The organism is Reticulibacter mediterranei, from assembly GCF_016587455.1.
Window position 1 is genome coordinate 861089 of sequence record NZ_BNJK01000001.1, and the last position, 57671, is coordinate 918759.

At 51.4% G+C, this 57671-nt stretch carries 55 protein-coding genes and 3 pseudogenes (1 of these 58 cut by a window edge); 31 read left to right on the forward strand and 27 right to left on the reverse strand.

Annotated features, from left to right (window positions below; translation table 11 throughout):
* Positions 1-395 precede the first annotated feature (395 nt).
* From K3T83_RS03895 to K3T83_RS03905, 3 genes are all read left to right on the forward strand, one after another.
* The gene (locus K3T83_RS03895; protein WP_220201666.1) at positions 396-1370 is read left to right on the forward strand and encodes a tetratricopeptide repeat protein; all 975 of its coding nucleotides are present in this window, start codon (positions 396-398) and stop codon (positions 1368-1370) included.
* Between the two features lie 137 nt (positions 1371-1507).
* Positions 1508-4843 carry a winged helix-turn-helix domain-containing protein gene (locus K3T83_RS03900; RefSeq protein WP_220201667.1) on the forward strand — a complete coding sequence of 1112 codons (3336 nt, stop codon included), beginning with the start codon at positions 1508-1510 and terminating at the stop codon, positions 4841-4843.
* A 298-nt stretch (positions 4844-5141) separates the two neighbouring features.
* Positions 5142-5636 (forward strand): hypothetical protein, encoded by a 495-nt coding sequence (locus tag K3T83_RS03905; RefSeq protein WP_220201668.1) that lies wholly within the window; start codon positions 5142-5144, stop codon positions 5634-5636.
* A 303-nt stretch (positions 5637-5939) separates the two neighbouring features.
* Here the strand turns inward: K3T83_RS03905 and K3T83_RS03910 are convergent, their stop codons facing one another.
* From K3T83_RS03910 to K3T83_RS03920, 3 genes are all read right to left on the reverse strand, one after another.
* The gene (locus tag K3T83_RS03910) at positions 5940-6911 is read right to left on the reverse strand and encodes an NAD(P)-dependent alcohol dehydrogenase (RefSeq protein ID WP_220201669.1); all 972 of its coding nucleotides are present in this window, start codon (positions 6909-6911) and stop codon (positions 5940-5942) included.
* A gap of 32 nt (positions 6912-6943) precedes the next feature.
* On the reverse strand, positions 6944-7216 hold the full coding sequence (locus tag K3T83_RS03915; protein ID WP_220201670.1) for a DUF8691 family protein: 273 nt from the start codon (positions 7214-7216) through the stop codon (positions 6944-6946).
* Positions 7217-7380: 164 nt separating this feature from the next.
* Positions 7381-10047, reverse strand: coding sequence for a winged helix-turn-helix domain-containing protein (locus tag K3T83_RS03920; RefSeq protein WP_220201671.1), 2667 nt, complete (start codon positions 10045-10047; stop codon positions 7381-7383).
* Between the two features lie 673 nt (positions 10048-10720).
* Between K3T83_RS03920 and K3T83_RS03925 the strand changes: the two genes are divergently transcribed.
* The 7 genes from K3T83_RS03925 (at position 10721) to K3T83_RS03955 (ending at position 18545) form a co-directional block, all read left to right on the forward strand.
* Entirely contained in the window at positions 10721-11221 is a 501-nt protein-coding gene (locus tag K3T83_RS03925) for a DUF1269 domain-containing protein (protein ID WP_220201672.1), read from the forward strand.
* 13 nt (positions 11222-11234) lie between these two features.
* Positions 11235-11594 (forward strand): SCP2 sterol-binding domain-containing protein, encoded by a 360-nt coding sequence (locus tag K3T83_RS03930; RefSeq protein ID WP_220201673.1) that lies wholly within the window; start codon positions 11235-11237, stop codon positions 11592-11594.
* Positions 11591-13672: an amylo-alpha-1,6-glucosidase gene (locus K3T83_RS03935; protein WP_220201674.1), complete on the forward strand. Its 2082-nt coding sequence runs from the start codon at positions 11591-11593 to the stop codon at positions 13670-13672. The genes K3T83_RS03930 and K3T83_RS03935 overlap by 4 nt, the downstream gene beginning before the upstream one ends.
* A gap of 76 nt (positions 13673-13748) precedes the next feature.
* The gene (locus tag K3T83_RS03940; protein WP_220201675.1) at positions 13749-14318 is read left to right on the forward strand and encodes an HdeD family acid-resistance protein; all 570 of its coding nucleotides are present in this window, start codon (positions 13749-13751) and stop codon (positions 14316-14318) included.
* A gap of 112 nt (positions 14319-14430) precedes the next feature.
* Positions 14431-16305, forward strand: coding sequence for a glycoside hydrolase family 15 protein (locus K3T83_RS03945; protein ID WP_220201676.1), 1875 nt, complete (start codon positions 14431-14433; stop codon positions 16303-16305).
* A 54-nt stretch (positions 16306-16359) separates the two neighbouring features.
* Positions 16360-17493, forward strand: coding sequence for a glucose 1-dehydrogenase (locus K3T83_RS03950; RefSeq protein WP_220201677.1), 1134 nt, complete (start codon positions 16360-16362; stop codon positions 17491-17493).
* Between the two features lie 2 nt (positions 17494-17495).
* Positions 17496-18545, forward strand: coding sequence for an NAD(P)-dependent alcohol dehydrogenase (locus K3T83_RS03955; RefSeq protein WP_220201678.1), 1050 nt, complete (start codon positions 17496-17498; stop codon positions 18543-18545).
* A 389-nt stretch (positions 18546-18934) separates the two neighbouring features.
* Here K3T83_RS03955 and K3T83_RS03960 read toward each other — a convergent pair whose 3' ends face one another.
* The 3 genes from K3T83_RS03960 to K3T83_RS03970 all read right to left on the reverse strand — a co-directional run bounded on the left by K3T83_RS03960 (position 18935) and on the right by K3T83_RS03970 (position 21626).
* Positions 18935-20020: a helix-turn-helix domain-containing protein gene (locus K3T83_RS03960; RefSeq protein WP_220201679.1), complete on the reverse strand. Its 1086-nt coding sequence runs from the start codon at positions 20018-20020 to the stop codon at positions 18935-18937.
* A gap of 142 nt (positions 20021-20162) precedes the next feature.
* Positions 20163-21419, reverse strand: a complete 1257-nt coding sequence (locus tag K3T83_RS03965; protein ID WP_220201680.1) for a recombinase family protein — start codon at positions 21417-21419, stop codon at positions 20163-20165.
* A 3-nt stretch (positions 21420-21422) separates the two neighbouring features.
* Entirely contained in the window at positions 21423-21626 is a 204-nt protein-coding gene (locus K3T83_RS03970; RefSeq protein WP_220201681.1) for a hypothetical protein, read from the reverse strand.
* Between the two features lie 164 nt (positions 21627-21790).
* Between K3T83_RS03970 and K3T83_RS03975 the strand changes: the two genes are divergently transcribed.
* From K3T83_RS03975 to K3T83_RS03985, 3 genes are all read left to right on the forward strand, one after another.
* Complete coding sequence (locus K3T83_RS03975; protein ID WP_220201682.1) at positions 21791-22000, forward strand: helix-turn-helix domain-containing protein; 210 nt, start codon at positions 21791-21793, stop codon at positions 21998-22000.
* 109 nt (positions 22001-22109) lie between these two features.
* Entirely contained in the window at positions 22110-22322 is a 213-nt protein-coding gene (locus K3T83_RS03980; protein WP_220201683.1) for a hypothetical protein, read from the forward strand.
* Positions 22323-22353: 31 nt separating this feature from the next.
* Positions 22354-22491 carry a hypothetical protein gene (locus K3T83_RS03985; RefSeq protein WP_220201684.1) on the forward strand — a complete coding sequence of 46 codons (138 nt, stop codon included), beginning with the start codon at positions 22354-22356 and terminating at the stop codon, positions 22489-22491.
* A gap of 200 nt (positions 22492-22691) precedes the next feature.
* Here K3T83_RS03985 and K3T83_RS03990 read toward each other — a convergent pair whose 3' ends face one another.
* From K3T83_RS03990 to K3T83_RS04015, 6 genes are all read right to left on the reverse strand, one after another.
* A complete protein-coding gene (locus K3T83_RS03990; protein WP_220201685.1) occupies positions 22692-22913 on the reverse strand; it encodes a hypothetical protein in 222 nt (73 codons plus the stop codon).
* A 17-nt stretch (positions 22914-22930) separates the two neighbouring features.
* Complete coding sequence (locus K3T83_RS03995; protein ID WP_220201686.1) at positions 22931-23245, reverse strand: hypothetical protein; 315 nt, start codon at positions 23243-23245, stop codon at positions 22931-22933.
* A gap of 72 nt (positions 23246-23317) precedes the next feature.
* Positions 23318-23836 (reverse strand): lasso peptide biosynthesis protein, encoded by a 519-nt coding sequence (locus tag K3T83_RS04000; protein WP_220201687.1) that lies wholly within the window; start codon positions 23834-23836, stop codon positions 23318-23320.
* Positions 23833-24114, reverse strand: a complete 282-nt coding sequence (locus tag K3T83_RS04005) for a PqqD family peptide modification chaperone (protein WP_220201688.1) — start codon at positions 24112-24114, stop codon at positions 23833-23835. The genes K3T83_RS04000 and K3T83_RS04005 overlap by 4 nt, the downstream gene beginning before the upstream one ends.
* Positions 24092-25855 carry an asparagine synthase-related protein gene (locus K3T83_RS04010; protein ID WP_220201689.1) on the reverse strand — a complete coding sequence of 588 codons (1764 nt, stop codon included), beginning with the start codon at positions 25853-25855 and terminating at the stop codon, positions 24092-24094. The genes K3T83_RS04005 and K3T83_RS04010 overlap by 23 nt, the downstream gene beginning before the upstream one ends.
* A gap of 152 nt (positions 25856-26007) precedes the next feature.
* On the reverse strand, positions 26008-26193 hold the full coding sequence (locus K3T83_RS04015) for a hypothetical protein (RefSeq protein WP_220201690.1): 186 nt from the start codon (positions 26191-26193) through the stop codon (positions 26008-26010).
* Positions 26194-26604: 411 nt separating this feature from the next.
* On the opposite strand from K3T83_RS04015, the pseudogene K3T83_RS57780 reads away from it, so the two are divergent.
* Both K3T83_RS57780 and K3T83_RS57785 read left to right on the forward strand, forming a co-directional pair.
* Positions 26605-27486 (forward strand): annotated as a pseudogene (locus tag K3T83_RS57780) (ABC transporter transmembrane domain-containing protein); the annotation flags it as partial.
* A gap of 12 nt (positions 27487-27498) precedes the next feature.
* A pseudogene (locus K3T83_RS57785) lies at positions 27499-28386 on the forward strand (ABC transporter ATP-binding protein).
* A gap of 4 nt (positions 28387-28390) precedes the next feature.
* On the opposite strand, the pseudogene K3T83_RS04030 reads toward K3T83_RS57785, so the two are convergent.
* Positions 28391-28495 (reverse strand): annotated as a pseudogene (locus K3T83_RS04030) (IS5/IS1182 family transposase); the annotation flags it as partial.
* Between the two features lie 184 nt (positions 28496-28679).
* Positions 28680-29066, reverse strand: coding sequence for a response regulator (locus K3T83_RS04035; RefSeq protein ID WP_220201693.1), 387 nt, complete (start codon positions 29064-29066; stop codon positions 28680-28682).
* A 602-nt stretch (positions 29067-29668) separates the two neighbouring features.
* Between K3T83_RS04035 and K3T83_RS04040 the strand changes: the two genes are divergently transcribed.
* Positions 29669-30529: a hypothetical protein gene (locus K3T83_RS04040; RefSeq protein WP_220201694.1), complete on the forward strand. Its 861-nt coding sequence runs from the start codon at positions 29669-29671 to the stop codon at positions 30527-30529.
* On the opposite strand, the gene K3T83_RS04045 is transcribed toward K3T83_RS04040, so the two are convergent.
* The 3 genes from K3T83_RS04045 to K3T83_RS04055 are packed head-to-tail and all read right to left on the reverse strand — an operon-like array spanning position 30432 to position 32522.
* A complete protein-coding gene (locus tag K3T83_RS04045) occupies positions 30432-31328 on the reverse strand; it encodes an IS3 family transposase (RefSeq protein WP_220208162.1) in 897 nt (298 codons plus the stop codon). The two genes, K3T83_RS04040 and K3T83_RS04045, sit on opposite strands and share 98 nt — an antisense overlap.
* Positions 31286-31885 carry a hypothetical protein gene (locus tag K3T83_RS04050; RefSeq protein ID WP_220201695.1) on the reverse strand — a complete coding sequence of 200 codons (600 nt, stop codon included), beginning with the start codon at positions 31883-31885 and terminating at the stop codon, positions 31286-31288. The genes K3T83_RS04045 and K3T83_RS04050 overlap by 43 nt, the downstream gene beginning before the upstream one ends.
* Positions 31854-32522, reverse strand: coding sequence for a winged helix-turn-helix transcriptional regulator (locus K3T83_RS04055; protein ID WP_220201696.1), 669 nt, complete (start codon positions 32520-32522; stop codon positions 31854-31856). Before K3T83_RS04055 ends, K3T83_RS04050 begins: the two co-directional genes overlap by 32 nt.
* Before the next feature lie 200 nt (positions 32523-32722).
* On the opposite strand from K3T83_RS04055, the gene K3T83_RS04060 reads away from it, so the two are divergent.
* Positions 32723-33646: an alpha/beta fold hydrolase gene (locus K3T83_RS04060; RefSeq protein ID WP_220201697.1), complete on the forward strand. Its 924-nt coding sequence runs from the start codon at positions 32723-32725 to the stop codon at positions 33644-33646.
* Positions 33647-33998: 352 nt separating this feature from the next.
* On the opposite strand, the gene K3T83_RS04065 is transcribed toward K3T83_RS04060, so the two are convergent.
* Positions 33999-34193 (reverse strand): hypothetical protein, encoded by a 195-nt coding sequence (locus K3T83_RS04065; RefSeq protein ID WP_220201698.1) that lies wholly within the window; start codon positions 34191-34193, stop codon positions 33999-34001.
* Positions 34194-34684: 491 nt separating this feature from the next.
* Here K3T83_RS04065 and K3T83_RS04070 point away from each other — a divergent pair, with 491 nt between their 5' ends.
* A complete protein-coding gene (locus tag K3T83_RS04070) occupies positions 34685-36253 on the forward strand; it encodes an FAD-dependent monooxygenase (protein ID WP_220201699.1) in 1569 nt (522 codons plus the stop codon).
* 183 nt (positions 36254-36436) lie between these two features.
* Here K3T83_RS04070 and K3T83_RS57790 read toward each other — a convergent pair whose 3' ends face one another.
* Positions 36437-36733 carry a hypothetical protein gene (locus K3T83_RS57790; RefSeq protein WP_220201700.1) on the reverse strand — a complete coding sequence of 99 codons (297 nt, stop codon included), beginning with the start codon at positions 36731-36733 and terminating at the stop codon, positions 36437-36439.
* Positions 36734-36817: 84 nt separating this feature from the next.
* On the opposite strand from K3T83_RS57790, the gene K3T83_RS57795 reads away from it, so the two are divergent.
* Positions 36818-36997, forward strand: coding sequence for a hypothetical protein (locus K3T83_RS57795; RefSeq protein ID WP_373324580.1), 180 nt, complete (start codon positions 36818-36820; stop codon positions 36995-36997).
* A gap of 314 nt (positions 36998-37311) precedes the next feature.
* Complete coding sequence (locus tag K3T83_RS04090) at positions 37312-37950, forward strand: integrase core domain-containing protein (protein WP_220201703.1); 639 nt, start codon at positions 37312-37314, stop codon at positions 37948-37950.
* A gap of 202 nt (positions 37951-38152) precedes the next feature.
* On the opposite strand, the gene K3T83_RS04095 is transcribed toward K3T83_RS04090, so the two are convergent.
* Genes K3T83_RS04095 through K3T83_RS04105 form a run of 3 tightly spaced genes read right to left on the reverse strand, consistent with a single transcriptional unit; the run spans position 38153 to position 43918 of the window.
* The gene (locus K3T83_RS04095) at positions 38153-41080 is read right to left on the reverse strand and encodes a CHAT domain-containing protein (protein ID WP_220201704.1); all 2928 of its coding nucleotides are present in this window, start codon (positions 41078-41080) and stop codon (positions 38153-38155) included.
* A gap of 39 nt (positions 41081-41119) precedes the next feature.
* Positions 41120-42970, reverse strand: a complete 1851-nt coding sequence (locus K3T83_RS04100; RefSeq protein ID WP_220201705.1) for a CHAT domain-containing protein — start codon at positions 42968-42970, stop codon at positions 41120-41122.
* Between the two features lie 54 nt (positions 42971-43024).
* On the reverse strand, positions 43025-43918 hold the full coding sequence (locus K3T83_RS04105) for an IS982 family transposase (protein WP_220201706.1): 894 nt from the start codon (positions 43916-43918) through the stop codon (positions 43025-43027).
* A 144-nt stretch (positions 43919-44062) separates the two neighbouring features.
* On the opposite strand from K3T83_RS04105, the gene K3T83_RS04110 reads away from it, so the two are divergent.
* Positions 44063-44254, forward strand: coding sequence for a hypothetical protein (locus tag K3T83_RS04110; protein WP_220201707.1), 192 nt, complete (start codon positions 44063-44065; stop codon positions 44252-44254).
* A gap of 125 nt (positions 44255-44379) precedes the next feature.
* Here K3T83_RS04110 and K3T83_RS04115 read toward each other — a convergent pair whose 3' ends face one another.
* The 4 genes from K3T83_RS04115 to K3T83_RS04130 all read right to left on the reverse strand — a co-directional run bounded on the left by K3T83_RS04115 (position 44380) and on the right by K3T83_RS04130 (position 49255).
* Positions 44380-45705: a caspase family protein gene (locus tag K3T83_RS04115; protein ID WP_220201708.1), complete on the reverse strand. Its 1326-nt coding sequence runs from the start codon at positions 45703-45705 to the stop codon at positions 44380-44382.
* 389 nt (positions 45706-46094) lie between these two features.
* On the reverse strand, positions 46095-46319 hold the full coding sequence (locus K3T83_RS04120; RefSeq protein WP_220201709.1) for a hypothetical protein: 225 nt from the start codon (positions 46317-46319) through the stop codon (positions 46095-46097).
* A 187-nt stretch (positions 46320-46506) separates the two neighbouring features.
* Positions 46507-48693, reverse strand: coding sequence for a tetratricopeptide repeat protein (locus K3T83_RS04125; RefSeq protein ID WP_220201710.1), 2187 nt, complete (start codon positions 48691-48693; stop codon positions 46507-46509).
* Positions 48694-48961: 268 nt separating this feature from the next.
* Entirely contained in the window at positions 48962-49255 is a 294-nt protein-coding gene (locus K3T83_RS04130) for a hypothetical protein (RefSeq protein WP_220201711.1), read from the reverse strand.
* A 251-nt stretch (positions 49256-49506) separates the two neighbouring features.
* Between K3T83_RS04130 and K3T83_RS04135 the strand changes: the two genes are divergently transcribed.
* From K3T83_RS04135 to K3T83_RS04180, 10 genes are all read left to right on the forward strand, one after another.
* On the forward strand, positions 49507-50115 hold the full coding sequence (locus K3T83_RS04135; protein ID WP_220201712.1) for a TetR/AcrR family transcriptional regulator: 609 nt from the start codon (positions 49507-49509) through the stop codon (positions 50113-50115).
* A 105-nt stretch (positions 50116-50220) separates the two neighbouring features.
* Positions 50221-50520 carry a hypothetical protein gene (locus K3T83_RS04140; protein ID WP_220201713.1) on the forward strand — a complete coding sequence of 100 codons (300 nt, stop codon included), beginning with the start codon at positions 50221-50223 and terminating at the stop codon, positions 50518-50520.
* A 35-nt stretch (positions 50521-50555) separates the two neighbouring features.
* Positions 50556-51620, forward strand: a complete 1065-nt coding sequence (locus K3T83_RS04145; RefSeq protein ID WP_220201714.1) for a methyltransferase — start codon at positions 50556-50558, stop codon at positions 51618-51620.
* Positions 51621-51630: 10 nt separating this feature from the next.
* Positions 51631-52128, forward strand: a complete 498-nt coding sequence (locus K3T83_RS04150; RefSeq protein ID WP_220201715.1) for a hypothetical protein — start codon at positions 51631-51633, stop codon at positions 52126-52128.
* Positions 52129-53206: 1078 nt separating this feature from the next.
* Positions 53207-53593, forward strand: a complete 387-nt coding sequence (locus tag K3T83_RS04155; protein WP_220201716.1) for a hypothetical protein — start codon at positions 53207-53209, stop codon at positions 53591-53593.
* Positions 53594-53721: 128 nt separating this feature from the next.
* On the forward strand, positions 53722-53982 hold the full coding sequence (locus K3T83_RS04160) for a hypothetical protein (protein ID WP_220201717.1): 261 nt from the start codon (positions 53722-53724) through the stop codon (positions 53980-53982).
* Positions 53983-54053: 71 nt separating this feature from the next.
* Complete coding sequence (locus K3T83_RS04165; RefSeq protein ID WP_220201718.1) at positions 54054-55064, forward strand: zinc ribbon domain-containing protein; 1011 nt, start codon at positions 54054-54056, stop codon at positions 55062-55064.
* The gene (locus K3T83_RS04170; RefSeq protein ID WP_220201719.1) at positions 55061-55246 is read left to right on the forward strand and encodes a hypothetical protein; all 186 of its coding nucleotides are present in this window, start codon (positions 55061-55063) and stop codon (positions 55244-55246) included. The genes K3T83_RS04165 and K3T83_RS04170 overlap by 4 nt, the downstream gene beginning before the upstream one ends.
* A 27-nt stretch (positions 55247-55273) precedes the next feature.
* The gene (locus K3T83_RS04175) at positions 55274-55675 is read left to right on the forward strand and encodes a hypothetical protein (protein ID WP_220201720.1); all 402 of its coding nucleotides are present in this window, start codon (positions 55274-55276) and stop codon (positions 55673-55675) included.
* Positions 55676-55870: 195 nt separating this feature from the next.
* Complete coding sequence (locus K3T83_RS04180) at positions 55871-57172, forward strand: outer membrane protein assembly factor BamB family protein (RefSeq protein ID WP_220201721.1); 1302 nt, start codon at positions 55871-55873, stop codon at positions 57170-57172.
* Positions 57173-57416: 244 nt separating this feature from the next.
* Here K3T83_RS04180 and K3T83_RS56130 read toward each other — a convergent pair whose 3' ends face one another.
* Positions 57417-57671 carry the end of a transposase gene (locus K3T83_RS56130; RefSeq protein WP_236064811.1) on the reverse strand. It continues 459 nt past the right edge of the window, so the window shows 255 of its 714 coding nt (coding positions 460-714); the start codon falls outside the window, past its right edge; it ends in the stop codon at positions 57417-57419.

Below are 57671 nucleotides of genomic sequence, written 5' to 3' on the forward strand. Positions count from 1 at the left end.
TCTAAGAACCGGGTAAATCATCTCCCCTACAGTAAAGCAATACATTCTCTGTATCTGAATAGTTACCAGCATCTACATCCCTAAAATCAAAAGTACTATATTTAGCATACAAAGCAATAATGATATGCTAAAATCCTCTCATACACGCACATACCTCGAAATATTAGATCTGGAAGTATTGATGGAAGTGGAGAATACCTATGGACAAGCAACACATCATCAACTCGATTTTCAGCGACCCCATTTTTAGTGGCCCGATTTTGGAATCCATCTTGAGCACTGATCCATCGTAAATGTCCGATTCACCTATTTATCTCAATATATTAGGCTATGCTCTTTATACATGATTCGCGCAGGAACAGGATCTAGCGGATCTGGAACAGGCAGTACAAACCTTGGAGCACGCACTGCAACTTACATCCGTCGCCTCTGCTGAGTGGTTGCAAACTATCCACAACCTGGGAAACGTGTTACGGGTCCGTTACGAATATACAGATAACATGAACGATCTCGATCGAGCAATTCACCTGTTTGGACAATTAACCGAGCACACGCCCCTGGATTCTCCAGAGGGATCAGAACATTTGTTTAATCTGTGTACCTGCCTGCTCATACGTTTTACAAAGACAAAAAACATTGCCGACCTGGATCGCGCCATCTGTTCATGGAAAGAGATGCTCGCACCTACCCCTTCAGATTCTCCGCTCAGACTCATGTACCTGGGCAATCTTCACAATGGTCTGGTGACGCGCCACGAACTCACCAACAATCTCAACGATCTGGCCGAAGGAATCCAAATGGGGCAAACGTATCTCGACGAAATCCCAGCTGATGATCCCGACCGTGTCGGATTTCTGGAAACGTTGAGCAAGAGCATGATTAAATACTACAATCAGACTTATGATTTGGCCGATTTAAACTCCGCCATCCGTACCTGGAAACGACTGATAGAAGCAACACCACTAGACGCAGATTACCTCCCCGTGTTAATCAACTTTCTCGTTCATGGCCTATTAACGCTCAGCGATAAGACCAAAAATGTTGCAGATTTCCAGGAAGCGATACGACAGCAAGAGTATGCATTGACGCTGTGCAAACCTGGCTCGTTCTACCAGATGCAATGCCTGCACAACCTGGGCAGCACTTTGAAGATGCGATACCACGACACACAAGATTTACACGACCTCAATCGGTCAATCGAGCTGCTGGAACAGGCCATCGCTCTGTTTACTCCAAATTCACAACATGTTAAAGCCGATTACCTATCGAACCTTGCTAACGCATTATACTTGCGTTTTGAACGGACAGAAAATATGGCAGACCTGGATCGCACAAAGGAGTTAAAAACGCTCGCTTCTTCACCTAAATAATTCGCCGTCTCTTCACAACAGGAAATTTACACATCGTGATCGGGTTGCAAGTCACCTCATCACTGTCTATTTTTTGTGTTATACTCATTCATGTTGGGTAATTGGAGGTAAACCACCAAATTTTTTGAAAGGATGCTATGCCCAAACCAGCTCAGCATGTGCTTCTCTGGTCCAAAATCCATCGGCATTATGAACTGCATACCTACGGCCAACCCAAACAGTCATTCACCCTGGAAGACGAGCAGATCTGGCTCACCTGGTTAGCTGAAAACACGGCTTTTGCCTTTGAAGGGCGGACAGGACGAATCACGGTGGTCAAAGAAGCGAGGACTCGTGGGGGAGGATATTGGTATGCCTATAGCACGCGTGAGCGACGCACTAGCAAGCGCTATCTGGGGCGTACAAACCATGTAACCTTTCCACGCTTAGAGCGGGTGGCAAAGGAACTCACATGTCAGTCCTCCTCTACTGCCCATAGACGCCCAACACATCAAACCACTGACCTGCTCTCCCTTGCTCCCAACCGCGATGATATCGCATCAGGCACGGACTCTGACCCCCAAAGCATCGGCTCGGGGCGAGAAGGAGTTGGACAAGCAGGGAGCTGGTCAAACGTTGAGCACAGCGTTGTCCTGCTCTCCGCCAAACTCTCGCCTCCCCGTCCACCAACCCGGCTGGTGGCACGTGAGCATTTGCTCGCCGAACTGAATGCAGTGCTCTTCCACCATTTGACGCTACTCTCTGCTCCGGCAGGGTCAGGCAAGACTACGCTACTCGCTGCATGGGTGGCTGCATCGAAAAAGCTGCCGGAGAGCAAGGCAGATGAAACCGAACACGAGGTCGCCTGGCTCTCCCTTGATGAATTGGATAATGATCCTACCCGCTTCTGGACTGCGGTTATTGCAGCTCTGCGCCGATGTCTGCCCCATATTGGAGAGGTGGCACAAGAGATGTTGCATTCGTCACAGGCTCCAATGCTCTCAACCATTCTGATGACGCTGCTTGGTGAGATCGAGCAAATAGGGAGAGAAATCATCCTCATTCTCGATGACTATCATGTAATCAGTGATAAGACCATTGGAGATGCCTTGCTTTTCTTGCTTAGTCATCTGCCCCACAATCTGCATGTGGTTCTCTCCAGCCGCACTGATCCTGACCTTCCCCTCTCCCGCTTTCGCGTTCGCTCTCAGATGAGCGAAATCCGTGCAACTGATCTGCGTTTTTCTCTGGAGGAAACTGCCCGTTTCTTGTGTGATGCTATGAAGCTGCCCCTCTCACAACAGGAGGTGGAAACCCTCTCGGAGCGAACTGAGGGCTGGATTGCCGGTCTGCAACTGGCCGCGCTTTCCATGCAGAAGCAGCAGGATCTCTCTGCCTGGGTCTCGGGCTTTGAGGGATCTCACCGGCATCTATTAGAGTATGTGCAGCAGGAAGTCCTTGCTCACCTTCCCACCCACCTGCTCGACTTTTTGCTGGCAACGTCGATCCTGACCAGAATGAATGCCTCTTTATGCCAGGCCGTTACCGCAGCGGACAGCCAACAAACCAGCCAGCAGCTTCTGGAGAAACTGGAGCGGGTCAATCTCTTTGTGATGCCTCTGGATGAGCAGCGGCGGTGGTATCGCTATCATGATCTCTTCCGCGAGGCTCTGCTTGCTCAATTGCACACTTCCAGGTCTCAACAGGTTCCCCTGTTGCACCAGCGGGCAGCGCGTTGGTATGAGGCGGCAGGTGATCTGCATAAGGCCATTACCCACGCACTGGCGGCTCCTGACTATCCTCTGGCTGCGTCCCTAATCGAGCTGGCTGCTTCCTCTTTCTGGCTCAGCGGGCAGGCAAAAACCATTCACAATTGGGTGCTTTCCCTGCCCGAGGCCATTGTGCGTGCGCATATCCGCCTCGCCCTGAGTGCCGCTCTTCATTTACTCAATTCTGCACATACAACCGCCGAAACACTGTATGCAGAAATCGTTGCCCAGGTGAAAAAAAACATCACGCGCATGGAGAAGATCGTAGACAGAAAGCACGAACTGGTCCTCTCAAAGGAGGAGGTGGCCTTGATCGAGCGGCGTGTACACATGCTGCGTGCTTTGATTGAGGCCAGCATGCTTCTTGGGCATGGCGATAGAGAGCGTCTGCATCTGCTCTCTCAGGAACTCGACGCTCTTCCCCCTGATGAGGATGCCATCTGGCAAATGATTCCACTCTCCTTCATCTACTGGCTGACTGCAATCTTGCGGCATGAAGGAGTACAACTGGTATCCAGGTTTGAGCAAGTGAAGCAGCAGGTGATTGATGCAGCAGACGCACTGGCAATGATCCGCTTCATGGGCTGGCTGGCAGTGTTATATATACAGGCTGGACAGCTACACCAGGCTCATCGGCAATGCCTGGAGACACTCACCCTGATTGGACAGATTGGTAAACGCAGTGCATGGGCGGGATATATTCATTTTTGCCTCTCTCATATCTACTATGCATGGAATAAACTAGAGGAGGCTTCTAGCTCGTTGCGACGTGCTTTGCAGATTGCCTCTGATTGGCAAGAAGTGGATCTCCAGGTCATCGGAGAAGGTTTGCTGGTGAATCTCTCACTGGCAAGAGGGGATCGGGCGACTGCGCAGCAGGCTCTCCAAAGGACGATAGCATTGGCAAAGCAGGGGATCATTACCGATCATGCTGTCTGGGTAATCTATGCCCAGGTTCCTTTCTGGCTGGCTGAGGGGAATCTGGTCGAGGCGAATCAATGGGCTGCCCGGGCCGCCTTAGCTCCAGAGACCTGGAACCCCTCGCGCAAAATAGAGCTGCTGATGTGGATACGAGTCGCTCTCGCACAGCAACAGTACGAATCTGCCATCGAGATCCTGGAGCGTTTCAGAAAACGCCTTGACCCGCCAGCAGATATCTATACTGTCGAATTCCTGTGTCTGTACGTCGTGGCGCTGTATTATGCAGGCAAGAGAGTACAAGCTCGAATGGTTGCATCTCGCCTGCTCTCGCTGACCGAGCCAGAGGATCATATCCGCGTATATCTCGATGGTGGCCCACCTATGAAACAGGTGCTCAAAGCCCTGCTTTCACCTCAGCTTGATGATGAATCTGGTGCTGAAACAGCCGTTCTCTCAAAGGAGGGAGCCATTTCCCGGCCTTTTGTTTCGCGATTGCTGGCTGCCTTCGAGCAGAAGCAACGCCAACACACGAGCCTTGCCAGCCAACCCCTCGTCACCCCGCCAACGAGTAGGCCTGAGCCTCCACAAGTCGAAACGTCATCAGATCTGCTTGAACCTCTGAGTCGGCAAGAGCTGCGGGTGTTGCGTCTTCTGGTCACCGGGCAGACCTACGGGGAGATGGCAAAGACGCTCATCGTCTCTCCCAACACGATCAAGACCCAGATCAGCAGTATCTATCGCAAACTGGGCGTGAACCGTCGCTCCGAAGCCATCGCAGCGGGCAAGCGTTTCCATCTCCTCTAAGCAGAACCCAAGCCAGACACATCCTACTTGTGGGAGATCAGTCTCATTCCAATCTCCCAACACACTCTCATCAATCACCCTTCTAATCACCTATCCTGGTGATGTCGATTCACCTGGCATCTGGCTATACTCTCCTTCAAGAGAGATAGTCGCGCAACCGCGCTACCTATGCGGAACCTTTCCCAGAGGGCTTGCAGCCTTCTGGGCTTCTCCACTGTCTACCGTATCTCGTTTCTGAGGAAGGTGCAAACTCCTCAGTAGTCAATGGATAGATAATTCTATCCAAAGGGAAAAAACGATGTCAGAAACGAACGCGCTCTCAAATCAACCAGTAGCTGACGACGGCCAGATCGAAGCCAGGCTCATAGCTCCTCCGTCGCTCTCCAGGGCAGAGGTCGGCGCTATGATCCCCTCGCCACTTTCACGCAGCAAGCAAATCCTGCGCTTGCTGCGGCATTTCGGCGAGATGGTTCTGGCTATGCTGCTGGGAATGGTGGTCTTAGAGGTGGTGACTGGTGTGATCCACATTGCGATGGGGCCGGAGGTCGAGGCAATGGCGATGGCAGTCGCGATGACAATACCTATGGTAGCCTGGATGCGCATTCGTAAGCATGCCTGGCGGCTGAATGCAGAGATGGCGGGAGCCATGATCGTTCCGACAATCGTGCTGATCGCTGTTTGTTTGCTGGGTGTGTTGCCAAGAGCAAGCCTGATGCTCTTTACACATCTGTTGATGCTGCCCGCCATGCTCGCCGTGATGCTCTATCGCTGGCGCGACTATACCTGTCACTAGCTGTCCCGTGCTATCCGGCATAGGACAGCAAGAGCACCTGTCGGGAATTCACGCAGATTCCTGGATCTCCAGTAGGAATTGCTGAAGCAGAGAGTCACATTTGTTTGAGCTTGAGCAAAAAGACGGCTCACGACGGTTTTGCATTTTCACATCGTGAGCCGCTACGAGGAAGAAGCATAGTTTTGCAGAAAAACTTCACTCGAAGTAGAGGCTAGCCTGCATCTCTGGAAACATTCACCCCCATTGCAAAGAGCCACGGTGAACGGTTCATAACATGAACGTATTTTTTGAGGTGGGATTGTTCTATTCTACTGTTATAACTACTTTGCCTTTGGCATGTCCTTCTTCAAGATACCGAATTGCTTCAGCAACCTCACTTAATGAATATCGTCTATCTATGACAGGAACAACTTTGCCTTCTTCAAGAAGCACCTTCAGAAAAGCTAAATCTTTCGTGTTTGTTTTCGCCGTCAGGTTCCCCATTTTCTGCTTCCCAGTCATCGATATCCATGGCCCCAGGAACATGGCCTGAACCATTTGACCCATAGAGCCTCCAGTCGTGACATATATTCCATTGAGATGTAATGCCCGTTTATAAGCTGAAATCGAATGATAGCCATTCACCGCAAGGATCAGGTCATACTGCTGCCCATTTTTCGTGAAATCTTCATGTGTGTAATCAATGACGTGGTCTGCCCCAATCGAGCGCACCATATCCACATTCCCTGTGCTGCACACAGCGGTGACTTCAGCCTCGAACGCCTTGGCAATCTGTACCGCGAACGTTCCCACTCCACCGCCCGCACCATTAATCAAAACCTTCTGACCTCGCTTGATCTGCCCTTTATCGCGTAGCCCCTGCAAGGCGGTGACTCCCGCCAAAGGAACAGCGGCAGCTTCCTCGAAGGTCGTATTAGCGGGTTTCAACACCAACGCATCTTCACGAGTACAGACATATTCAGCAAAACCACCCCAACCAGTCTCGAAGAGATCTCCAAAGACTTCATCACCAGGCTGAAACTGCTTGACATTTCTGCCAACCGCTTCAACTCGTCCAGCTACGTCAGATCCGAGGATCGGGCGTTTTGGTTTGAGAAATCCATTATACAGGCGAACCAGAAACGGGTCGGCTCTCACAAGACGCCAGTCAGCTGCATTGACGGATGCAGCCGACACTTTTATCAAGACTTCATCATCTTTGGGCGCAGGTTTTTCTACCTCTTCAAATTGAAGAACATCTGGGGATCCATATTGTGTGTAGACAATAGCTTTCATGAGAGTATCCTTTCTCCTTAATGATAAGCGTGTCAGGGTTTGACATCTGGTACATCTGCCTGGTCGGGTTTTATGCGCATGACCGAGAGTAATGGCATGCCTAAATCACGCACTTTTTTGAGCAATCCATACAACGCGGCCTGATCAACCACCGGGCCGGTTAAAAGCATATCGCCGTTGTCTTCCAATGTGATGGAGAGGCCATCAAACCAGTCTGTCCACTCATGACCCAGATGCCCCTTAACCTTGATCTGATAGATCATTGGTTGAATTGGATCAATTTCCGAGTTGAATGAGCCTGACATGATTCTGTACCTCTTATCCTGGATTATTTTGAATTCTAGAAGAAGCATAACTGCATGACGGTGTGTAAGTTGAGACACGAAAGTGTTATTTGAAGTGTTGTCTTGAGTGTAGTGAGGGGAGCATTGCTCATGCTTTGGCTGTATTGAGACGGCAACCGATCTGTTTATACCAGACCGAGTTGGCGGGCCCGTGCGACCGCTTCAGTACGCCTTTGGACCTGAAGTTTGCCAAAGATTTTCCGATTGTGTCCTTTTACTGTGTCCAGAGCGAGGAACAGCCGTTCACTGATCTGCTGATTGGAAAGTCCTTGAGCGATGAGGTGGAGGACTTCTACCTCGCGTTGACTCAACGGCTCGATCAAGAGCTGGGCAGAAGACTGAGATGCCAAAGACAATGGGTCTTCGCTCCTCTGCTCATCCGCTTTCAATACCGCCAACAATTTCTTGATATAGTTAGGTGTTCTCCCAAGAGCCTCAGCTTCGGATAAGAGATGAGCCATCGGGAGACCTTCATCGACAAACAGACGGATGAAGCCGCCTGGCTCGGCAAGTACCAGAGCGTCACAGAGCTGTTGCACCGCCTCGTCCTTTTCACCATGAGCCTTTAGCGCAACTGATTGCATCACCATCGCCTTGAGCCGTTCATCCTTCCAATCCTTTGCCTCTGCCTGCCGTCGCCATGCCTCCAGCACTGCCAGTGCCGCCAAAGGGTTTCCCTGAGCCAGATGAACCCTGGCCTGACTAATAGGCTGTTCGTATGCCTGTGCTATACGAGCGGCGGCGGCCACATCACCCTGGTGTAACAACACCAGCACTTGCGCGGCAGCTACTTCGAGGAAACGAGGCACAAAGTTATACCGGCGCGCGGACTGATGGGCATCTTCAAGTAGAGCAGCGGCGGCGGCCACATCACCCTGGGCCAGTTTCAGGCGGGCAAGAAAGATCTCACTGCTCACGTATCGGTCAATCACTCTTCTATCATACTGTTTTGCCAGGCGGAGACTCTGTTGCCCATGCTGTAGAGCTTCATCTAGCTCATTCCATTCATAGAGAACACGGGCCAGGCCAAGATGCGCTTCGCAGATAATCTGAAGCGGCTGATCGCTTGCCAATTGTAGGACGCGTCGGTAAGTCTCGGCTGCCAGAGAAAGCTGGTTGTCTGCTTCCTGGATGTGGCCCAATCCGATAGCCACCAGAATAGTGTTGAAGGTATGCCCAGATGCCCGGCCGAGAGAGAGGCCTTCGGTAAAGGCCTGGCGAGCGGCGGCACGGTCTCCCAGGCTGCTATAGGCATATCCCAATACCCAATAAGGAGTAACGCGCGAAAACAGGTTGTTGGGATGTAGATATTCCAGGGCACGGCGCGATTGAGCAAGCATGGGTTCTATCTGGTAGCGAGTGAGCGCTAACGTCGCCCGGATAGCGGCAATTTGTCCGATAAGATCTCGGACCGTGTCGTTCACCTCGTTGCCTTGCAGGGTGGCTTCAGCCGCTTGCAGTTGTTCTTCCGCGCCAGTTGTTTGACCATTCACTACCATCAATGAGGCATATCTCACCCGCAACGAGGGTTTGGCATCCAGCACGGCCGTCGGCAACGACCCCAACCAGTTCAGGAGAGTAGTCACTGCACCACGAAAATGTCGGGGAATCCCCTTTCCTTCTATCAAACGCTCGGCGCGCTCTACATCGTTGGCTGCAACTGCATGGTGAAATGCTTCAATCGCAAGGTCATGATTTTCATACCACGCACTGGCACGAATGTGTAACTCATGCACCTGCCTTTCGCGGTCTTGGGCATCTCCAGGAGATGAGGTGATGCTCTGCTGAAGACGAAGCCTGAGCAAATCTGCAAAGAGATGGTGATAGCGATACCAGCATCGTTCGCTGTCCAATGAGACGATGAAGAGGTTGGCGCGTTCGAGGTATTCCAGGGTAGCTTGCCCGGAAAGAGAAGGGTCGAGGACAACAGCATCACACAACGAGCTTGACAATCGGTTCAGGATGGATGTGCGCAGCAAGAATGTCTGCACACGAGCGTCCTGCTGTCCGAGGACTTCTTCCATCAGATAGTCCAGGACGAAGTGGTGGCTGCCAGTGAACGAGCTGATGAAGCTGGTCGGGTCCTGGCATCCCTGCAAGGCAAGCGCGGCAAATTGCAGGCCAGCAACCCAGCCTTCGGTACGTCTCTCCAGGGCAGCGATGTCCTGATCCGAGAGGGTGAGACTCATCACCTGGTTGAGAAAGGTGGCGGCTTCGGAGAGAGTAAAACGCAAATCAGCGGCGCGCAGTTCGGTCAATTGGTCCTGAGCACGCAGACGGGCCAGGGGCAACTGAGGGTCTTCTCGGGTGGTGATGACCAGGTGCATATGCGGGGGCAGATGATTGATGAGATACGTGAGGGCCTGATCAACCGCTTTGGCCTCAATCATGTGGTAGTCGTCGAGAACGAGGACGAACGGGTCTTTTGTGATGGTCAAGTCATTGAGCAAGGCCATCAGCATCGCTTCGGTTGACGGTGGCTGGGGAGATTGGAGCGCACGCAAGACCTCTTCTCCAAGCCTGGGCGCAATTGTCTGCAATGCTGCAACGAGGTATGTCAGAAAGCGGGTGGGGTCATTCTCCCCTTCGTCCAACGACAGCCAGGCACTCGATTGCCCAATTCCCTCGATCCATGAGCTGATGAGTGTGGTTTTCCCAAAACCAGCGGGAGCAGAGACGAGGGTCAATTTGCGATGCAGACCCTCGTTGAGCCGTCCAATCAGGCGAAGGCGGCTGACCATGTTCGGTCGAAGCCGAGGGAGATACAGTTTCGTGGCTAAAATTGATATCACACACTCTCTCCTTCGCACATTTGGCACTCCCCCGCTTCAAAGACGGGGAATTCTTCCTTCATCCACCTGGTTTGCCCATCGGCCAGTCTCCTGACGGTGAGTAGAGATCAGGTGTCCAGAAGCGTTGTCCATCCCTTTGGGAGTGGTCGTTCCCATATGCCCTACGGTACGAGACGCAAACATCCAGACAAGAGACAGACCTGTCCGTGAGGAGAGGATGTGCTGGCTCTTCCCAACGAGTCATCTGACGCCGTCTCTTGCTTTGATCGCAGATGCTTGTCGATGTCTTCACCCTGCGATTATACCGTCTCGTGTAGGGGTGGTCAAGAGGATACGGCGCCCCACTCCGCCCTAGCCCCAAATAAAGAGGGCCAGTTCATCCCCCCGCATCTATGACTGGAGCTTTCTTGCCTCGGTTTGTGTAATACGATTGAAGCTACTAATGATTAAAGAATAACTTAGTTCTCCTCTTTTCAAAATTTTATAAAATGAACTTTTATTGATGTGTCAAGTAGGCAATACACCGATATTCCTCGGTCTGATCGCCTCTTAATTCACAAGCTCATGTTATATTTTTTAAGTCAGTTGTTTTGTTCATATTCACTACACTGTTATCAAACAGCTAATACTTTGCCTACAGAGCAGAGCATGTCACAGAAAAAGGAGTATTTCCATGAGCAATCTCTTTGTTCTCAAATGTAAGGATGAGGCTACAGCAGAAAACATTGTTAGTACGATCAGGCAATTACAGAGCCAGCGTCTCATCACTATGGAAGATGCAGCTCTTGCGACGGTAGACACGAATGGCAAGCCAAAAATCCGTCAAGCCCATGATCTGGTGGGAGCAGGAGCAATGGGGGGAGCCTTCTGGGGCATGCTGGTGGGGCTGCTGTTTCTGTCCCCTTTGCTGGGCGCTGCGATTGGCGCAGGAGCAGGAGCCCTTGTAGGCAAGATGAGTGATGTAGGCATTGATGATAATTTTATCAAACAAGTCGGTAATGCAATCCATCCGGGAGAGGCCGCTTTGTTTTTGCTCACTCGCAACGAGGTTGCTGATAAGGTTCTACCCGCATTAAGGCAACATCAATTTGAGGTCATCCAGACCTCGCTCTCTGCTGAAGATGAGGCTCGCTTGCATGAAATGCTTGGGCCTGCGGTTCCCGCGCAAGCATAAGGAGAAAACAACGATGCCAAACAGTGTCCAGGAATTCTTCAACACGTTGGCAACACGTCGTTACGAACCTCTGCTGCACAGTGTTTCGGGGACAGTCCAATGGAACATTGAGGAAGAGGGAAAGTGGAACGTGATTATCGACAAAGGCACTATCACGGTCAACCGTAATGCAGTAGTTGCTGATAGCCTTATGTCATGCAACAAAGACATCCTCCTTGTCCTGGCGAACGGGGCGCAAAATCCTCTCACCGCCTTTCTTCAAGGAAAATTAGCGATAGATGGCAATGTCGGGTTGGCCCTAGTATTTCAGCGGATCTTTCAAAACGGGACGGACAAGAACAAAACCATGACGAACAGCAGGAGGACACAGTGAGCGAAAATACAATCAGTATTCTTGAAGGCAACACGTTTGTTGTCAGTGATCGGCGCGGAAATATTGATGCCTCACTAACGGAGCCAACAGGTCTGTTCTCCTGGGATACTCGCTTCCTTTCCCGCTGGATATTAACGGTTGACGGAATGCAACTCAATGTCCTGTCAACAGACGAACTTGACAGCTACTTTAGTGCACAATTCTTCCTTGCCCCAGGAACAGGAACCATCTATGTCGATACCGACATTTCCATCATACGCAAACGCGCTGTTGGCAAAGGCTTTCACGAGGATCTGACAATATTGAACCATAAAGAGCAGCCGATTGATTTGCGGCTTCGACTCGCAGTGGGAGCTGACTTTGCTGATTTGTTTGAAGTCAAAGATGCGCTTCTGAAAAAAGGAGAGTATTTCCATCGTATCGAGGATCGCCTCTTAGTTCTTGGCTATCGGCGAGAGAGCTATAGCCGTGAGACCTGGATTTCTACTACGGCCCAGGCCGCTATTGACGAACAAGGTTTCACCTTCTCTGTGCATCTTGGACCTCACGAACAATGGAGTACCTGTTTGGAAGTGGGCGTGGAGATAGCCAACATGCACATTCTCCACAACGAGGTCCACTATCAACACAGTGGGCTGCGTGTCAGACCTGATATGCAACATGGGTTGGTAAAATGGCATCAGGCCGCACCTACCCTCAGCTGCGATTGGCCCTGGCTCAGTCGCATCTATCAGCGCTGTCTGGTTGATCTGGCTGCGCTTCGCTTTCACTCTCCCCTGGTGCCCGGTGATGCGCTACCAGCGGCTGGATTACCCTGGTTTATGACTATCTTTGGGCGCGATAGCTTGATAACCGCTTTCCAGGCCCTTCCCTTCTATCCAGAACTGCTCGAAACTACACTGCGACAACTGGCCTTGCTACAAGGTTCACGCTACGATGATTTTCGGGACGAGGAGCCGGGGAAAATCATTCACGAAGTCCGTTTTGGCGAAATGACGGCTTTTGAGGAGCGTCCTCACTCTCCCTACTACGGAGCTGCCGACTCCACACCTCTGTTTCTCATCTGCCTGGACGAATATGAACGCTGGACGGGCAAGGCAGATCTTGTGCGGGAATTAGAAATGGAAGCGCGAGCAGCGCTCAAGTGGATTGATACCTATGGGGATCTCAATGGTGATGGCTATGTAGAGTATGACCGCAGAAATAAGGAAACCGGGTTAGAAAATCAATGTTGGAAGGACTCATGGAACTCGATTCTCTTCGCGGATGGGAGCCTTTCTCGTCGTCCTCTGGCCGTCTGTGAGATACAGGGGTATGTCTATGATGCGAAGGTGCGCTGTGCTCGCCTCGCTCGTACATTCTGGCGAGACCCGGAACTGGCGCAGCGGCTGGAGCAAGAAGCAGCAGTATTCAAACAACGCTTTAACCAGGATTTCTGGATCGAGCAACAACAGTTTTTTGCGCTGGCCCTTGATGGCGATGGTCGCCAGGTGGATTCGCTCACCTCTAATATTGGGCATCTGCTCTGGAGTGGGATTGTCGATGAAGGGAAGGCAGAGGCATGTATGCGTCATTTGATGAGCAACCGGCTCTTCTCTGGTTGGGGCATACGGACTATGGCCGAGGGAGATGGTGGATACAATCCTCTTGGCTATCACGTAGGAACCGTCTGGCCTCATGATAATTCCCTCATTGCCCTCGGGTTAAGACGCTATGGATATGATGAGGCCGCAGCCTACATCGCCCTGGGCATGCTTGAAGCTGCACGCTTCTTTGAGGGTCGTTTACCAGAGGCATTTGCTGGCTATCCAAGAAATCTGACAGGTTTTCCGGTCGAATTTCCCACCGCGTGCAGCCCTCAAGCCTGGGCAACAGGAACGCCGCTGCTCTTAATCCGCACAATGCTCGGATTGGAGCCTGTGGGTGATCGTCTCACGGCACATCCTGCTATCCCAAAAACACTGGGTCAACTAAATGTATCAGGCATCCCTGGCCGCTGGGGACGTGCTGATGCCTCTGGAAGCGGAAGTGTTGTTGTTTCCGAGTCTATTGACCATCTTGAACGTCTCATGGTCTAGTACGCGACATGTAATTGGCATATGTTCATTATTCGGTGGGCTTTAAAAGTATGAAGCTCAGAAATGGGTGGTACATATGCGTCCAGTTTTTGCATCTGGCGCGGCTAGTACTCCCTGGTGGCTCATCATGATCACAGGGATTGCAGCATTTATTGGGGGATTGTTGCTCCTCGTCTCGCCAGGAGTGACACTTCTCCTGCTTGAGCAACTTCTGGGAGCCTATTGGCTGGTGACTGGCACTCTCTCTTTTGTAAGTCTCTGCATTGATAGAACCATGTGGGGCTGGAAGCTCGTCATCGGTATTTTAGGCATTCTTGCAGGTCTGGCTGTCTTACGGCACCCGTTATGGAGCACGGTCTTAATACCGACGATACTGATGATCTTTCTTGCCATAGACGCGCTCATCATAGGCGTGTTACAAGTCATTCATGCGTCTAGTGGTGGCGGAAGCGGCCTTGCTTCCCTGGGCATTCTAAACATCATTTTTGGGCTGATCTTGTGGTTCAACCCGCTCGTTGGAGTACGTACTCTGCCAATTATCCTGGGCATTTGTGCGGTGATTGGAGGAAGTCTAGTATCTATTCGTGCTTTTGCCTTGCGTCCTCAAGCGACACACATACAACCTCCAGGGACACAGCCAATTTGAGACGTACGCATCGAAGGAGATTGTTACTATGCATGCTGGCTATCGTCTCTCGTGGGTGTGACAGAGGGGAAACCTACAGTTTGCCGAATGGCTACCCGGAAAGGGAAAAACCATGCTCAAAACACAATCGAAACAAGTCCCACCTGTCGCAAAAACACGTTATCTTCCCATCGAAGACTACGGGATGATCGGCGATCTCACGACGGTTGCGCTCGTGGGAAAGAATGGGTCCATCGATTGGTGTTGTCTACCCGATTTTGACTCGCCAAGCATCTTTGCAGCTATACTAGATGCCGATAAAGGCGGTTTTTTTCGCCTGACCCCCACCGAACATGATAGTCTCGGGACCAAACAAATGTACTTTCCTGAGACCAATATCCTGATTACCCGCTTTCTGAGCAACGATGGAGTCGGAGAAATCACTGATTTTATGCCGATCAAGCCAAAGGGCTCCGAGCGGTACGAACACCATCTGGTTCGGGCGGTTCATATGGTACGTGGCTCGCTTACGTTCCAACTGACCTGTCGTCCAGCCTTTAATTACGTACGTGATCCTCATACGCTTCACTTTTCTGAGCAAGGTGCAGTCTTCCGCAGTCCAAATTTGACCCTGGCCCTCTCGTCATCGATCCCATTGAACAATGATGGCCAGGGTGGAGCGCAAGCAAGCTTTACCCTATCCGAGGATCAGTCTGTCTTTTTTTTCCTGGACAGCTCTCAGGACCAGGATCTTCTCCCGCACCCCATTTCACAGAATATGTATGAGGCACAATTTGCGGAAACGCGACGCTACTGGGTGCTCTGGCTGAGCAAAAGTCATTATCAGGGGCGTTGGCGCGAGCACGTTCAACGTTCCGCGCTTACCCTCAAGCTACTCACCTACGCACCCACCGGAGCTATTGTGGCAGCGCCGACGACCAGCTTACCCGAAGGAATTGGCGGCGAGCGCAACTGGGACTACCGTTTTACCTGGTTCCGCGACGCAGCTTTTACCCTGGATAGCTTGCTTGCTCTCGGCTTTACGGAAGAGGCGGAAGCCTTTAAGGATTGGCTGACAACACGCCTCAACGAGTTACAGGAAGGCGGAGAACTCCAACCCATCTATACTATTCACGGCAGCCATGAGATGCCCGAAATCCACCTTGACCATCTGGATGGCTATCGGCAGAGTCGTCCTGTGCGTATTGGCAACGGGGCCGCCACTCAGCGCCAACTGGATATCTATGGGGAACTCCTGGATGTCCTTTTTGTCTATAGTCGATATCGAGGTCTGACCTATGAAAGCTGGCTGCACATCTGCCAACAACTCGACTGGTTGGCCCAACACTGGCAGGAGCCGGATGAAGGCATCTGGGAAGTACGTGGCGGCGTCAGGCATTTTCTGCATTCTCGCCTGATGTGTTGGGTCGCCTTCGACCGCGCCTCCCGCATCGCCCGCGAGCGCGGCCTACCAGCTCCGCTGAATGAGTGGCAGCAGCTCAGTTCGAAGATTTACCGCGATATTATAGATAACGGGTGGAGCGAACAAAAACAGAGCTTTGTACAATATTATGGAGGAGAGGCCGTTGACGCCAGCTCCCTTCTGCTCTCCCTCACCGGCTTCCTCGAAGCACGCGACCCGCGCATGCTGGCGACCATTGAGCGTATTCAGCGAGAATTGACCCATATGCCCCATGTCTATCGCTACGATGTTGACAAAGCAGCGAGCGACGGCTTGTCTGGTCATGAAGGTACGTTTAACATTTGTAGCTTCTGGCTCGTAGAAGCCCTCGCCAGAGCAGACCGCGTAGAAGAGGCCCGCCTCTCCCTGGAGCATATGCTGACCTACGCTAATCACGTGGGCCTCTATGCCGAAGAGATCGCATCCACCGGTGAAGCGCTGGGAAACTTCCCCCAGGCTTTCACCCATCTCGCCCTCATTCGCGCGTGTCTGAGCGTCGATGAGGCCATGAATAAAACGGTTCCACATCTCTACCTGAGTCTCTAAACATCTCAGTGCTGTTTTATTCGGCAGAACATCAAAAAGAATAAGGAGGAAAGGATGAAAGCAGTTGCAGTTTTTCCCGCAAGTCGAGAAGTCAAACTCATTGACCAGGAGGAACCGACGATCACGCAACCAGATCAGGTCAAAATCCGCATATTGGATATCGGGATCTGTGGTACCGATAAGGAAATCTGTACTTTTGTTTACGGCTCGTCCCCGCCAGATTCCGATTACCTGATCATCGGCCACGAAGCGCTGGGTGAAGTGGTCCAGGTTGGATCTGCCGTCACAGGTCTTGCGCCCGGCGATCTGGTCGTTCCAAGTGTTCGTCGTCCCTGCCCTCACAGCAGATGTCGCCCATGCCGTACCGGTCATCAGGATTTCTGCATAACTGGCGATTTTACCGAGCGTGGCATCAAAGAGGCTCATGGATATCTAACCGAGTTTGTCGTGGATGAGGCCCGCTATATGCATCCCGTCCCGCGTCATCTACGCGATATTGCCATCTTGGTCGAGCCACTGACCGTCGCCCAAAAAGCAGAATATCAGTTGTACGGTCTCACGCAACGCCGCCCTCCCTGGATCGATCCGACAGTCTCCGAGCGCACCCAGGGAAGCGGGCACACAGCCCTCGTCCTGGGTGCCGGACCGGTAGGCTTGTTGGGAGCGATGGCCTTGCGAACTACCCAGTTCAAAACATTCGTGTATTCACGGGAAAAAGAACCTGACCCACGGATTGCTGTTACCAAAACCATTGGGGCAACCTACATTTCGAGCCAGGAGATCTCCACCGATCGGCTTGAAGCGTACATTGGTCCAATTGATCTGGTCTATGAGGCAGCAGGACACTCCTTGCTCGCGCTGGAAGTGCTTCGCACACTGGGTCCAAATGGCATCTATATCCTGACTGGCGTCCCCGGTCTGCAAACGCTGATCGAAGCTGATCCAGCCGAACTCTTTCGCGACATGGTCCTGAAGAATCAGGTGGTGCTGGGAACGGTCAACGCTGGACCTCACGACTTCGTGTCTGCCATCGCAGACCTGGAAACCTTTCATCAGCGCTGGCCCGATGCCGTGCGCGCCCTCATGGCAGAACGCACGCCCATCGAGCAAGCAGTCGAACGTATTCTTGGGCGACCAGTGGGCATTAAAAGTATAATCTCATTTGATATAAACAGAAAGAGAGAATAAGCATGAAAGCATTTGTAATGAAAGAGATTGGGAAGGTTGGCTTCATGGAGAAACCCATTCCCCAGGTAGGCCCAAACGATGCAGTCATCAAAACGACCAGGGCGCTCATTTGTACTTCCGACTCCCATACGGTATCCGGGGGGATTGGCCCGCGTGAGAACCTGACTCTGGGCCATGAAGCTGTGGGTGTTGTTCATGAAATTGGCAGTAGCGTTAGATTTTTCAAGCCAGGTGATCGAGTGGTGGTTGGTGCCATTACCCCTGATTGGGGTGATCCCGCCTCGCAGGCTGGTCACTCCTCCCAATCTGGCGGACCTCTAGGCGGTTGGAAATTCTCGAATACTAAAGATGGGGTATTTGCCGAGTACTTTCATGTGAATGAGGCAGATGCGAATATGGCTCATATTCCTGACAGCGTCTCTGATGATATGGCCGTCTACTGCTGTGATATGCTTTCAACGGGGTTCGTGGGTGCAGAGCAGGGTTATATCCCTATCGGAGGAACCGTCACGGTCTTCGCTCAGGGGCCAGTCGGATTGATGGCAACCGCAGGGGCTAAGTTACGTGGAGCCGGGTTCATCATTGGAGTAGAAGCAGTCCCACAAAGACAAGAGCTAGCACGCACCTATGGTGCAGATGAGATCGTTGATTTCTCCAAAGAGGATGTAGTGCAACGTATCCTCGATCTGACTGGGGGAGAGGGAGTAGACACGGCTATTGAGGCACTGGGGGCCGATGTCACCTTCCAGAGCGCCATCAAAGTCACGAAAGCTGGTGGAACCATTTCCAATATAGGCTACTACGGGCACGGGGAATTTGTGCATATTCCTCGTGTGGAGTGGGGAGTCGGTATGGCAGAAAAGACCATTACGGCCAGTTTGTGTCCTGGTGGTCGTTTACGGATGCAACGCCTGCTGCGAGTGCTAGAGATGAAACGAGTTGATCCGACGCTCATGACTACTCATCGCTTCTCGTTTAACGATATGGAGAGAGCATTCGAGGTTGCGGACAAGAAACTCGAAGATGTCCTCAAAGCGCTCATCATCTTTTAGTATGCAGGAACGCAGGCTTACTTCTGTGTGAAAAAGACGTTTTTTCATGGCTTCGTTTGCTCTACTTGCAATGAAATACTTCTATCCTGAGATGAAATCATCTCAGGTCTTTTTTATGTAAATTTGTGTATAAACTGACCTGTGTGGTTGTAAATTCCAAGACCCTGTGGGAGGAAGAGGCTCTTGATTTTCATTTTAACCATTGCTCATATTCATAAGAGAAGTGAAATATTTCACCCTTGAAAACACTCCACTTCTCATCGCATTGCTCTGGAAACGCTATGGGTATCTGGTACTGCTATGCACGGTGACGAGGTACTTTCTCAAGCCTCGGTACAGTTTCCGTTGAAGCAGTACCGTTCCAGGCATACGGGAACAGGTACAATGCGTTACCCTTTCACGACAATCACCGGCTTCAGGCGTACAACCAATTGTGCCAGGCCCGCGTTGTGTACCACATTCACTATTTTTTGCGCGTCTTTGGGTGCTTGGACACCTGTGAATATCGGAGTATACGCGATTTTTATCTCTGGTGTAATATGTTCCATGACTTCACGCTGGCGAATAGGAGATTCCTGGAGGAACTGGTTCAATTCGTCACGATGGATAGAAGCCTGCGTGACCTCTTTGGTTTCAGCTTTGAGCCGACCTTGCTCTATGGCCTCGTGAATGTCGTGGTGATTGCTTATCCCTACAGTGGTCGTCAGTTTAGACACAGTAAACCATTCATCATCATGCTTCGCTAGCCTGGAACGCTGCCTTTCCGTCTTTATGAAACGCCTGATCTCGTCACGATGAATGACCGTATGCGCTATGGCTTTCTGTCCGGTTTTAAGTTTTCCTGCTTTCATAGAGGCACGAAGTGAACTCGGATGTATCCCTGTGAGCGTAGGCGCTTCAGAAACGGAAAGCCATGCCTTTCTGGTTTGAATGGTCGGCCACTGCGGACGTATGGTGGTATCTCGACTGACATAGGCTCTTACCCCCAAGACATCCAAAGCATTCCGCTTTTCCTGGAAACTGGCCTCGTGATATCTGCCTTTCATGGTATTGAGAAAATCAAGAAAGTGCATCACACTTTCCTGAAAACTCTCTGAGAGTTTCGCACCATCATGCGATTTGGAAAATTCTTCTTCGCATCGCTGCAATTCTTCTTCTTTTTTCCGAATATCCTGTGCAATTAAATGGTAATAATAACTTCCCTTCGGGTGCTTATTCTGTTCCTGTATTGCATAGATGAGTTCTTCCTGCAATGCTGTAATCATATCGTTGCCTGTTGTATCTTCCAGCAAATGCTGGACAGATTGCTCAATACTGGCCTGAATGACATCCTGAATATGCTCCAGACGCTCGAATACCCGGCAACAATCCTTCCATACTATCGGATCAACAATCGACGTTCTCACACGCACAATATGCGGTTCACTCTTAGGATGAGGGTCAAGGGCACTGATATGCTTGTTACAGCGATACACAGGCAATCCTTTCTCAGAAACAGGATGCATCCGATTGCCGCAAAGAGAGCAATACACATGGCTGATAAGCAAAAAATTCTCAACATTGCGCGGCAAATGACTCTTTGTTTGCTGATTCGTTGCAAGTTTCTGCTGCGCCCTCTCAAACATATCCAATGAAACAATAGGTGGCATGAGGGATAATTTTTTGCGCAGGATGTGGAATATAAGTAGTGCCGCCGTCCGGCTTCAATACCCGTTTCTTCTTACAAATAACTAGTGTACCGATATTCGCCACATCGTGAAGATATGCATGTATGGTATCACACTCCCAGGGGATACTCTTTGGAGCATTTTTTTCTTCCGCTTCCTTCCCCAATATGCTCTCTTCACTCTTCCCCTCTTCCGTTTTCTGCTTTTGACGCGCCTGTCTTGGAGCAGGGATGCCGTCCATCGTCAGTTTGTGACCGATCTTTCGAAGGCTCATGTCCATTTCGACAAACATCTCAAAAATCGAGCGCCGGACGGCAGCCTCCTCCCTATTGAGCACAAAGAAGGTTTTGTCTTTATCGCCCCATTTCCAGCCATAAGACGGAGTAGAGGTTGCCATAGGCAAATTCAGCTCATGGCGCTTCTGCCAATGCCGGTTCGCGTATTCGAGTATTTTCTCACGCTCGGACTCTGCGCTCCATGCCAGAATAGAGCGGATGAGTTTGCCAGTCAGGCTGTTATCGATATTTTCGCTCACACTGACGATTTCGCCGCCTGCGCTCTCGATTTCCTCGAAAATCATGGCGGAATGGACGAAGTTGCGCGAGAAGCGGCGCAAGTCCCACACGATAATCGCATCAGCGAGATGATCGCGGATAAACTGACGGGCAATGGTGAGTTTTTCCCGGAGCGTGTAATGAATAAAGCCACTTTTGGCCTCGTGTAACACCAGAACCACATCCATATCATGGAACTCGGCATACCGACGACATTTCTCTTCCTGATATTCCAAGCTGGCCCCGTCTGCTTCCTGTTTATCAGTACTCACGCGGCAATAAATGATGACATGTTTTCGAGGCTTCAATACGTCCTGTTGACGATGCAGCATCGTATTTCCAACCTTTCTTTCTTCTAAAGAGTGTGCTCTTGTGTGAGACCACAACCACTCTCGCACACTCGTGCTTTCGTTGGGCAACTGAGCAAGAAATGATGGTCTCAGAGCCACTGCTCGTGGCTCTGGCATGCTCTGAATCTGGCGCAGAGGAGAGGTTTGTAGCCCACGATTCCTATCTCGGATGTAAAAGAGAAACATGTGATACTCTTGCATCTCCTGGAAAAGAAAAGCGGCATGCAGGAGAGGAGGGCTGAGACACCTGGAACGGGGAACGACGCCCCCACTGACTTCCCCTACCAGATACCGTTGTCGCATCTACTACGCCAACGCATTGCGGTCCTGCCAGCAGCGACTACTACTCGCCTCTCGGAAGACCTCCACGACCTGCAAACCGTGTTGCTCACCAAAAGTGCGGGAAGTAATTTCCTGGTAGTTGAGCGTCGTACCACTTGTCTGAAGAGTCGAGACAATACGCAGATACAGAAAGACAGGCGCGTTTACTTCGTCCAAACCGCCTTTCATCGAAATACCTCTCTTCAGAGTATACCATATATTCCTTGATATTCCAATACTTTCCAGTATAATGGTGTAGTTTCCAATGCTTCCGAGAAGAAGCGTTGACAACCCTAGAGATGCATGCCATACTACTCAAGAAGCAGAAATGTGAGTGATTGGAGTGTGTAGTCATGACGCTCGAAGATTATCGGGTGAAACTGGGATGGTCGAAAGCGAGGCTTGCCAGGGAAGCGCATATTGATCCAGGAACGCTGGGCGATGCGATAGCGGGCAAGAAAATCTATAAGGCGACAGCTGGAAAGATTGCCAATGCCATTAGCGCAGCGTTGGGACAGGAAATCACCTATAAGGACTTTGATAGATTACAGCTTGCCGACTGAGAACTCGAACACTCCTTATGAAGGAGGTATTTGATGATCACAGACATATCTTCATTAATGAGCGTGTACGAAGGGTGGAACAGCTATTAACTGAGCTTGACCCAAACCATTGCACCACTTTCCCCAAGCAATGGGCCTATCGACCTGCCTCAGCCTGGGACGGGTTGGCTGGTCCCAGCGAATGGGAGCGCCTAGCAGCGAGGAGGCGGCTCGCCACGTCAAGGAATGGGAAGAGGAACAGCGGATTGTCGAACATGCGACTGAACTCGTCAGGCGCTTAGAAGTGACCTGGCATATGATTGAAACTACCCTCACCACTTGAACCGTCCGTGACCTAGCCCGGACTTATCAGCATGTATTGGAGAAAGACCTACACGATCTCACGCCAGTGGACGAGCTTGCGCATTCTATCCCACGATCTTCATCACGCAGGGGAACTGGTCATGCTCCTGGGCATCCAGGGATCGACGTTCCCGAACTGGGTGATCTGAGTGGACATATTATCGAACCACTTTCAGCAGAACCGTCCCGACGAGATCGAGGACGTGTCACGCGCTCTGTGCATGCAGGGTCGTCGGGAGGAACCATGTCTGGATTCGGAAGGAAGCCTTGGACGTACAGGCTTCTTATCTTCTTGTTTCCACCAGGGATTGAGTCCTACAACCAACGTCCCGATTCTATGTCAAGACATTTACAACACAATGCATCGTTCTATTTTCTCGCTCGGAGTGGAAACGGCTGGAGGATGAATCTCGATCTGGTGACGCTGGGCCAACAGATCTGCATCGAGGGGAGCGAAGAACAGCAGAATACCCCACAGGTCTTTGATCGACCTGATCTCACTCTGAGGCCACGTGGCGTAGGCTGCCCGACAGCGCAGGGAGTGACACCGTTGCCAATGCAAGAGATCCATGAGTTGCTCCCCACATCTCAAGGAACTGCTTGCTGTGTAACAGAGGGAGACATGAGGCGATCTTCTGTTCCGTTCGTACCAGAAGCGTTTTTGCCGAAGCCGAGGATCGCCTTCACTGCCTCAATCCTCTGGGTGAAACACATTGTCTGTCTATGATCACGCTTTCTGTTGAGAAGCTCTTGCCAGCGTGATCGTAACCCAATGCGCGTGGAGGCAATGAAGAGAAACCAGATGCCACCCAGAAGCATGAAGCGGGCAATGCCCTTACCTCTCCAGGTCGCGCATCTCAGCAGGGTCTTGCGGTGTTTAATCTCCTCATTCTCCGACTTCACAAAATGGGTGCATTCCACCTCTCGCGTTCGTAGATGGGAGAAAAGAGGCGAGCAAGCGGAAGTGGAGCGCTTTCAGCGTTCCACCAGTCGTTGGCAGACAATGCGTTGTAAGACGGTATACCCCCTGGGAACTTCGGAAGAATCGTTGAGGACCGTCCCATAGAGGTCGCTCCAGGCATGAAAGTTATACTGAGCGTGAATCGTCAATTTCTCCCGTGCAACCATAAGGGTGACTGGAAGACCGATAGCCGAAAGATAGAGCGCAAGGGCGTACGAACGCACCAGACACCGCGCATTGGAGCCGAACAGGTGAGCCAAGACCTGACTAGGAAGGACGTTTCGCCACGCGAGGCGCAGCGCCACCGGAACTGGCAATGTTGTATGCTCGTTTGCACCTCGTCCAGGACGCAGGGTCCGAAGATATTGGCTGGCGACTCCCCAACCTTTTTTGCGCAACAGATACAACCCTCGGATCGTACACCTTAGTGCATAGCAGTGCAGCAAGAGCGGGACAGCAGGCGGAGGTGGCACGGCGTCGATATCCATGAAGAAGATCTCCCAATTGATCGCCTTCCCTGTGACTCTTTTCATGAGATGGCTGTCCCTTTCTCATTCACTAGTAGGTGATGGACTCGCAATTGGGCCTGCAAGAGGGAAACTCCATCTCTCAATGTAGCATCATCTGCTTCAATAGCGTCATGGAGACGTGCAACAACCTCATCGAGCGTCGGATAGCAGAGTGCGGCTTCAAGCATACGTGTGGCAACGGGATTGAGATGGAAATAATAGCCCGACAGCCCATCCAGGAGTACCCCATCACCATCTGTCGTATCGAATACAGCATGTTCAACAAGTTGGAAGAGAGACATCTGCACCTTCTCCTTGGAGCGATAGATTTCCTCGCCTGGCCTGGCTACGTAAGAACAGCTCGGTCATCGCTGAACAGATTAACGTCTCCGCATTGCGACGTAGCAGAACCGGATCGGCAAGTACCCGCTTGAGTTGATCAGAGTCTACAACGTGTAAGCGAATAAGATACGTCTCCGGGGTGCCCAGCAGATTGGCAAAGACGTGCGGGTGACTCAAGCAATACTGTTGATCGGGAGAGATTAACCAGGGACAGCGCTCGCGTCGCCAGATCTGTCCGGAGAACCGTTCTGAAAGCAGCAGCCGTAACACCGGTTTATCAATGAAACGGCCTTGAAATGGGAGCAGCCGATAGGCGTCTGGCAAGCGAAGGGCCAATTGCCGGAGCGCTTTGTCGCCCAGTGGACTACAGAAAAAGATGCCCTGGGGTCGCCAGATCGTCAGATCAGCAGTCTGCTCTTGAGGCAAGAAGTCCAGATCGACCTGGATATCTGGGAGGCGGGCGACTCCTGCCGGGCGTGGGACGAGAAAATCCACATGCTGCCGTGCATCTGCCCAGTCTTCATCGAGCAGAGAGAAGGAGGGCATCACGCTACGGATCAGTCGCTTCCATTCCCACCGCGAGCAGAAGGCTCCTTGCAGCATGGTCCATTTCTCCTGCCAGCTAGTATCTCCCAACATAATGCTAGAGAGTCCGTAGCGAACCGGACCAAAGAGCATATCGCCATGGCAGCCATTGCACAGCAGGCTCACCCCGTCTTGTCTGATGCGGGCCGCTATCTGTTGCATGCGCCCAAACCACACATGGTTATAAGGATGAGGAAACTCCCACTCGGATGAAAAATAGTCGTCATGCTCATTGGATGAAAGCGAGACCAGAGGAACAGCGAGTCGGTCACAGACTTCTTGCGCATAGGACGCCTCTCGGGCCAGGGGAGCGTCAGTATCCATATGATAGGCAACGACATCCGCTCCCTGATCAACCAGCGCCATCAACACCAACGTTGAATCAATGCCACCGCTCAACATAACCCCGATGCGCCCACTGATAGCGTAAGGCTGAACAGCCTGTAACAGAGCGTGATAGGTAGAGGCAGCATACTTATGGAGGCTGGTCCGTCGCGGCAAGTTCAAAGGCACGAGCTGCTCATAGCGGTGAGTGGTTTCGCCATGGGCATCAATCACAACAACAGATCCCGGTCGGATCATCTTGAGCTGCGGATAGAGAAACACCATTGCGCCCTGGCAACATTGCCAGAGGGCATCCTGGTCGAATGCCTCGCCCCCCTCTTGCACCAGGTCGCTCGGGTCGGTTGACCAGCGCACACGCGTTCCTTGCTGGCGATAGAAGATGGTCTCCTGGCTGGTGACGCTTCGGAAGAGAAACAGCTTCTCCTGCGTGACCACACACCCGACGAACATGCCGGAGAGGTGCCCCAGACGCGCGTAGTTGCCACTGAGACAGCTTGCGTGAATCATGCCCAGAAGATCCTGGGAAAGGGGGTAGGCAAGCAGACCAGAGAGCAAGACATATTCCTGCTCAAAAGGCTGACGGGAATGGGCCTCGGCAGGTGAAGCGTCGGGGTGGAGCCATTGCAAGATCGATCTCATCTGTAATGGCACACGGTTTCGCTCATTGAAAGCAATACACTGATATAGAGGCGGCTGATCCGCCTGAGTCTGGATATCATACCATCCATAGCATCCCATGTAATCTGTGACAAATGGATAGTTCCTCTCCATCGATGCACCTCACCTAATCTCAACGCCACGCCTCTCTCAACGTCGAGAGAGGCGTGGCGTCACGTTCTCCTGTAAATGAAGAGCTTCCATCCGTAGCATCCAACATGAGGACGAGGCCCATATCATACAGCTGATACAAGAGCAACAGACGATTAGAGAATGTTGCCGTGACCCAGGAGATCAGGGGTTCCGTGACGCAGTGCGCCTGTCAACTGCTCAACTTTCCCCAGCACGGTCACTTCAGGAGGATTGTAGGACAACAGGCGAGCTTGCTCCTGGGGCCGCTCGGGCTGCGTGGTGGTGGCTTCTTGGAGGGTCATTGGTTTTACTCGATCCATATTCGTCTCCTTCTGACGTTCTGTCAACAGATCAACAGTACTTCAGCGTCCACTTGCAATGTCGTGCCATGTTCACAAAAACAGGAGTGATGGCCTCAACAACCAGACCGCTTCACTTGCATGCTGCACGCGCATCAATCATGAAGACACTGATGTTCTCCTGACGATTGCAGGAAAGAAAAGCAATCGCTACAATGAGTGTAAAATATCGCATTATATCTTGTCAATCCTTTATGGTATTTCCACGATCTTCGATGTATTTTTGCACTTATAAATATTATTTATTATTAATATATGCTGCTATGCTCATCTGAGGGCTATCAACGATCTCTGCAGCACCATTTGGGAGCCTCAGTAGAATGAGAAGAAAGAGAACCAAACCATCGTTTTTTGCCGAAAAGAGGGGAAGGCGTGGCTATAAAGACACATCAGGATATCCACATCATTTGTCGGTATCTTCTGCCCGCCTTGCACCCCTTGCGCTGGCACATTCTCTTCAGCCTGACAATTACCGGGATCATCATTGGCGTTGATCTGTTGCAACCCTTCTGTTTCAAGTGGCTGCTCGATGCTGCGACGATCTCTCTGGAGTATGGATGGGTTGTCCTCATCCTCTTCGTCCTCTTCGCGCTCGCACTGCTCCGGTCGGTTTTGAGTTATTGGGACATTCATGTCAGGACGCAGGTTGGAGAAAGCATTGCCAACCATTATCGTCAGCAATTGTTTGAGCATACATTACATCTTCCATTCGCGATCTTCCACGACATCAAGAGCGGAACGATAGAAAGTCGGATCATGAATGACTGTGGCATGATTGGAAGAGTGTATGTCGCGACACAGCTGCTTCCGATGATAGCCCATGTGGTCCAGGCACTTGCGCTCGTATGCCTGCTGCTTGTCCTCAATTGGCAGGTTGGTCTGGCCTCGATCCTGGTGTTTCCCCTGGGCTGGGTCATTGCCCAATCCATGACATTGCACAATGCTCGTCATATCCTGGAGGTAAAAGCGCAGATGGAGCGGGGGCAGGAATTGCTGCAAGAAGTGTTTACTGGCCTCAGTGAGGTTCGTGCTACCGGGAATGAGGCCGGGGAACGACGACGCTGGGAGCAGTGGCTCCAGGCCTATGGACGAGAGATGTGTACGGCGACGACCCTTCATCAATTTCTTCGTGTTGCGCTTGGTCGCCTGATCGATTGGTTAGGTTTCTGCATTGTCTTTGGGTGGGGAGGATGGCAGCTCTTGCAGCACCACCTGGGCGTTGGAACCCTGTTGGCAATGGCTCTCTATGCGCAACAACTCTATGGGATGCTGGCAACTATTCTGGCTGGACGTGTGGAAACAAACGAGGTCGCGGTTGCACTGCAAGCGATCCACGAAATCCTGGCGTTCCCTCGTGAATGGCCGGAACAGGGCAAGGATCTCAAGGAGGTAAGTCACCAACTGAGCTTTGCTCATGTGAGCTTTGCGTATTCGGGCCAGCAGGCACAGATCCAACACATTTCATTTGCTTGTCAGCCGGGGCAAATGATTGGGATCGTTGGGCCGAGTGGGGGAGGAAAAAGTACGCTCATCCAGTTATGCATGCACTTTTATGAGCCGAGTACTGGGGCAATCTTCATCGATGGGCAGGATATGAGAGCAATTGCGCCTCACGCCCTGCGTCGTCAGATCGGACTCGTTTCCCAGGAGCCTCACCTGTGGAACACCACGATCCGTGACAACCTCCTCTACGGCCTTCAAGAGGAGGTGTCGTAGGATCGCGTGCTGGAAATCTGCGAGAAAACACGCGTTCATACGTTTGTGCAACAGTTGCCGGATGGATATGAGACGACGGTCGGAGTGCGTGGGATCAAACTGTCTGGTGGGGAAAAGCAGCGCATTGCCCTGGCACGAGTGCTCTTACGCAATCCGAGAGTGCTGCTGTTAGATGAGGCCACATCGGCATTGGACTCCATGACGGAAGCGGCCATTATGACCATCCTAGGTGAGTTCCGTCAGCAAAAACAATGCCTTCTGATTCTGGTGGCCCATCGCCTCGCAACTGTTCAGGCTGCCGATCACATCCTTGTCGTCAAGGACGGGAAGATGATTGAGGCAGGCCCGCCCCAGATTCTCCGTCATCAAAACGGCTTCTACGCATCGCTGTATTGCGCCCAACAACTAGAGGGTGAGCAGCCGAAAAGTCTAGGCTAAAAACTTATCCGAAAACCGTCACTTTAGTGAAGATAAGTTGAGCACAAGCCAAATGAAGAAAGGCGAGATAATTCTCGACCTTCTTTTCCCAACGAATCAGGAGGCGACGCAGAGAGGAATTGAAGACAGCCCTGGACACTGGGCTGGAAGCTTTTGCTTCACGCATGGCATGCAACCTCGTGTCGCACATTTATGGACCCATTATATGCCGAGGACGGTTGTCCTCCTGGTTCACGCTTCACCCCTCAGAGGAGAGAGATTGCTGGCTGAGCAAAAACACGCCCTCTTGTGTCTTAGGAAAGCATCCTTTCAATGAGTTGCAAAAGCTCATCAAAATCAAAGGGTTTCTCCAGATAGGTAAGGAGCCGATCTCCATGTTCCTGTTTGAGCAGGCTGGCACTCGTCAGGATAGTGGGCATTGGTTGAAAGGTGTTACGGCTCCGAAGCTGGTCAAACAGCTCGATGCCTGTCATATCCGGCAAGCGAAAGTCGAGCAGGAGCAAGTGAGCATGCACTTGACAGAGCAGGTGAAGAGCCTGTCTTGCGGTAGCGACACGAATAATGTGATACGGCGTCTCTTCTTTGAGGGCATCGACGAGCCAGCCAGCCATCAAATCATCGTCCTCTACCAGCACAATCAGTTTGCTTGATAGCTCTTTTGCCGCTCTTATCCTTTTCATCTTCTCTCCGCTTCCTCCCTCCAAACAATCTTTTTCACTTCTGTAGTACGTTGGGATCACAAAAAGAGATGCAAGGTGGCCCCGTCCAGCTCACGGTCCACCTCTTCCCGCACCTGTCACGCCTCTTCCTTCTTGCCCCCGATTTCAAGACATTTGCAACACAATACTCTGTTCTATTTTCTCGCTCGAAACGGGAAAGGCTGGAGGATGAATCTTGATCTGATGAGGTTGGACCAGCAGGCTCCCATCAAGTATCGTAGGCAGAGTGGACCATTCTGATGATACCCGCCAACGCCCAATGTTTCCACACTGGAGTGCTATCAGGAGATCCTGCTGGTATTACAGGATCTCCTGACGACCTAAGAGAGAAGAACCCCCCGAATAGCTTGCAGGCATCGATGAGGTGTTCTTGTATACCTCCTGGAAGTAGACTCAAGCCAAGGAGTTGAGCATGGAACGAGAGGCTGGTGCGCCCACGGGATGCGCAACGAGTTGTTAGCAGAGCAAAAGAGGAAAACCCTGGCGAAAAGCTGAAGAAATGTGACTCCTTGTAAGAAAGTGTTCTGTATCGTCATTTTCACACAAGGAGGACACCAACCAGTATGGAACATGCCTCAGTCCAATTTCAAGTAAATCCCACCTCCGTTCCTTCTCTCCCCTCGCGTTCCGCTCTTTCCCGCTTTCTGGCTGCACTCAATGAGCAAACCGTTGAGGCACTGCGCACTCAATTTCTTGAGGATCTCCTTGAGCGAGCAACTCCTTTTTCTCATCCAGGTGGAGTATGGGATCGGCGCGATCAGCAGTACGTCGTGGTGGATGTGGATGGAACCCGGCAAGCGGCTCGCCAACGTGCTCTCCCCCACCTGCCAACCCTCCCAGAACCGCATCGTCGTTTGACGCAGGTGGCGGCACCTGGCTACACCGGTCGCAAGCGAGGAGAAGTGGTACGAACACGCACGACTATCCTGCAAGCCCATACGCATCAATGGCTTGGCACCTTTGGGGGCGCAGACAATGGAGATCTCCGTGGAGGGCTTGAGCGTGCTTGCAAGTTGGTCATCAGCTATGCAACCAAGCAGCAGCTCCTCCCATCCCAAATGCTGCTCCGTTTAGATGGTGCATATGGAGATACAGCGGTTCTCAGCGACGTGCTGGAGATGGGGGTAGGGGTGATTGCACGGAGTCGGGATTATGCCTTGCTGGGTCGTCCAGAAGTATTGGCAGTGCTTTCACGCCCTCCCGTAGTTCGTTGGAGCCACCCCGAAAGTGGGATGGTCCGGGATCTGTATGATTGCTCCTCCATCCGTCTGCTGCGTGAGGGACCATGGGTTTTCCGGAGTTTTTCGGAGGAGGTAAACTTAGAAATTAGCTCATCTGTTGCTCGTAAGCCATTGGACTCATGTACTGAAGAGTCGAATGTCTCCGAACCCGATTGTAAAAACACTCAATGTACTCAAAAATGACCTGTCGAGCTTCCTGCCTGGTCTGGAAGGTGGAGCGCTCGACACATTCGCCTTTGAGGGTGCTAAAGAAACTTTCCATTGCCGCATGATCGTAACAGTCGCCCGTTCGACTCATGCTTACCACAATCCCTAGCTCTGCCAGTCTGGAGAGATAGCCTGTAGCCGTGTAAGGGCTGCCCTGATCGGAATGCAAGAGCATCTCGGATGGAGGTGTCCGACGCAGCAGGGCCATCTCAAAAGCGCGCCTGACCAGCTCCTCATCATTGTGCTGATCCATAGCCCAGCCAACCACCAGGCGTGAGAACAGATCCAGGATGGCGGCCACATACAGCCATCCTTCTGTAGTCCAGACGTAGGTCGTATCACTGACCCATTTCGTATTGGGGGCTTCCGCCACAAAATCCCTCCCCAGGCGGTTGGGAGCAATGGAGGCACCCGCTCGTCGTTTGGTCCCCACAGGTTTGTTGCGCCTGGATTTGGCACAGAGTTCCATCTCGCGCATGAGGCGGGCTATCCGTTCTTTCGAGCAGCGGATACCCTGCTCGCGGAGCTCCACCTGGATGCGAGGACTGCCATACACGCCTCGGTTGGCATAGAAGAGGCGATGAATCACTTTCGCCAGTTCGCCATCTTCCCGCTCGTGTGAGGAAGGCTCCCGGTTTCGCCAGTCGTAATAGCCGCTCACACTCACCCCCATCACGCGGCACATCGTACTCACTGGATAGATGGAGGCGTAGTCGGCAATGAACGGATAACTCAGAGCTGGCTGCGCGAAAAGATGGCTAGTGCTTTTTTTAATATGTCACGCTCCTGTCGTGTGACCTCCAGTTCTCGCTTTAAACGACGCAGTTCTTCCTCCCCCACGGGAGGATTCCCACTGCCGGGAAAAGCCTTTTCACCGGCTTGCGCAAATTCCTTGCACCAATGGTGCAGCGTGCTATCAGCAATCCCCAACTCTCGTGTAGTATGGTCCTCAACGAAGTGAACACATTGAGATAATTCTTCTATCCCATGAGGATACTGTAAACAGGTTTGAGCGATTCGATTGCTCTGGCTGGCGCTGCCAGTCAATTCATTCCCATCTGGCTCATTTTTGTGATCAGCGGAGTTCTCATGGCTCTGGTTGGCCTTTTCGGCTGGTTTGCTCTTCCAGGTGGCTTCAGACCAAAGGGGATCGAGACACAAACAGCAAGGAGATTGAGCGTTCCCCAGGCTGGTCGAAAGCGAATGCTTTCTCTCACCAACGGAGAGATGGTCGTCACAAGACCCCTTGCATTGCAGAAGAAATCGCTGGAATGCAGGGGCAGAGCCATCATTATCTTTTTCAGGCGCGGCGAGCGTATGCCTCTCTTTCATCCATCACTGGTCCATCATACGCCAGACCAAGCTGATCACACGCCCATCTTCCCCACGCATAAATTTGATACAGCAATGGCTCTGCGTTTTGTCCCAGTTGTGAAAGCCGGTATTCCCCCTTGAGCGATTTCTGCCCAGAGGCATGCCGCGTGAGCACTCCCATCTGTTCTAATTCTCGTAGCTTCAGGATGAGCATATGCTGGCTGATCGGAGAAAGGAGCCTCTGCAATTCGCCAAAGCGTTTGGGACCACTGAGCAAGTGATACCAAATCCAAAAGGTCCATCTCCCTCCCAGGCTGATCAGCCAATCCACCTCTTGCTCGCCCTGCTCGCTGTATTCCTTGTCCCAGGCGTCCATCTGGCGTATGATCGGCTCTAAACATTGCCCTACTTCCGAAAGCTGGTACTCAACCTTTGGGGGAACCTGGAGATAGACCTGCCGCTGAAGTATCCCCGTCTGTTCTAGCTCTCGTAATTGGATGGTGAGCATCTGGCGACTGACCTGGGGAAAGAGCCTCTGCAATTCGCCAAAGCGTTTGGGACCACTGAGCAAGTGATACATGATCCAAAACTTCCATTTCCCCCCAACACCCCCTCCCCCCAGTGGACAGACCGTTGTCTTCTTCTGTCGAGTCATCGCATGTGCCTCTCTTCGTGGGCAGGGGATATTTTGTTCCCCCTGTTACATCCATAAAATTGCGTACTTGTTTCCTCTCTCTCTCGACTGTAGAGTAATTGTAGCAAACAAGAGGGGCCGGTTACAAGGAACCATTACCCTATCCTCTTGACAAAAGTTGTGATGGCAAGAATGAAAGGACAAAAGAAAAGAGGAGCCACATGAACAGCAGAAGAAAAGTGTTGCCTGATATGTATATAGAACCCCGTACCATCGTGACGGAAAAAGGCACAGTCGAGTTCGACATAAGCGGAAGTGCTGGACCGGTGATCCTTTCTGTTCACGGTGGGATCGGCGGTGCCGACCAGGCCCGTTTGATCACGAACTGGCTGGATAGCAGCGCCTACCGGCTTCTCTGCCCATCAAGACCAGGATATCTGGGAACGCCTCTCTCCAGTGGGAAGACGTTTGAACAGCAAGCCGATCTACTGGCCGCGCTGTTAGACTCTCTCCAGATTGAAAAAGTCGGGGTCGTGTGCCTCTCGGCAGGCGGTCCGCCAGCGTACCAGTTCGCGATCCGCCACCCTGACAGGGTCTGGGGGCTGGTGGCAATAGACAGTGTGAGCGGCTCGTATCACCCACCGGAGGGAGCTGGACCGTTGACTGAGGCCATTTTTATGAGCAATCCGGGGCAGAAGTTTTCGCAAATGCTCATGGAAAGATTCCCCAAATTACTGTTGGCAGAGGCATTTCGGGGTATTGGATACTTCACGAAAGAACAGACAAAGAGACAGGTCGATCACGTTTTGAACGAGCCTCAAGCTCTCGATTGGATGAAGGCATTGTTGGAGACGATGTATCCCTATTCTGAGAGGAAAAAGGGGAACGAGAACGATATGGAAGAATTCCTGAAGATCACGCATCTTCCGTTAGAGCAGGTACAATGTCCGAGTCTGATTATCCACGGCACGCTCGATGCTGATGTGAAATTCTTCGACGGGGTCTACGCCTACGAGCATATCCCAGGGGCTGAGCGGTATTGGATCGAAGAGGGGGATCATACCGGGTTCTGGCTCAGTCAGCATGCCGAGAAGGCCCAGGAATATGCGCGGACTTTCCTGAAAAAACATGCTCCTGGCGAATAGAGAACCTGAGAAACCTGGCAGAAGCGGCTATCGTCATGGTCATGTGTCTTCTTCTCACGTCTCATGAACCTCTGGCAAATGATGGGGATTGCTGAAAGGAACACGCATCTCTGCATGCGTTTGTCCCTCACCATGAGGAAACGAACGAGCGAGGCGCAGGCACACCTGACGCTAGGGGGATCATCCACCCAGGTCGGTACCAGGGACTGGCGCTTCTGTCAGAATGTGATAAATTCATCTTGAGTGTAAAAAGAGAAAAGAAAAATCTTTTTACGCTCAAGATGAAAAAGAAGGAATATGACGCATCAAACAGTAACTATCCAGATCTCGCCAGCCTCTTGCGCGCGCAATGTCAAGAAAGCAGCACCACGCTCAAACCGCGACGAGTGAGCGCCGTGTTGTGGCCGCTCTTCTCTTCTCGCTTGGATTCCTCGCCTCCCCCTGACTCGGTCTCCGTCCCACCTCCTTCTGCTCCGGTACTCTGGCGCGACTGGCCACGCTGTGGTATCCGGCGAACCTGGATCAAGGTGGTCCGCAGCCAAACCATTTGCCTGGAAAGCTCCTCTCAGCTCTTGCCATCATGCGCAAAAGCGACTGCTGAGAAGATCTTGACCCGCGCGGAGCGCGCGCATCGGTGCCTCTCCTGGCTGCAGCGGCTGGCACGCAATGCCCGTCCATCGGACGCTCCTCGCTTACGCCATCTCCTCCAAGTACCGCCAAAAGCGACTAGCAGATGTCCTGCCCGAACTCATCTCGTTGTTTGAACTCCCTGCCTCACGTCCCCCTGACGCAGAAGAATCCTGCGCTGACGGCACAGGTGATCTTCTCCCCCATTGGTAGGTCACAAGGCATCTACATTCTTGGACGAGTACGTCTGAGGGAAACGATCCGAGTGCTTCTTGATGGACTGTAAGATCGACCTGTGAAGAGGGAGTCAGAATAGAGCACGGAGCATTGCCAGGGAAAGCGTCGTAAAATGAAGCGAAAAAACAGTATCCATGAGTTATCACAGAAGGCAGAAAAGAGAGGAGCAAGAGCATGAAGGCGGAGGTGTTAATTGTTGGTTCAGGGCCGACCGGTCTAATGCTGGCTGGCTGGTTGATCCGTCTGGGGAGACGCCCGCTCGTGATCGATAAAAAGGAGCATGCGAACATCCATGAGACACGAGCCATCGGGGCCCAGGCTCGGACCCTGGAAACGTATGAGATGCTCGGCATCGTTGATCGTGTCCTGGCACAGGGAGTGCCCACACAGGGCCTCGATCTGCTGGTGAACCAACGCCGGGTCGGCGGCATCAGGCTCGGTGAGATAGGAACAGGACTCAGTGCCTACCCCTACCTGTTTCTGATGTCCCAGGAGAAGACGGAGCAACTCTTGCGTGAGCATTACATCGAACACGGTGGGCAGATCATGTTACAGACGGAACTGGTGGATCTCCAGCAGAACCAGGAGGGGGTCACGGTGCAACTGCGCCATGCCGATGGACAGAGGGAGTCCTTGCAAGTTCAGTATATCTGTGGTTGTGATGGGGCCAAAAGCACCGTGCGCCATGCACTCGGCCTCGATTTTGCCGGGGAAACCTACGCCCAGCGCTTCTTTCTGGCAGATCTCATGGGAACCTCCAAGAGCATCAAGAATACGATTGGTCTGTGGCTGGAGCACAACCAGCTCCATGCGGTCTTCCCTCTTGGCCCTGGGCAGTATCGAGTGATCAGCGTGCTTCCCCCAGAAGTGGCCGGGCAAGCTGACCCAACGTTTGAGGAGGTTCGCCCTCAGATTGAACAGTTCACAGATATGCAGATCCGCCAGGTGAACTGGTTTACGACCTATCACATTCATCATCGGGTCGCCGATGCGTTTTGTCGTGGGCGCGTCTTCCTCTTAGGAGATGCAGGCCATATTCATAGCCCGGTGGGTGCGCAGGGCATGAATACCGGACTGATGGATGCCTCCAACCTCGGCTGGAAACTGGCGGCGGTCCTCAATGGGGAGGCTGACGAGCGGCTGCTGGCAAGTTATGAACCCGAGCGCATCGCGTTTGCCCGTTTGCTGGTAAGGACCACCGACCGGATTTTTACGCTGATGACCAGCCGTTCGAGAGTGGTGCAACTGGTGCGAAACCTCGTGCTCTCGACCCTCTTCACGGTCTTCTCCTGGTTTTCTTCGGTGCCACGAGCCTTCTTTGGCCTGATCTCGCAGACCCGCATTCACTATCACGACAGCCCCATAAGCCGGGGAAAGGCGGGCAAAGTGCGAGGAGGGGATCGGCTGCCTTGGATATCCTGGAAGGAGGGGGGCAGCAATTATGATGCACTGCGCAGCTTACGCCCTCAGCTTCAGGTGTACGGGACTCTCTCACCTGAGATCGAAGCCTTTGCCCGTCAGCATCCAGCCTTTCCGCTGACCTGTTTCCCTTTTACTCCGCAGGTGGAGCGTGCAGGGTTCCAATCTGGGGCGTGCTACTTCCTTCGGCCTGATGGCTATGTCGCCTATGCTTCACCCCAGTTCAACCAGCAAGCGTTCCAGGCCTTCCTGCGTGATGCCTGGGGATGGCAAGTGCATACAGCAACAGCGCTCAGAGGAACAGAAGAGGCAACACGTGATTGAGGCGACGCAGGAAGTGGCAGCTCTGCTTGCCATCTCCCTCGCTGAGGGGAGAGGCGAGAACGAAGACTGAACCCGGAGTGAGGAACACCTGAGATGCGCTCCTCGCTCCGTCTGGTGTGATGGCTTCCAACCGAAGCACAGGATCATCTTGCAATGCTCAAATCGATTCCCTCTCCCAGCCGCTCAGTCGTGAAAAGGCTTGCTCTCACCAAGCAAGACCAGCGTCTTGTGTCGCCTATCAACTCGCTCACCCCCACAACATGCATATTCATTATCAGGATAATGCTGCAAAATACCTTCACAAGCTTGAAGTGCCTCTTCGTCTTGCCCAAGTCTCATAAGGTCATAGATATTGTTGGGATCTGGAATAAGAGTTTCATCCCAGAGCAAGGACTCTTTCTCTTCCCATTCTGAGTTGTTAGAATGATGATCCAGCTTCAAATATTCAATGATATGTTGAGTATCTGATATAATAAACACAGCAATAGAGAGGTACTTGACCAGATGAACCAACCACGAAAGACATATACTGCCGAGTTTAAATTGAAAGGAGTGCTTGAGAGCATGCAGCGTGATACCACACAAGAGGAGGTCTGCAAAAAATTTGGGATCGTCAGTTCCGTGTTGCATCGTTGGAGGAAAGAATTTCAAGCCAATGCCCAAAGTTGTTTCCATGATAAACGCGATCCCAAACAGAAAGCCCAATCCCAAGGCGATGAGCCAGGAGAGTCTCCAGACGATTGAAAGAAAATCATCGGAGAATTGACGGTCCAGAATGAAATACTAAAAAAAGCATCGGGACTGTTGGGCAGATAAAAAAGGCTCAAAGGGTGGAGGTAGCTCACTACTTGAGTACGCCCAATGGTCCCTACAATAAAAGTCAGGTCGCGCGTGCGCTTGGACTGTCGCGAGGGACTCTCTATCTGAGCTCGAAGCAAGCCGCGAAAGATAAGCAAGTAGCAGTGACAATTGAAAGTTAGCACGAACACGATGATACTCTGGGACATCGCAAGCTGGCAGTGCTACTGAAAATGGGGAAAAATCGGGTGAAGCGGGTCATGAAGAAATATGGGATCGCTGCACGCTGCAAAAAGAAACGATATATCTATCCAGGCAAGGCTAGCACAGTCGTGCCCAATTTGCTTCGTGCACAGCAGAAACAGGCTGAAAACGGCACGTGCGTTCAAAAATTTGAGGCGGAGGTGGTGTTTTCCGACATTTTTGAGATCTGCCTGGCCGATCGCACCAAAGTGCGTGGCTGTTTTGCCTTGTGGAAGAGAACCAGGCATATTCTCTCGCTGGCTTTTGATTATCGGATGCAAGCCGATCTGGTTGTTTCAGCCATTGAGCAAATGCATTTCGATGTCCCAGGCTCAATCTTCCATTCCGATCAAGGCCGTCAATACGGAGCTGCGCAGACACGAGCAGCCTTGCTGGAAAAAGGTTTTATCCGCTCGATGAGCAGGGCGGGAACGCCAACTGACAACGGCTACGCTGAGCGCTTCGTCGGCACGTTCAAACAGGCTGTGGCTGAGCGTCGGCGTGATCGGACGCTGGGGCACTTTCTGCAGGCTAGCGAAAACTGGATCAACTTTTCTCATCGTTTAAGGCCACATGAGGGGCTGGGCAATTGCTCACCAGATCAGTTCGCAACTAATCATGGGCTTCCTCCCGCCCCTTATTTATCCTTGCTTTAGCGTTCTTGGTTTCGGGTACTCGACAAACATCTCGCTTTGTTCAATCACAACATAATCGGACGATAAAATACCTTACCCAGGAAAATATATCAGGAATAAGGAGAAAAAATAGATGCGGAAACACGCCCGAACTCGGGCAAAAAACTTTGTTTCTTTTGGCTTGTGAAGCCTGTTCAGTAAGTTGCTCCTCCTGATTTTCTGCTCATTTCGATTGCCCCCAGGAATCAATACTGATATGACGAGGTGTTCCACTGATAATAAATGCTGCCCAGTAATAGGGATGGGCATAAGGGCATAAGTTCGGGTTCTCTTTAGCAAGAGAACGATAGCGACGAAGGTAATCGTATAATATTATATCTGTCTGACCTGATCGTTGATAACACTGCTCAACATATTGTTCTACTTCTTGAACATTTATTTTACGCAGCCATAGCTGAGCTTCTCTTAACGCAGCAGCAAAGTCCATTCCTCCTTCCAAGTGATTCTGATAAAAGCGCTCCATCAAGAGTGAAGTAGAAAGATCCGGTACACTCCACAAACTATTTAGCACACAAGGGACACCAGCTATCATGAATCCTGCAGGTATACCCACATATTCCTCTGCGCTGCCTTTAGCTGTATCAATAATCCCTGTCTCACAAGCTGAAAGTGTCACCAAACAAGTCTTGGCGGTGAGTGCGATTTCTCGCTGCAAATCGGCTAAAGTAAGGTGTCCATCCGCGACTATAAGGGCAGATTTGGTTGGATCATCCCAATGGTAATGACCATGGCAAGAGAAGTGAACATAGGTATGTCCACGTATGCCAGTAAGAACGCTCTGCTTTGTTCCTTCTTGTCCTTTTACAACCTGAGAGTTAGCAAAAAGTCTGGCAATAGCCATACCTTCGATTGGTGTAAAGACTAGATCAGAATCTTCCTCAGGATTGATGACAGCATAGAGATCTGGTATCATTCCTGGTATCATCCTTTTTTGAACATGAGCTAACACATCAAGTGATGGTGCATAGCTGATTTGGTAATAATCACACAATCGTTGGGTCGGTGAAAGCAGAGCAGCATGCAGTGGAAAAAGAAATAACTCGGACGAGGGGAGAAAGACAATTTTTTTTATGCTTTGAGGCAATGCTTGAGAGATATTTTGACACAGGTTTTGCCCTAACCATTTAAGGGTGTTGTCCATTGTCTGTTTCCATTCATCAAAATCACCCTTATCAAGGAAACGATTATATGACTTCAGCCACCCGCCAATGACCTTACCGTTGCTATCTTTATGTTGAAAGATGTGCCTCAGTCGAGTTCTGGTGAAATTTAACACCTCTACAGCTTGTACATCTTGATCAGGGCTACGGTATACAATTAAGCTTATGCACCCCTTATCTGTAATGCAAAATGCAATAAAAACGGTTTGTTCATCTGGAATCAAAGACCGAATAGTAGTGATATCGATCGATTGCAAGAAATCTGGAGCATAGATTCGTACACGTTCAATTGCAGCATCCAGGGTTGCATTTGCAGATCGCAACAACTGTTCACGCGTTTTATAGCTCTCTACTAAATCGTTCATCTCACTTAATACTGCTGCGCCTCTTGAAGGCTCTAATATCCGAACCAGAGAGCCAGCATGTTCAAATGCGGCCCATATCTCATCGGGAACCTCCGCAGGACGAGGAGTCCCTAAACGTAAGGTTTCGGATAATAATCGAGTTTTCCCTTGCTCTAAGATAAGCAAAGCTTCTGTTGGCTTCCCCCAGCGAGCGGCAGCGAAAGCAGCGTGACGGTACGTATCAGCATCATCAACAATTTCGGCTGTCTTGCTCTCAGGAGAAAGACCCGCTTGATAGAGCCTTTCTCCCGCCTTTATTGCAATTTGATAGATCTCAAAAGCCATCTGCCAATCTTCTTTAAGAAAGTAGAGGTTAGCGAGATTTCGGTTGACAAGACGACAGAAATATGGGTCGGTCTCTGTTGTCCAGAAGCGTAAAGCTTCCTGATAACAGGTAATTGCCCGACTTAGATTCGTTGCTTGATCCCCTGTTGGTAACTTCGCGTAAACAAGGCCCAAGTTGTTCTGAACCAGAGCATAGTCCAGAGGTGTAGTTTTGGGTTTCCAGAAAAGTAAGCTTTCTTGATAACAGCTAATTGCTCGATTTAGATTTGTGGCTTGGTCACCCGTTGGCATATCGTAGTAGGCAATGCCCAACTTGTTATATACTTCGGCATAGGCAAAGGGAGCATTGTTGACTGTCCAAAAGCGTAAAGAGTCCTTGTAACAAGCAATCGCCAAGTTCAGATTTGTAGTACGGTTACCCGTCGGCATAGAGTGGTAGGCAAAACCAATGTTTGACACAACTCTAGCATAGTTAAAGGGTGCATCCTTAGCTGTCCAGATACGTAAGGCTTCTTGATAACAGGTGATCGCCTGATTCAGATTCGTTGCTCGATCCCCTGTTGGTAACTTCGCGTAAACAAGGCCCAGGTTGTTCTGAGTTAAAGCATAGTCCAGAGGTGCCCTCTGTACTGTCCTAAAGCGCAAAGCCTCCTGATAGTGTTTAATTGCTTGGGTCAAGTTTGCAATGCGATCTCCTGTTGGTAAGGAGTAGTAAGCCAATCCAAGGTTATGATGTACTGCTGCGCACTTCTGTGGCTTAGTTTTTGCCGTCCAGAAGCGCAAAGCTTCCTGATAACATGCAATTGCTTTGGTCAAATTAGCTATCCTGTCACCTGTTGGCATACGGTAGTAAGCCAGTCCCAAGTTAATTTGGATCTCACCATAATAATAGGGTTCAGCTTTTGCTGTCTGAAAGCGTAGTGCCTCTTGGTAGCAGTCAATCGCCCGAGCTAGATTCGTTGCTCGGTTACCTGTCTGAAGTTCAGAGTAAGCCAATCCAAGGTTATTCTGCATGCCAACATATAATTTCGGATTTCTGGAAGGGTGAAAGTCATTCATTGTTATGCAGAGATCTACAATAGACGCAGCAATTAACGGATTGCCTTGCAGCAGTTGTTTTTGAAGCCGTTGTAATTTGATGAATTTTGTCCAATGAGGGTATCTCCACAACATTACTGCAAGAAATAGCAGATCTAGTATAAGAAGGCAGGCTAAAATAATCAATACATGGCTGTATTCCATTTTATACCTCTTTCATATGACCGTTTGTTCCCTCTCAAATTATATAGTTGCCAATGGATCGGCAAAGACAGTGTAGGCGAGCCAAGTTGGATCACCTTCACGCTTAATTATAGAGCGTGCTTCTTGCACTGCTTTACCAATGGGTATACCAGTGAAAAGACGACTATAAAGGGCTCGAGTAAAATCGTAGGCAGGCTTGTCAGAAATCGACCAATATGGGCCGATGAACGCACTAGCTCCTATATGGAGAAATTGTCTGGCCCAGCCACCGATGCCAGTCAACGATAGAGCACTGCGTCCAATCTGGCAGGCATTAAAAAAAATGAAAGGCTTTGCACCCCCTACATTGCTCACGACTCCGCTCAAATCTTCCGGAGTAAGGCTTTCCCGGTTTTCAAGATATATCTCAGATAGGTTTGGGTCTGGTCCATAAAAACTCCCGTGACCAGCAAAATGCCAACCATTGTAAAGACCAGAAGCCAAAGCTTCCCGTAATTCCAAGAATGTGGCAGGCACGCACGTCACATTCCGACCTTTCGTAGCCAGAGATAATAGGTAATCGCGCTCATTTGTAGCAAAAGCTAGTGCAGAATCAGTAGGAACAACAAGAGCAAGATTTGAGAGCTTGAGACTTGGTTTCATAGGAATGCCTGGTAACCAACGCGTTATAGCAAAAGCTTCACAAAAGAAAGGACCCTCCACCACTCGCCCATTTTCTTGTCCGTAAAGCTTGCATAGTTCCCAGGGAATCCACGGCTCTACTGACTGCACTTGCACTGATTGGATGCGGTCCCGTAGTGACCAGAGTAATAACTGCAAATCGGCAGGAATCAGCGATTGAAACAGATGAGTTCCTTTAGCAGCTAATCGCTGGACTGCAATAGCCTTTTCTCTATTTGTATTTAAGGGGAGATGTTCAATTTCGCGGAAGAACTCCTGGAAATGTTGCTGAGCACTCTCTTTGAGGTGTATTGGCCCAAACGGTTTCAAATTCAGCCCTAAGGCCGCATCTTGAGCGGTAAGATGGAAAGTAAATGTTGGCCCATTCTCTCCTGGATACCCTAGAATCAGAAGATGAAGGTCGGGCTGATGGAGATTCACTGCATCCAAAGATCGTTCTTTGCTAAAATACTGCGTCGTTGTGATTGTAGAAGACTCCACAACGGATACGGTCAAATCGATTCTGGCCAGTGGTTGTCCTTTGTGAAAGGCAAATAATCGTATCTGACCGAGACCGGACTCCACTGCTCGCAACTTAAACTGGAAAGGTAATGTTTCCCTTTCGCTGGAAACCACCAACGTGCCTTCACCAGTTCCTTCGAGGACAAGACCATATCTAGGTTGAACAACAAGGTCTATGTTTCCTCCTAATGGCACTGATAAAGGAGACGCAACACCAAAATTTGGTGTTGGAGAGGTAGCAATAGACACCAGAAGTGAAAAAGTTGTATGTATCTGGACCTTTTCAGGAAAGTCAGTAACTAGCGATCGAAATTGTGGGGCCGAATTTTTGAGGTTACCATCTCCATTTCTGCGCAATATTCGTAACTGCGGCGGAACACTTACGTCGAAAAAGCCGAGAAGACGACCGTCTTCAAATATAATACACTGATCAGGAGCATGATCAGCGTCTGTATTACCTTCCAATGCAGGTGTAGCTCTCACTTGGTCCAGTTGGAGCACTTCCTGGATAGAAGAAAGAGGAAGATGGTGTACGAGAATAGCAAGTACTTTCTGGGCAGAAAAAAGATAGTAAGTGCTCGGTAAATCTCCACGATGGACAATCACATGTGAAGGTTTCAATTTTTCGATGAGTTGGCGGCTTTTATCAGCTGACCATGATGCCTGTAGCAAAACAAACGTTGTCATCAATATCTGTTGTAAATTCATTTATACCTCTCCCTTTCTTTTAAAGGTTTTATTTAACGCGACGTGCAAGTTTTCCTAAGCAATCAACCGATCAAATTGAAGGTAAGGAGCGGCCTCTTGCTGGTTCAAAAAAAAGCAAATCGTACGCATCAAAATGCAACGCAACAAGCGATTACGCAGATGCCAGAGATCACGCGCCCACACCCGCTTCATCTGACACCGGTCCGTCAATTGACCAAACACAGTGTCGATGAGATAACGAACCCGCCCCAAAACAGGACTTTGGTAGGCCGCCGCCTTTGGCGAATGCGCGAGGCGGAATGGTGCCTGCAAGACAATTCCCTTCGTTCGCAAGAAAGCTTGTACATCGGGAAGCCAATAGTTGCGATCTCCCAAGACGACACCTGTTGTGCCTTTCAACAAGATCGGCACGATTTCCCCGTCCGCTTCATTGGCCGGGGCCAAAAACACGTGGGTAAGCAGCCCGGGCCAGCTGAGTTGTGCATGCAAACGGAACCCATAAAAGGTTTGTCGATCTGCATGATCTTTCCCATAGCTGGCTTCCCCTCGGAAGCGGACGCACCAGGGCGCTCGCGCAAAACGACAGACAGGAATCGGAACGCTATCCACAATCGACAAGCACTCATCATAGGTGATCCTGGTATCGCGCAAGGCACACCACAGGCGTTCTTTGATCGCCCACAGGTTGGCTGCTTGCCTTACAAAGCTCGTGCGGTGCAAGTCCAAAAGCCCTGGGAAAAAGTGAGGATAATGACGCCGGAAGTAGGCAAACAGGGTTGTATCCTGGCTCAGTCCCAGATAACTCCCGATGATTTCCATCGTGATGACCTCGCTATCCGAAAGCTTGGGCGCTGGGCCTCGTGTGCGCAATCGCTGCTCTTTGACTATCATTGGCATCATCTCGTCAATCACACAAAAACATGTGATAATAAAATCGTCCAAGTTCATGTGGTTTCTCCTCAGAAAGTGGTTTAGGTTTTTTCTGAGAATACCTCATGAGCTTTTTCTTTGGCAAGAGAAACTTGCACATCGCGTTATTTAGAACCATCTGTTATTTAAGAGAAAAATCGGTGAAACAATGGAAGCGGCGTTATGTTTGTCGCTTCTTTGAAGACAAACTTGACGAAAGTGACGGGGTCATCTCTTCTGAAAAAGTCTGTTGCCAACCAGCGCAAGGAGGGATTGCTGTCCCAGTTCGATGAGTACTCTCGCTTTGCCCTTTTCATCATGAATAGCGTCGATTATCCTCTTGGCTTCTCGCCAACAAAGCTTACCTCCTTGTGACTCTTCTGCTCTATAACGTTCGACCTAACTCGATAAGCGCCTTGACTTTGCTTTCTTTAATACTCATTAGAAATGGTGTCAATCACCCGCTTGGCTTCTTGCGCCCGGACTCTGCGGCAAAAAGCTCAGGTCACGTAGCCTAGTCTGAGGGTCTGCTTGTAGTTAATCCAGTCCATCGATGAAAATACGTTCCTGTCCACCCTTCTCGGCGACCTCTTGAAGGACTCTAGGAAAGTCTTCCCCAAGCGCGGCTCGACTCTCGCTAGCCACATACAAGTCCAAGCCATCAGATTACGCAGCAGCGCTACTTGATAATCGGGAGGTGGTGTCAGTGGGATGAAGTGGAAGACCACTCGCTCCAGATTGCCTTGCGCTTGAGATTGTGCCTCGATCAGTTTGGCAATCACACTGCTTTTGCCTTGCCCTGCTTGCCCTGTAATGGTAAGATATCCTCCAGTTGAAAGAAGCGCCTCGATCCGCTTGTGTACCTCCCTCAGTTCCTTCTCACGGCCCACAAAGCTGGCTAAACGATCTTGCAAGAAGCCGGAATGATCTGAGAGCATCGAGCGGAGCCGCTGTTCTCGCTCCGCTTGCCGTGCCGCCTGCTCTCGCCTTTGGCGTTGTTCTTGTGAGAAAGCAAGATAGGTTGCCAGAATCAGACCGCGATTGGCACCAAAGTCGTGCGGCTGCTGCGCGTTCGGCATCACAGCGTTCAAGTAATCAACCAGGCTAGCAAAAGTAATCTGTCCCTGTTCATTGATCGCCTGTTCCTGTTCCCCTCTCAGGGCTGCCAAGAGATGACCCGTGAAGAGGCCATGTCCATCAGCTTCTTTGGCAACGGTTTCTCCTGTGGCCGTGAGTGCCAGGCGCACTCCCCCTCGACGTGCAAGACTCTCGGCTCCAGGCTCCCCAAAATAATAGCGCAACCGATGCTGCAATTCATCAAGATACAGATCAGGAGCGCTGTCTCGAAATCGTCCTGCGTAACAGCAGTCTAGGATGATGAGGATATTTTTCGCACGCTCATGCTCAAAGAAACAACGACGGAGCCACCGCAAGGAAAGCTGCGCGTCTTTATCGTAACGAATCCACGCGGGTTGAAAATCATGGCTGATCAGATACACGTCGTCGAGATTGGCATCGATGAGTATCGCCTCGGCATGCCCACTAAAATAGAAGAGTGCCGTATCTTGCTCACCAAGCGAGGAGATCAGACCTAAGATCGCCTGCTTGATCGCCGAAGTCGGGGCCTGCTCTCCAAGCAGTGGTGCGGCAAACAACTCAAAGCCACACGCCTCACTCTGCAAGACCTGAGCCATCGCCTCTGCATCCTCGACCGCATAGCGCAAAGGCGCTCGGCCAGGAGCAGATGGCCCATTAACCCCGACCACGACGGCCAGCCGTTTCCCTGCTTGCTCCCCTTGTGACGATCCTGTCACCTCATCGGACATTGCTCCTGCTCACTCCTTCGTTCTAACACAGAACATCCCTTTCTGCTTCTGAAACCTGCTCGCATGAACCACTCGGTTTCGAGGAAAACCCATTGTGTACTGTTGTTGCCCAGTATACTACATCAATAGAAGATTCGTATATACTCGTGTATACATAGTCATAGACGAAAGTGACTCGTGCTTCCCAAATGGGAAACGAGCAACTGTGGAGCATGAGGCTGCAACGAGAGGAGAGCGGCTCCTCGCGCAGCCGGTAACTCTCCTCCTTCTGCCCTTGTCACGCTTCTTCCTTCTTGCCCCTGATTTCAAAGCATTTGCAACACAATACTCCGTTTTATTTTCTCGCCCGTAGAGGAAAAGATTGGATGATGAATCTCGATCTGATGACGCTAGGCCAGTAGATCTGCATCGAGGGAAGCGAAGAACAGCAGAATACCCCACAGGTCTTTGATCGACCTGATCTCACTCTGAGGCCACGTGGGGTAGGCTGCCCGACAGCAGATCAAGTGACACCGTTGCCCATGCAGGAGATCCATGAACTGCTGCCTCATCTCAAAGAACTGTTCGCTGTGTAGCAGAGGGAGGCATCTGGCCCTCTTCTTTGTCCTGGTCACAGCTCCCCTTGGTGCCTGGTCCTGAGATCCTTGAACACCTGTGCAGTTCACGTTTTCTCTTGATAAGCGAGAAGGGGAAGCAGAGGAGCAGGTCGCACTGCTCGTGCGCTCGTTCTCCCTCTTTTGAGAGCATGGAGGAGCAAGCAGTGTGCAGAACATCCAGGAGGAGATCTCTTCGTCTCAGGTGTTATGACGAAGGTTCTTGCTCCTGGGAGTTATCCTGCTCGTGTTGAGCAAGCTGTTGCAACATTGTTTCGACATCTCTGTTGGGATACAAGTCGGCCAGGAGAATCTTGTAACTTCTCATCAACTGCTGGGTCACAGGATGCTCCACTCCTAAATACGCACGTAAAATCATGACTGCCCTCTGATAGAGCGGTTCTGCCTCCTGGGAGCGGCCCTGACTCTTATAGAGAGCCGCCAGGTTGTTCAATCTCGTCGCTGTGTCGGGATGGGTGACTCCCAACTGCTCCTCACAAATAGCAAGTGCTCGTTGCATCAACGGTTCCGCTTCCGCGTAGTGTCCCTGGCGATGATAGAGTTCTGCCAGATTGTTCAGGCTCGTTGCCGTCTCGGGATGAGTGGCTCCTAACTGTTTCTCATAGATGGCAAGTGCTCGCTGCAAGAGCGGTTCCACCTCCTGGTACAGACCGCGCTCATACAAATAGTAACCCGTCTTATCGAGCAATCGTGCTCCTTCAAGTGGTGGCTGTGTCAGAACATCCATCCATCTCGCGCTTGTGAGAGCATGGGCAAGTAGCCGCTCACAGCGCGTCCAGCTGCCATGTTCTCCACCAGGAAACACAGCATTCACGGCCAGTATTGCTCGTTGCATCCACTGCTCTCGCTCTTCCCCAGAAAGCACCTCTTGCATCACTTCCTGCACAAGCCGATGCAGCGACACCATTTGGTCCTTTCGTTCAATCAACGAATAACGATGCACCCATCCGAGCGCCTCGTCCAGAGCGAGCGCATCTGGGGGGCGGTCGCTCTGCAAAGAGAGCAAGGCATCCATCACCATTTGTTCGGGGATCTGATCCGGAGCAAGGAAGGAGCAGAAGGTCAACGCTTTTCCTGCCAGATCGTCGTGTGCTTGAAGCTGCTCCCAGGAGAGTCTGAAGGTGATGAAGACCGAAGGATGCTCATGGGCTTCTCCACGACGCGCTAAGAGCTTGGATCGATAGCTTTCGTAGAGGTCCATGTAACGCTGCAAGGAACATCCTGTCTCCGCGATATAGGCTCCTGCCTGATCAAGCGCAAGCGGCAGTCGATCCAAAAGCAGACACAGCTTTTTCGCAAGCGCAACGTCGTCGGTGGTCGCCTCGGTCACACTCGCTTCTCTGGCGAGTCGCTTGGCCCGTCGCAACAGAAAGAGGATGGCCTCTTCCTGAGAGAGCAGAGGCAGCGCCTCATTGTAGGCCAGCGGTTCCGCATCGCGCCTTCGGGTGGTAATGAGAACACTGCCATGATGTTTGCTGGGGACAAAGGTGGAAAGGATCTCTCGTGGATCTTCGACATTATCAAAAATCAGCAACCAACCAGGATGGTACTGCAACCAGGCTTTGATCGCTGCAATTTGCTGCTCGGCTTCTTGCTGTTGTGGCAATCCTAACACCTGCGTTGCGGTCTGGAGCCAGGCAGCAGTTGTGGTCTCCGGTGTCTCAGCAAGCACCCACAACACGGCAGTATAGTCCTGTGCATACCGATGAGCATATTCGATGGCAAGCTGTGTTTTCCCAATGCCGCCTAACCCGCTGATCGCTTGGGGGATCGCAGTGGCTTTCTCCCCTGGAACCAATCGTTGGTGCAATACATCCAGAACATCATCGCGCCCAGTGAAGTAGGGATTACGTGAATGAGGCACATGCCAGAGAGGAGAGAAGGAAGGTGGAAAGATCGCTCGATCTGAAGATGTTGGAAAGGGAACCGATGAAGGTTTTATCCGCCCCTGCTTGACGCCTTCCAGGAGTCGGTCACGTGCCTGTTGTTCCTCCAGACCCACCAGATCAATGCACACAAGAGATCCAAGCAGCCCGCCGATCTCACAGGGATCAATCCGTACGGGCAACACCCGCCTCTCTTTGCCTGCCGGATCACGCCCGAAGGCCGCTGCCCACTGTGCCAGCATCTCCTCAGAAGCCTGGGAAGCCTGAGATAATACGGCCACTGTACGTTTGGCACGCTTGGTGGCCTCGTCCATTGCTTTGACAAGGTTCGATCCAGGGCGCACATCCCAGCCCTGAAAGTGAACGCGATAGCCCGCTTGCTCTAGTTCCCAGGCCATCCATTCGACCCATGCCTGATCCTTGCCGGTGCCTGAAGAGATGATGAAGAAATCGACCGGTCCCTGCTCATTCTGTTGCAGCTCTTTCATATCCTGGCCCTCACAACACGTGGTTCCTGCTTTGTGACTCCTGCTTGAGTATACGCGATTTCCTTTCCACGTACAACTCTATATTGGCTGTATTCTTTACCAAATACCACCTCATATTGATCTTGTGAAACATGGATGAAAAAGATTATTCCTTTCCTCAAGTGCAAGTGTGCAACACACAGCTCCTTTCTTCAGGTGATTTTGCATTTTCCTGGCCTCGATCCTTACTGAGATGACAGAGGATCTCATATACATTGGCTTCGTGGCCCTACTCTAGTTCTCTGGCTTTCTCTTCGGCAGGAGCAATGACCTGCTCTTGCATTGCTGCAAGCAGGTGAGCCACACTCTGATACTGATGGGTTGGTAAAACCCAGTGATACCGTCGTCGTAGATCCTGGAACAGACTATACTCAGCGGTGGTCCCTGCTTGCAGAAGGGGTTGAACAGGAACGATACAGTGAGGAACAAGGCTGGCAACTTCATGGGGAACACTGTTGGGATCAGTCAAATCCACGATGAGAAAGCGTGCAAGGTGGGCCAGGGTCACGACGCTTTCGGTCACATCTCTTGAGGCTGGTTGCTCAAAGTCAAAAACCACAGGAGCATAATTACGTGTGTAGAGAACACCAGCCAAGTAAGAGGATCAACGGAAAGAACCAGAGCGTGAAGTCCTGAAAGGGGTATGGTGCCCCTTGTCAACAACTGTTGACATCGACAAAGGGAGCATCTACAATGAAAGCATCATGACCCGCTCCATTCCCCATAGTTGGGAAGTGTGCCATGTCCAACCAACACGACGAGGAGATTTTCTGAATGGATCAAAAAGAAACCATGCCGACGAAGAGCGCTCGTCCCCGTAATGCTGAGGAGACACGAGCGGACCTGCTGGCTGCCGCCCGCCTGCGGTTTGCTCGTGATGGCTTTGATGCCACTAATCTGCGAGATATCGCTGCCGACGTCGGAGTGAACGTGGCACTCATCCCTCGCTACTTTGGCTCGAAAGAAGGACTCTTTCAAGCCGTCGTGGCTTTTGATCGCAGCAGGCTCGCTCAGGCGATGCAGGGGCCTCCAGAGCATCTGGCCGAACGCCTGCTCAAGAATGCCCTGGGTGATCCTGCAGGGAGAGATCACGACCTCTTTGTGACTCTCTTGCGTTCCTCTGACTATCCTCCCGCAGCCTCGTATATGCGGACACTGCTAGATCTTCTCTCGGCTGATCTTGCCACGCAAACCACTGCCTCCGATGCCGAACTACGTGCTGATCTCGTCGTGGCACTGATCACAGGAATCGTGGTCCTGCGGCGTCTGGTGGGCAAAACGTCCCTCTCCGAAGCGACGACAGAGGCTCTGCTTCCCTCCTTCCAGCACGTGCTCTCAGTTCTTCTCCCTGATGTGGGAGCCGGAGATTTGTCCAACAAGTAAACAAGTGTTGACAAACAGAGAGGAACATGGTATCTTTTACATGTAAACATTTGTTTACTTGTTGGGAGTATTGATATGAGAGACGTTCTGGAAAGGATAGAGGTGATGACTAATTACATGATGGTCAAACAGCAGGTGGCCGACTTTGCTCAATTTCAAGCAGCGTTTGACCAACTGTTGCCAATGCGACAGCGGTATGGCCTGATCGATATCGGCACGTTTCGTGCCGCCGAAGAACCTGATACCATCATCGTGCTCATGGAGGTGACTGATCTCAGGCGCGCCAGGGAATACTGGCATTCGCAAATTCTGGCGGAGGGTCGGAAAAAAGCCAGGGTGGTCGGTCCTCTTGAGGCTGGAACTGATCAGGTCTGGCTCACTGATGGCCCTGTGATTGAGCGTTGACGTATCTGTGCAAAAACTCGAAAGGAGATTTTCGGATGACCACAGAACCGGTTGTATTCCCGCCGATACTCGTTCCACCTCCCAGTGATGATCACCTCATCTGGGAGGTCTGGCTTTCTAGTCAGCACTTCTCAGTGCTCACGGTTACCGAGGAACTCGGCCTGTTTCCTTTGCTGGCACGTTCACCCGCTACAGCTGAAGAGGTTGCCCATTCGCTCACATTAGCATTGAGCAGTACACAAGCTTTACTCGGTATTCTCACCTCTCTCGGTTTTCTGGCGCAGCACCAGAAGCATTTTCATCTTACGGAGGTATCGCGCACCTATCTGCTCCCTGACAGCCCCTACTACTACGGTCCTGCGTTGCATCTGTTTTGTAAGCAGCCAATGGCTCATGAGACCTTACGTGCTGTATTGCAAAACAGACAGACCTTGACCACTTTTGATGAGGAAGTCGGCAATATTGCGGACGCCATGCAAGCGGGGGATATTCCTTCTGCAAGGGCTGAAGCTCTTACACAGGTCGTGTACTGCTATTCTCTTCCGGCAGCTCTTGCAATAGCACAATCAGGGAATTTTGTCGGTGTACGACGACTGCTCGATGTTGGCGGTGGCTCGGGGTGTTTTTGCATCGCTCTCGCTCAACACTATGCAGAGATGAGCTTTTGTATTCTGGAACTCCCTTCCATCTGTCCCATCACCCAACGCTACATCGCTGCTTATGGGTTGGAGCACCGCATCGATACCAGGGCCGCGAACATGTTTCTTGATGCATGGCCAACCGGCTACGATGCAGTCTTCTTCAGTAATATCCTCCATATGTGGGATCGGCAGCATTGTCTGCAACTTGTTCGTCGGAGTTTTGAAATGCTGCCACCTGGTGGTCGCATTTACTTGCATGAAATGCTCCTCAATGAGGCGAAGGATGGCCCTCTCACCGCAACAGACTTCTCTCTGCTCGCGTTCTCGATGTCTCTACAAGGTCAACAGTATAGCGCCAGGGAACTCACAGATCTCTTAAGGGAGGCAGGCTTCACTCTGCCTGATATTACAGCTACTTCCACGTCCTATTCGCTCATTAGCGCATTGAAACCTGTGTGAGGAGAGAACGATGCAAGTGGATATCTATCCAACATTTAAAGCCGCTGTCGTCCAAGCCGCACCGGTCTGGCTCAACCGGGATGCGACCATCGAAAAGATCGAAGCGCTGACGACACAGACGGGGTGTGCAGGAACAGCCCTGGTGTTTTTTTTCAGAATCGTTTTTGCCTGCTTTTCCAGCCTGGAATCTGCTTCATCGCCCTTCGGATCAGCCAGGTTCTTTCCGTCGTCTGTACGACAATGCCTTGTTGATCAAGAGTTCAGCATTTCGGAAACTGGCGGAGATCCCACAACGATGAGTGATCTCCCTCTCTGTGGGCGTCTCTGGTCGTGGCCCATGTCATGCAGTGGCCTGCCTGGGACGCGAGGCGAGCGAGCGAGGCGGGGTGGCTCGTGGTGGACACCGAGACAGGCCGTCATTCCAGAACAAACAGTAGGAAGAGTACAGAGAGCGCAAAACTATCAGCACGAAGCAAGAGGGATGCTCAGGATGGCTCACCACCGCTGAGCACATGTTCTCGACCCGTCAGCAGCCCTCTTGCGCGACTTCCCACCAGCTGCAAGCACGTGGCGAGATGTGGTCTGTCTTGACGATGAGGAATGTTGAGATGGTGTTTTGAGGAGGAACATGCGTATCATCTGACTCGCCCCGAAGTCGCTCATTCCCTCATTCAAGTCACCACCGAACTCGCCGACCAGCTTGGCATTTCCCTTGTTGAAGGGAGAGGCGAAAACGAAGATTGAGCCGAGATCGAGGAGCGCGTCTCATGCGTTCCTCGCCATGTCTGGTTTGCTTCTCGGCTGAAAGGCTACACCTTCTCGGAATGCTCAAGTCGATTCACCCTCTGTCAATCGCGCTGTCATGATCAGCGTGACCCAATGTGCGTGGAGGCTCTGAAGAGAAGCCAGATGTCCCAGACAGGTGAAGTGGGGTGATGCTCTTGCCTCTCCTGGTCTTTCTTGAGCTTGCTCAAAGCTTCCCATATACTAACCATTGCTCTGCTCACTCTCATGCTTCTCCGACTTCACAAAAACGGGGGAATTCCATTATGCTCTAGAGCACCACCTGGTATGAGACCTCCTCATACTTAGATGAGTTCACCTTCTCCAGGTGACTCACAGTTTGCAGAGCCAGTGGCGATCACCAGGGTGCAAAAAAATGACGGACGCTCCAGCATGCCGTCTTCCTGTGACACCCCCCCTCAAAGCTGGGAGGCTGTGTGTCGCAGGCACGGCGAAAGGCACTTCGTCGCATGGGCCTTTGAGCGGTTGCGGCAGGCCATCCTCAAGAGGCATTGGTGCAAAGCGGTGGATCGTCTCCCGTTGCGCATTCGCTTCTTCCTCTCGTCGGAAGCTCCAAAAAGAAGTGCAGAATAGACAATACCCACGATCTTGAAGCACCTACCATAGGAGGAAAGATGTGGGAAAGATGTGGGAGTTATTCATGGTCTCCAGGCAGGCGGGGAACTATACTTGCTTCAGTTTATGCACATGTCTGGCACCTTCCATCTCCCTGGCAGGTGAACCGAGCCTACTTTCCCAATAAAGGAAAGCCAGGCAAGCAAAGAAAGAAAAGGAGAAAATCGATGAAACCAAAGGGTCCTGTCGTTCTCATTGTGGCGGCTGTCCTGCTTGCCACCCTCAGCGTGCTGAGTCTGATCCCCATGCCAGAGATCCCCAATGGTCCTCCGCCAGTTGTCATCTACGGAAGCTACGTGCTGGGAGTAATCGGGCTGATCGCGGTGGTGGGTCTCTGGCTTGCCAAACGCTGGGGTATGCTTCTGACCATTATCGTCTCGGCACTCAGTGCTCTTTCGGCAGCTCCCGGTCTCGTGTTTGCGCCGACAATGGAGCTGAAGGTTGCCGCGACGGTAGGAGTCGTTTTAAGTATTGTGCTGATCGTGCTCGTGTTGCTTCCCTCGGCGCGGAAGGCATATCGGCACGATGCTGAACAGGCAAGCGTGGCACGCTGATTAGATCGGTGTTTTAGACCTTCATCAAGACGGACAAGAGATGTCTTCTCGAAATACATCTTTTACTCTAAGTAAAGAATATTTTGAGAGCGTCTCTCTCATCTGGAGTATGAGAAAAAAGGTTTTCTATGTCTGTTCCACTGATGCTCATAGAATCTATGGTTCTTGTCAGCGTTCCCATCGTCGTTATGAGTCTGCCCATCATGGCAGTACTGTTCTGGATTTCCAGGTTGATACAACCTCCAGAAAAGCGACGCACTTCGTCGCTTGTCGTTGCAGTCGTGATGACCACTCTGGCCGCTATCGCGATCATTATTAATATTCTCTCAAGCGTCTTTCAGCTAAATCCTGCACGTTCGATGTGTGGAAAATGCAAGGCTCACTGCTAGCAAACCTTACTGACGACTTACTGTCATGAAAGCCTTTCTCCTGCTTACTAGTTCTCTGAAGGAAAGAACGTATGTCATCAATGGGAAAACTATGCTCACGCTGTGGGGCGGCACTGCTTGAACATCAGCGTTTTTGTGCCGTGTGTGGAAGTGCTGTGGATGCGACAAGGGGGAACGCTCCCACAGTCGTGACGCCCCCGCCACCACCTGCCTCCTCTCTGCCCTGGAGCCATTCTTCTCTGAATCCGTACTCTCCGCTCTCATCTGAGAGGAGATCAGAGCAGCCAGAACAGTACGCTCCACCGATGCCCGTGCCTGCCCCTTTGGGGAGTATGAGAAGGTCGTCTGGGCGGAGATTGCTCCTCGTGGTCCTGCTGCTTCTCCTGGTCTGTGGAGGATTGACATATGGTGGCTATGTGTGGATGACAGCTACTGTCCAGCGCACCTCATCTACAGATCGGCCATCAGGAACCTCGGTGCCATCGCAGGCAACCAGTGCCGTAAGCACTGCGACTTCAGCAGCGGCTCCGGCGACCACCTCCCCTATGAATCTTTCCGTGACGTTCTCAAGCATCGCGATCACCATTACCAGTCTTGAAAAGATGGGCAATGTGGTGCGCGTGCATCTCAAAGAAACCAACACGACAGGCAAGAGTGTGGGCTATATCTACAATGATGTCGCCCGCCTGATTTTGCCAGATGGAAGCAGCCTTCCTCTGAAAAACTATCAAATTCTCGGTCCGCCAGCTTCTCAGGCGACACAGACGAACTGGCTCGACTTTGAGGTCCCGACAAACACAGCGATGGATGGGCTGATATTGCGACTGGGAGGCAAGGGACAGGCTCTGATGGATATTCCGCTTAAAGAGCATGCCAATATCAGTCAGTATCAACCTGTGACAAGTACACCTAATAAAAGCACAACATATGGAGGAGAAGCCTGGACGATTACGCAGGCGACGCGCAGTTGGAGCAGTGGCGGCACTCAGGCACGTGAAGGGATGCGCTATGTGACGCTGCAACTGACGATTGCCTCGACACAGGATACCATTGGCACTTATTGGGGGACTATGTTCGTTTGAAGACAGGGCAAACAGTCGCTCGACCAACATTGGATGCGACGATTCCGCTCGCGTTTACCGCTGGATCGACCGCCAAAGCGCAGGCCAGCTTCGAGGTGCCACAGGAGAGTACCAACTTTTCCTTTCTCCTGCTAGAGAGAAAGGACTTTCAGCAAGCGAGCATTGATTTTCAGATCGCCTGAGAGGAGAAGCATCTCCGGGGCGAAAGCGTGAAGACACCCTTCACGAGGAGGCAACAAGGAAGCTACGATGAACAATCAACAAAGCACCACCCGCATGCACCGCACCGCGCTGTTAGTCCTGGTGTATGGCGTTTTTTTATCCTGCTCGCGCTCGGAGTGGTCTCGACCTTTATCAAACCCCTGGGTCCATTGGCGTCTATGGAGTATGGGGGGCTGGCGATGAGTTTGATTCCTATCTCCGTGTTCATGAACGCCAGGTTTGCGGAGAAAGTACCAATGAACACCACGCAAGAACCCACGCCAGTACTGTATCGCATCTTGCGAGTCCTGCTGGTAGGCAGTGTGTTCGTCCTGTTTCTCCTCTCGATCCTTGTCTCTGCCCTGCGGTCACTACGAGCCATCGGCTATTTCCTGGGAGCCATCTGTTAGTTCGGGGTCGGCCTGCTCCTTCACTCCGTGTTTGCCAAGATCTTCGGGATACACGACAGACCTACTCTGCGTAGGATTGGACCAGGACGTGCTCGCCTTCTCTTTCTTTCTCTCGGTGGCATATGGTGCTTTCTGGGATTATTGGTAATAGATTCGATGCTGATGTAACTGTGCATCAAAGGAGGACGAACAACCATGCAACAACAACCAGTTCCAATGCCACCCGAACAACAACCATCTGAGCAACAATTACCTTTGCGAGGACGACTACTAGTGCTTCTCAGTGTCCTCCTGGTCTTTCTTATCATTGGTGTGGTTGTCGGCACAACACTCATTCGGAACTCTCTCCAATCCTCAACAGCCAGGGTGAAATGGTCTTTTACCAGGGAACATGAGGCCCTGGACTTTCCCCCAATTGTTGCCAATGGCATGATGTATGCTGGTCTTAGCGATGGCAGGCTCTACGCTCTGGATGCGGCCTCTGGTAGCATAAAGCGGTCTTTCCAGACGGAAGTACTGAAAAAGGAGCTTCTTGCCCCACCCACCCTGGTCAATGGCATCATGTATATCAGCAGCCGTGATGAAACGTTGTATGCGCTGGATACAGCTTCTGGCATCATAAAATGGTCTTTCAAGATAATCCCACAAATTGTCTCGCCTCTGGTTGCCAATGGCCTTGTGTATGTTGGCTCTGCTGTTGGCGGCCCTGACGGCTTCAATCTCACTGCCCTGGATGCTTCCTCTGGCAAGGAGAAGTGGGCCTATCACAATAAACTCAAAGACAGCATCCTCAGCTCCTTTCCAGCGGTGGCAAATGGCATCGTGTATGCCAAGATCTATCGTACACTCTATGCACTGGATGCTTCCTCCGGCAAGGAACGCTGGTCCTACATGCCAGGCAATGAAATTGGACTTGGGTATTTCGCTCCAGTGATAGCCAATGGGACGGTCTATATCAACGCAGATGACTCCTCGTCTCCTAGAAAAGGCTGGATCTTTGCGCTGGATGCTTCCTCTGGCAAGAGACTCTGGTCTTACCCAACGATGAGAAGCACCAGATCACTACAGGTAACGAATGGCATCGTGTACGTAGTTGGTGCTCTCGAGGGTGGAGCGATGCAATTAGAGGCACTCAATGCCCGCTCCGGCAGCAGAATATGGTCCTTTTTGACGCTAAAAAGAGGTGACATTTCTTCGCTCGTCGCAGTTGATGGTATGGTCTATATCTATGACGCGGAGCTTAATACACTGAATGCTCTCGATGAGTCCTCTGGTGTCAGAAAGTGGTCGCGTAACGGCATCTTTTCCTCACCTCTGGTGGTCAATAGTGTTGTCTATGCCAGTTTGCCAAATGGGACATTCTCTGCCCTTGATGCACACGCTGGCAGTCCCAGGTGGTCTATCTCGCAATGGAACAACAACCAGCCGCTAATGGTCAATGGCATCATCTATCTCTTTTCCAAATTCAAGGTATGGGCCATCCAACCTCCGGCATGATGCAAGCACAAGCACAAAGGAGTCCCTCTATGTCAAGCCCTAAACACCCATCGAAAAGGAAATGGGGAGAGAAGCAATGAAGCTGGGAATGCCTTCATCTGAGCAGAAGGAAGTGTATCATGCCGCGTCTGGATGTCAAGCCGCTTTGCTTTCCTTGACACCGCGCCGCTTGCATGATCTGGTGAAGATATGCTCAGGTAAAGGCAAAAAAACAGAGGGTTTTGCCTCTCAAAAGATGCTGTGGTTAGGCAGCGCGTGGAGCATGAGCCTGCCTGGAGGCTGCAAAAATTGCTGGATCATAGGGGGTGTGAGTGGTCCACATGCGATAGAGAATCCGCAGCCATACGTTGGAGAGTGCCAGCAGGGCGACCGAGTGACTCTTGCCTTCTGCCCGTTTGCGTTGATAATACTCGTCGGCCCAGGGTTCCTGTTGCCGGCTGGTGCGGGCAAGCTGATAGAGCGCGTTGCGCAATGGCTTGAGACAGGCATGGCGATGATG

Coding starts and splice junctions, on each gene's coding strand:
- K3T83_RS03900 (WP_220201667.1), top strand. CDS start 1,508: ATGCCCAAACCAGCTCAGCATGTGCTTCTCTGGTCCAAAATCCATCGG.
- K3T83_RS03905 (WP_220201668.1), top strand. CDS start 5,142: ATGTCAGAAACGAACGCGCTCTCAAATCAACCAGTAGCTGACGACGGC.
- K3T83_RS03910 (WP_220201669.1), bottom strand. CDS start 6,911: ATGAAAGCTATTGTCTACACACAATATGGATCCCCAGATGTTCTTCAA.
- K3T83_RS03915 (WP_220201670.1), bottom strand. CDS start 7,216: ATGTCAGGCTCATTCAACTCGGAAATTGATCCAATTCAACCAATGATC.
- K3T83_RS03925 (WP_220201672.1), top strand. CDS start 10,721: ATGAGCAATCTCTTTGTTCTCAAATGTAAGGATGAGGCTACAGCAGAA.
- K3T83_RS03930 (WP_220201673.1), top strand. CDS start 11,235: ATGCCAAACAGTGTCCAGGAATTCTTCAACACGTTGGCAACACGTCGT.
- K3T83_RS03940 (WP_220201675.1), top strand. CDS start 13,749: ATGCGTCCAGTTTTTGCATCTGGCGCGGCTAGTACTCCCTGGTGGCTC.
- K3T83_RS03945 (WP_220201676.1), top strand. CDS start 14,431: ATGCTCAAAACACAATCGAAACAAGTCCCACCTGTCGCAAAAACACGT.
- K3T83_RS03950 (WP_220201677.1), top strand. CDS start 16,360: ATGAAAGCAGTTGCAGTTTTTCCCGCAAGTCGAGAAGTCAAACTCATT.
- K3T83_RS03955 (WP_220201678.1), top strand. CDS start 17,496: ATGAAAGCATTTGTAATGAAAGAGATTGGGAAGGTTGGCTTCATGGAG.
- K3T83_RS03965 (WP_220201680.1), bottom strand. CDS start 21,419: ATGCGACAACGGTATCTGGTAGGGGAAGTCAGTGGGGGCGTCGTTCCC.
- K3T83_RS03970 (WP_220201681.1), bottom strand. CDS start 21,626: ATGAAAGGCGGTTTGGACGAAGTAAACGCGCCTGTCTTTCTGTATCTG.
- K3T83_RS03975 (WP_220201682.1), top strand. CDS start 21,791: ATGACGCTCGAAGATTATCGGGTGAAACTGGGATGGTCGAAAGCGAGG.
- K3T83_RS03985 (WP_220201684.1), top strand. CDS start 22,354: ATGTATTGGAGAAAGACCTACACGATCTCACGCCAGTGGACGAGCTTG.
- K3T83_RS03990 (WP_220201685.1), bottom strand. CDS start 22,913: ATGGATCTCTTGCATTGGCAACGGTGTCACTCCCTGCGCTGTCGGGCA.
- K3T83_RS04000 (WP_220201687.1), bottom strand. CDS start 23,836: ATGAAAAGAGTCACAGGGAAGGCGATCAATTGGGAGATCTTCTTCATG.
- K3T83_RS04005 (WP_220201688.1), bottom strand. CDS start 24,114: ATGTCTCTCTTCCAACTTGTTGAACATGCTGTATTCGATACGACAGAT.
- K3T83_RS04010 (WP_220201689.1), bottom strand. CDS start 25,855: ATGGAGAGGAACTATCCATTTGTCACAGATTACATGGGATGCTATGGA.
- K3T83_RS04015 (WP_220201690.1), bottom strand. CDS start 26,193: ATGGATCGAGTAAAACCAATGACCCTCCAAGAAGCCACCACCACGCAG.
- K3T83_RS04035 (WP_220201693.1), bottom strand. CDS start 29,066: ATGAAAAGGATAAGAGCGGCAAAAGAGCTATCAAGCAAACTGATTGTG.
- K3T83_RS04040 (WP_220201694.1), top strand. CDS start 29,669: ATGGAACATGCCTCAGTCCAATTTCAAGTAAATCCCACCTCCGTTCCT.
- K3T83_RS04050 (WP_220201695.1), bottom strand. CDS start 31,885: ATGAAAGAGAGGCATACGCTCGCCGCGCCTGAAAAAGATAATGATGGC.
- K3T83_RS04055 (WP_220201696.1), bottom strand. CDS start 32,522: ATGACTCGACAGAAGAAGACAACGGTCTGTCCACTGGGGGGAGGGGGT.
- K3T83_RS04060 (WP_220201697.1), top strand. CDS start 32,723: ATGAACAGCAGAAGAAAAGTGTTGCCTGATATGTATATAGAACCCCGT.
- K3T83_RS04065 (WP_220201698.1), bottom strand. CDS start 34,193: ATGGTTTGGCTGCGGACCACCTTGATCCAGGTTCGCCGGATACCACAG.
- K3T83_RS04070 (WP_220201699.1), top strand. CDS start 34,685: ATGAAGGCGGAGGTGTTAATTGTTGGTTCAGGGCCGACCGGTCTAATG.
- K3T83_RS57795 (WP_373324580.1), top strand. CDS start 36,818: ATGCAGCGTGATACCACACAAGAGGAGGTCTGCAAAAAATTTGGGATC.
- K3T83_RS04090 (WP_220201703.1), top strand. CDS start 37,312: ATGAAGAAATATGGGATCGCTGCACGCTGCAAAAAGAAACGATATATC.
- K3T83_RS04095 (WP_220201704.1), bottom strand. CDS start 41,080: ATGGAATACAGCCATGTATTGATTATTTTAGCCTGCCTTCTTATACTA.
- K3T83_RS04100 (WP_220201705.1), bottom strand. CDS start 42,970: ATGAATTTACAACAGATATTGATGACAACGTTTGTTTTGCTACAGGCA.
- K3T83_RS04105 (WP_220201706.1), bottom strand. CDS start 43,918: ATGAACTTGGACGATTTTATTATCACATGTTTTTGTGTGATTGACGAG.
- K3T83_RS04110 (WP_220201707.1), top strand. CDS start 44,063: ATGTTTGTCGCTTCTTTGAAGACAAACTTGACGAAAGTGACGGGGTCA.
- K3T83_RS04115 (WP_220201708.1), bottom strand. CDS start 45,705: ATGTCCGATGAGGTGACAGGATCGTCACAAGGGGAGCAAGCAGGGAAA.
- K3T83_RS04125 (WP_220201710.1), bottom strand. CDS start 48,693: ATGAAAGAGCTGCAACAGAATGAGCAGGGACCGGTCGATTTCTTCATC.
- K3T83_RS04135 (WP_220201712.1), top strand. CDS start 49,507: ATGGATCAAAAAGAAACCATGCCGACGAAGAGCGCTCGTCCCCGTAAT.
- K3T83_RS04140 (WP_220201713.1), top strand. CDS start 50,221: ATGACTAATTACATGATGGTCAAACAGCAGGTGGCCGACTTTGCTCAA.
- K3T83_RS04145 (WP_220201714.1), top strand. CDS start 50,556: ATGACCACAGAACCGGTTGTATTCCCGCCGATACTCGTTCCACCTCCC.
- K3T83_RS04150 (WP_220201715.1), top strand. CDS start 51,631: ATGCAAGTGGATATCTATCCAACATTTAAAGCCGCTGTCGTCCAAGCC.
- K3T83_RS04155 (WP_220201716.1), top strand. CDS start 53,207: ATGAAACCAAAGGGTCCTGTCGTTCTCATTGTGGCGGCTGTCCTGCTT.
- K3T83_RS04160 (WP_220201717.1), top strand. CDS start 53,722: ATGTCTGTTCCACTGATGCTCATAGAATCTATGGTTCTTGTCAGCGTT.
- K3T83_RS04165 (WP_220201718.1), top strand. CDS start 54,054: ATGTCATCAATGGGAAAACTATGCTCACGCTGTGGGGCGGCACTGCTT.
- K3T83_RS04180 (WP_220201721.1), top strand. CDS start 55,871: ATGCAACAACAACCAGTTCCAATGCCACCCGAACAACAACCATCTGAG.